At 43.9% G+C, this 57,671-nt stretch carries 49 protein-coding genes (2 of these 49 cut by a window edge); 20 read left to right on the top strand and 29 right to left on the bottom strand.

Going from position 1 to position 57,671, the window contains the following annotated elements; genetic code table 11:
• A protein-coding gene (ribD, locus tag DBZ36_RS09170; protein WP_199711820.1) for a bifunctional diaminohydroxyphosphoribosylaminopyrimidine deaminase/5-amino-6-(5-phosphoribosylamino)uracil reductase RibD crosses the window boundary here: on the bottom strand, positions 1–528 show its beginning. It extends 609 nt beyond the left edge of the window; the window shows 528 of its 1,137 coding nt (coding positions 1–528); it begins with the start codon at positions 526–528; its stop codon lies off the left edge, out of view.
• Between the two features lies 1 nt (position 529).
• A complete protein-coding gene (gene nrdR, locus DBZ36_RS09165) occupies positions 530–979 on the bottom strand; it encodes a transcriptional regulator NrdR (protein WP_120354647.1) in 450 nt (149 codons plus the stop codon).
• Between the two features lie 105 nt (positions 980–1,084).
• Here nrdR and DBZ36_RS09160 point away from each other — a divergent pair, with 105 nt between their 5' ends.
• Positions 1,085–2,947 (top strand): sensor domain-containing diguanylate cyclase, encoded by a 1,863-nt coding sequence (locus DBZ36_RS09160; RefSeq protein ID WP_120354646.1) that lies wholly within the window; start codon positions 1,085–1,087, stop codon positions 2,945–2,947.
• 308 nt (positions 2,948–3,255) lie between these two features.
• Here DBZ36_RS09160 and glyA read toward each other — a convergent pair whose 3' ends face one another.
• Positions 3,256–4,509, bottom strand: coding sequence for a serine hydroxymethyltransferase (glyA, locus tag DBZ36_RS09155; RefSeq protein WP_120354645.1), 1,254 nt, complete (start codon positions 4,507–4,509; stop codon positions 3,256–3,258).
• 441 nt (positions 4,510–4,950) lie between these two features.
• Here glyA and DBZ36_RS09150 point away from each other — a divergent pair, with 441 nt between their 5' ends.
• Positions 4,951–5,202: an Lpp/OprI family alanine-zipper lipoprotein gene (locus DBZ36_RS09150; RefSeq protein WP_120354644.1), complete on the top strand. Its 252-nt coding sequence runs from the start codon at positions 4,951–4,953 to the stop codon at positions 5,200–5,202.
• A gap of 75 nt (positions 5,203–5,277) precedes the next feature.
• Here the strand turns inward: DBZ36_RS09150 and DBZ36_RS09145 are convergent, their stop codons facing one another.
• A complete protein-coding gene (locus tag DBZ36_RS09145; RefSeq protein ID WP_120354643.1) occupies positions 5,278–6,231 on the bottom strand; it encodes a L,D-transpeptidase family protein in 954 nt (317 codons plus the stop codon).
• A gap of 748 nt (positions 6,232–6,979) precedes the next feature.
• Positions 6,980–8,182, bottom strand: coding sequence for an MFS transporter (locus tag DBZ36_RS09140; protein ID WP_158589060.1), 1,203 nt, complete (start codon positions 8,180–8,182; stop codon positions 6,980–6,982).
• Between the two features lie 249 nt (positions 8,183–8,431).
• On the opposite strand from DBZ36_RS09140, the gene ettA reads away from it, so the two are divergent.
• Complete coding sequence (gene ettA / locus DBZ36_RS09135) at positions 8,432–10,096, top strand: energy-dependent translational throttle protein EttA (protein WP_120354641.1); 1,665 nt, start codon at positions 8,432–8,434, stop codon at positions 10,094–10,096.
• Between the two features lie 14 nt (positions 10,097–10,110).
• A complete protein-coding gene (locus tag DBZ36_RS09130; RefSeq protein ID WP_120354640.1) occupies positions 10,111–10,284 on the top strand; it encodes a restriction endonuclease subunit S domain-containing protein in 174 nt (57 codons plus the stop codon).
• Between the two features lie 67 nt (positions 10,285–10,351).
• Here the strand turns inward: DBZ36_RS09130 and DBZ36_RS09125 are convergent, their stop codons facing one another.
• Complete coding sequence (locus tag DBZ36_RS09125) at positions 10,352–12,556, bottom strand: glycoside hydrolase family 3 N-terminal domain-containing protein (protein WP_120354639.1); 2,205 nt, start codon at positions 12,554–12,556, stop codon at positions 10,352–10,354.
• Positions 12,557–12,650: 94 nt separating this feature from the next.
• On the opposite strand from DBZ36_RS09125, the gene DBZ36_RS09120 reads away from it, so the two are divergent.
• Positions 12,651–13,523: a helix-turn-helix domain-containing protein gene (locus DBZ36_RS09120; RefSeq protein ID WP_120354638.1), complete on the top strand. Its 873-nt coding sequence runs from the start codon at positions 12,651–12,653 to the stop codon at positions 13,521–13,523.
• A 49-nt stretch (positions 13,524–13,572) separates the two neighbouring features.
• On the opposite strand, the gene DBZ36_RS09115 is transcribed toward DBZ36_RS09120, so the two are convergent.
• A complete protein-coding gene (locus tag DBZ36_RS09115; protein ID WP_120354966.1) occupies positions 13,573–14,031 on the bottom strand; it encodes a CreA family protein in 459 nt (152 codons plus the stop codon).
• A 62-nt stretch (positions 14,032–14,093) separates the two neighbouring features.
• Positions 14,094–14,975, bottom strand: a complete 882-nt coding sequence (locus DBZ36_RS09110; protein ID WP_158589059.1) for a LysR family transcriptional regulator — start codon at positions 14,973–14,975, stop codon at positions 14,094–14,096.
• 158 nt (positions 14,976–15,133) lie between these two features.
• On the opposite strand from DBZ36_RS09110, the gene DBZ36_RS09105 reads away from it, so the two are divergent.
• The 5 genes from DBZ36_RS09105 (at position 15,134) to DBZ36_RS09085 (ending at position 21,130) form a co-directional block, all read left to right on the top strand.
• The gene (locus tag DBZ36_RS09105; RefSeq protein WP_120354636.1) at positions 15,134–15,874 is read left to right on the top strand and encodes an oligogalacturonate-specific porin KdgM family protein; all 741 of its coding nucleotides are present in this window, start codon (positions 15,134–15,136) and stop codon (positions 15,872–15,874) included.
• Positions 15,875–16,413: 539 nt separating this feature from the next.
• Complete coding sequence (locus tag DBZ36_RS09100) at positions 16,414–17,412, top strand: BMP family lipoprotein (protein ID WP_120354635.1); 999 nt, start codon at positions 16,414–16,416, stop codon at positions 17,410–17,412.
• A 72-nt stretch (positions 17,413–17,484) separates the two neighbouring features.
• Positions 17,485–19,056 (top strand): ABC transporter ATP-binding protein, encoded by a 1,572-nt coding sequence (locus tag DBZ36_RS09095; RefSeq protein ID WP_120354634.1) that lies wholly within the window; start codon positions 17,485–17,487, stop codon positions 19,054–19,056.
• Positions 19,053–20,165 carry an ABC transporter permease gene (locus DBZ36_RS09090; RefSeq protein ID WP_120354633.1) on the top strand — a complete coding sequence of 371 codons (1,113 nt, stop codon included), beginning with the start codon at positions 19,053–19,055 and terminating at the stop codon, positions 20,163–20,165. The genes DBZ36_RS09095 and DBZ36_RS09090 overlap by 4 nt, the downstream gene beginning before the upstream one ends.
• Complete coding sequence (locus DBZ36_RS09085) at positions 20,165–21,130, top strand: ABC transporter permease (protein WP_120354632.1); 966 nt, start codon at positions 20,165–20,167, stop codon at positions 21,128–21,130. The genes DBZ36_RS09090 and DBZ36_RS09085 overlap by 1 nt, the downstream gene beginning before the upstream one ends.
• A gap of 494 nt (positions 21,131–21,624) precedes the next feature.
• Here DBZ36_RS09085 and sstT read toward each other — a convergent pair whose 3' ends face one another.
• From sstT to DBZ36_RS09020, 13 genes are all read right to left on the bottom strand, one after another.
• Entirely contained in the window at positions 21,625–22,851 is a 1,227-nt protein-coding gene (gene sstT, locus DBZ36_RS09080) for a serine/threonine transporter SstT (protein ID WP_120354631.1), read from the bottom strand.
• A 436-nt stretch (positions 22,852–23,287) separates the two neighbouring features.
• Complete coding sequence (locus tag DBZ36_RS09075) at positions 23,288–23,497, bottom strand: cold-shock protein (RefSeq protein WP_120354630.1); 210 nt, start codon at positions 23,495–23,497, stop codon at positions 23,288–23,290.
• Between the two features lie 1,105 nt (positions 23,498–24,602).
• Positions 24,603–25,496: an ROK family protein gene (locus tag DBZ36_RS09070; protein ID WP_120354629.1), complete on the bottom strand. Its 894-nt coding sequence runs from the start codon at positions 25,494–25,496 to the stop codon at positions 24,603–24,605.
• Positions 25,497–25,635: 139 nt separating this feature from the next.
• Positions 25,636–26,646: an ABC transporter ATP-binding protein gene (locus DBZ36_RS09065; protein ID WP_120354628.1), complete on the bottom strand. Its 1,011-nt coding sequence runs from the start codon at positions 26,644–26,646 to the stop codon at positions 25,636–25,638.
• Between the two features lie 8 nt (positions 26,647–26,654).
• Positions 26,655–27,662 (bottom strand): ABC transporter ATP-binding protein, encoded by a 1,008-nt coding sequence (locus DBZ36_RS09060; RefSeq protein ID WP_120354627.1) that lies wholly within the window; start codon positions 27,660–27,662, stop codon positions 26,655–26,657.
• The gene (locus DBZ36_RS09055; protein WP_120354626.1) at positions 27,659–28,606 is read right to left on the bottom strand and encodes an ABC transporter permease; all 948 of its coding nucleotides are present in this window, start codon (positions 28,604–28,606) and stop codon (positions 27,659–27,661) included. Before DBZ36_RS09055 ends, DBZ36_RS09060 begins: the two co-directional genes overlap by 4 nt.
• 12 nt (positions 28,607–28,618) lie before the next feature.
• A complete protein-coding gene (locus tag DBZ36_RS09050; RefSeq protein ID WP_120354625.1) occupies positions 28,619–29,608 on the bottom strand; it encodes an ABC transporter permease in 990 nt (329 codons plus the stop codon).
• A gap of 69 nt (positions 29,609–29,677) precedes the next feature.
• On the bottom strand, positions 29,678–31,333 hold the full coding sequence (locus tag DBZ36_RS09045) for an ABC transporter substrate-binding protein (RefSeq protein ID WP_120354624.1): 1,656 nt from the start codon (positions 31,331–31,333) through the stop codon (positions 29,678–29,680).
• 108 nt (positions 31,334–31,441) lie between these two features.
• On the bottom strand, positions 31,442–33,913 hold the full coding sequence (locus DBZ36_RS09040) for a beta-mannosidase (protein WP_120354623.1): 2,472 nt from the start codon (positions 33,911–33,913) through the stop codon (positions 31,442–31,444).
• 701 nt (positions 33,914–34,614) lie between these two features.
• Positions 34,615–35,634 (bottom strand): substrate-binding domain-containing protein, encoded by a 1,020-nt coding sequence (locus DBZ36_RS09035; RefSeq protein WP_120354622.1) that lies wholly within the window; start codon positions 35,632–35,634, stop codon positions 34,615–34,617.
• A 238-nt stretch (positions 35,635–35,872) separates the two neighbouring features.
• Positions 35,873–36,316 (bottom strand): YeeE/YedE family protein, encoded by a 444-nt coding sequence (locus DBZ36_RS09030; RefSeq protein ID WP_120354621.1) that lies wholly within the window; start codon positions 36,314–36,316, stop codon positions 35,873–35,875.
• Positions 36,317–36,318: 2 nt separating this feature from the next.
• Positions 36,319–36,756, bottom strand: a complete 438-nt coding sequence (locus DBZ36_RS09025; RefSeq protein ID WP_120354620.1) for a YeeE/YedE family protein — start codon at positions 36,754–36,756, stop codon at positions 36,319–36,321.
• An 8-nt stretch (positions 36,757–36,764) separates the two neighbouring features.
• Positions 36,765–37,076 carry an ArsR/SmtB family transcription factor gene (locus DBZ36_RS09020; protein ID WP_120354619.1) on the bottom strand — a complete coding sequence of 104 codons (312 nt, stop codon included), beginning with the start codon at positions 37,074–37,076 and terminating at the stop codon, positions 36,765–36,767.
• Between the two features lie 156 nt (positions 37,077–37,232).
• Between DBZ36_RS09020 and DBZ36_RS09015 the strand changes: the two genes are divergently transcribed.
• Entirely contained in the window at positions 37,233–38,885 is a 1,653-nt protein-coding gene (locus DBZ36_RS09015; protein WP_120354618.1) for an FAD-dependent oxidoreductase, read from the top strand.
• A gap of 7 nt (positions 38,886–38,892) precedes the next feature.
• Here the strand turns inward: DBZ36_RS09015 and DBZ36_RS09010 are convergent, their stop codons facing one another.
• Complete coding sequence (locus DBZ36_RS09010; protein WP_120354617.1) at positions 38,893–39,510, bottom strand: SOS response-associated peptidase; 618 nt, start codon at positions 39,508–39,510, stop codon at positions 38,893–38,895.
• A gap of 107 nt (positions 39,511–39,617) precedes the next feature.
• On the opposite strand from DBZ36_RS09010, the gene DBZ36_RS09005 reads away from it, so the two are divergent.
• The gene (locus tag DBZ36_RS09005; protein ID WP_120354616.1) at positions 39,618–40,124 is read left to right on the top strand and encodes a glycine cleavage system protein R; all 507 of its coding nucleotides are present in this window, start codon (positions 39,618–39,620) and stop codon (positions 40,122–40,124) included.
• A 69-nt stretch (positions 40,125–40,193) separates the two neighbouring features.
• Here DBZ36_RS09005 and DBZ36_RS09000 read toward each other — a convergent pair whose 3' ends face one another.
• The 3 genes from DBZ36_RS09000 to DBZ36_RS08990 form a co-directional block, all read right to left on the bottom strand.
• Complete coding sequence (locus tag DBZ36_RS09000) at positions 40,194–41,732, bottom strand: tripartite tricarboxylate transporter permease (RefSeq protein ID WP_120354615.1); 1,539 nt, start codon at positions 41,730–41,732, stop codon at positions 40,194–40,196.
• 9 nt (positions 41,733–41,741) lie between these two features.
• Positions 41,742–42,206, bottom strand: a complete 465-nt coding sequence (locus DBZ36_RS08995; RefSeq protein WP_120354614.1) for a tripartite tricarboxylate transporter TctB family protein — start codon at positions 42,204–42,206, stop codon at positions 41,742–41,744.
• Between the two features lie 61 nt (positions 42,207–42,267).
• The gene (locus DBZ36_RS08990; protein ID WP_120354613.1) at positions 42,268–43,236 is read right to left on the bottom strand and encodes a tripartite tricarboxylate transporter substrate binding protein; all 969 of its coding nucleotides are present in this window, start codon (positions 43,234–43,236) and stop codon (positions 42,268–42,270) included.
• 187 nt (positions 43,237–43,423) lie between these two features.
• Between DBZ36_RS08990 and DBZ36_RS08985 the strand changes: the two genes are divergently transcribed.
• The 4 genes from DBZ36_RS08985 to DBZ36_RS08970 all read left to right on the top strand — a co-directional run bounded on the left by DBZ36_RS08985 (position 43,424) and on the right by DBZ36_RS08970 (position 48,034).
• Complete coding sequence (locus DBZ36_RS08985; protein ID WP_120354612.1) at positions 43,424–45,067, top strand: ATP-binding protein; 1,644 nt, start codon at positions 43,424–43,426, stop codon at positions 45,065–45,067.
• Positions 45,064–45,738 carry a response regulator gene (locus DBZ36_RS08980; protein WP_120354611.1) on the top strand — a complete coding sequence of 225 codons (675 nt, stop codon included), beginning with the start codon at positions 45,064–45,066 and terminating at the stop codon, positions 45,736–45,738. The genes DBZ36_RS08985 and DBZ36_RS08980 overlap by 4 nt, the downstream gene beginning before the upstream one ends.
• Positions 45,739–45,826: 88 nt before the next feature.
• Positions 45,827–47,428 carry an ABC-F family ATPase gene (locus DBZ36_RS08975; RefSeq protein WP_120354610.1) on the top strand — a complete coding sequence of 534 codons (1,602 nt, stop codon included), beginning with the start codon at positions 45,827–45,829 and terminating at the stop codon, positions 47,426–47,428.
• Between the two features lie 78 nt (positions 47,429–47,506).
• Entirely contained in the window at positions 47,507–48,034 is a 528-nt protein-coding gene (locus DBZ36_RS08970; protein WP_120354609.1) for an NUDIX hydrolase, read from the top strand.
• A 4-nt stretch (positions 48,035–48,038) separates the two neighbouring features.
• Here the strand turns inward: DBZ36_RS08970 and pgmB are convergent, their stop codons facing one another.
• Together pgmB and DBZ36_RS08960 are read right to left on the bottom strand one after the other, a co-directional pair.
• The gene (pgmB, locus tag DBZ36_RS08965) at positions 48,039–48,680 is read right to left on the bottom strand and encodes a beta-phosphoglucomutase (RefSeq protein ID WP_120354608.1); all 642 of its coding nucleotides are present in this window, start codon (positions 48,678–48,680) and stop codon (positions 48,039–48,041) included.
• 166 nt (positions 48,681–48,846) lie between these two features.
• Positions 48,847–49,686, bottom strand: a complete 840-nt coding sequence (locus DBZ36_RS08960; protein WP_120354965.1) for an isopenicillin N synthase family dioxygenase — start codon at positions 49,684–49,686, stop codon at positions 48,847–48,849.
• 378 nt (positions 49,687–50,064) lie between these two features.
• On the opposite strand from DBZ36_RS08960, the gene DBZ36_RS08955 reads away from it, so the two are divergent.
• From DBZ36_RS08955 to DBZ36_RS08940, 4 genes are all read left to right on the top strand, one after another.
• A complete protein-coding gene (locus tag DBZ36_RS08955; RefSeq protein ID WP_199711819.1) occupies positions 50,065–51,420 on the top strand; it encodes an aspartate aminotransferase family protein in 1,356 nt (451 codons plus the stop codon).
• A complete protein-coding gene (locus DBZ36_RS08950; RefSeq protein WP_120354606.1) occupies positions 51,413–52,234 on the top strand; it encodes a BKACE family enzyme in 822 nt (273 codons plus the stop codon). The genes DBZ36_RS08955 and DBZ36_RS08950 overlap by 8 nt, the downstream gene beginning before the upstream one ends.
• 14 nt (positions 52,235–52,248) lie before the next feature.
• Positions 52,249–53,214, top strand: a complete 966-nt coding sequence (locus DBZ36_RS08945) for a TAXI family TRAP transporter solute-binding subunit (protein ID WP_120354605.1) — start codon at positions 52,249–52,251, stop codon at positions 53,212–53,214.
• A gap of 202 nt (positions 53,215–53,416) precedes the next feature.
• Positions 53,417–56,260 (top strand): TRAP transporter permease, encoded by a 2,844-nt coding sequence (locus tag DBZ36_RS08940; RefSeq protein WP_120354604.1) that lies wholly within the window; start codon positions 53,417–53,419, stop codon positions 56,258–56,260.
• 358 nt (positions 56,261–56,618) lie between these two features.
• Here DBZ36_RS08940 and DBZ36_RS08935 read toward each other — a convergent pair whose 3' ends face one another.
• Complete coding sequence (locus DBZ36_RS08935) at positions 56,619–57,056, bottom strand: universal stress protein (RefSeq protein ID WP_120354603.1); 438 nt, start codon at positions 57,054–57,056, stop codon at positions 56,619–56,621.
• A gap of 316 nt (positions 57,057–57,372) precedes the next feature.
• Positions 57,373–57,671 carry the 3' portion of an acyl-CoA thioesterase gene (locus tag DBZ36_RS08930; protein WP_120354602.1) on the bottom strand. The gene runs 148 nt beyond the window's last position, so the window shows 299 of its 447 coding nt (coding positions 149–447); its start codon lies off the right edge, out of view — the gene reads right to left on this strand; the stop codon is at positions 57,373–57,375.

Here is a 57,671-nt window from a genome sequence, read left to right as displayed (position 1 = left end):
ACCATTGGCCAGGCCGATCTTACCATCGATAGAGCAGGCAAGTTTTAAGCGAACCAATGGCCGTTTTCGCTCGATTCGGCTCAAAAAACCGGGATTTAACAAACGTGCCTGAGACTCCAAAAGCCCAAGCTCAACCTGAATCCCTGCTCGGCGCATACTTGCTAAGCCTTGGCCCGCTACCTGTGGATTTGGGTCGGTCATCGCAACAACTACCCGAGCAACATGATTGTCGATTAGAGCTTGGGCACATGGCGGCGTGCGCCCAAAATGGCTACAAGGCTCTAAAGTCACGTAACAAGTAGCGCCGCTGATATCAATATTATTGGCGGCCGCACTCGCAATTGCATTTGCCTCAGCATGTCCACAACCAGCCTGTTGATGGAACCCTTGGCAAAGCAACTTACCATTTTTAACAATGACACAACCTACGTTAGGATTTGGAGAACTCGTATATTGACCACGTTTAGCCAACCGTAGGGCCATAGCCATAAATTCTGTGTCAAGCGGACTAAAAGGAGCTTGCAACATACTATTTCTCCAATTTGGCAATCTCTTCGCCAAACTCTCGAATATCTTCAAATGACCGATATACTGATGCAAAGCGAACATAGGCCACTTTATCCAAGGCCTTAAGTTGTTCCATAACCAAATTTCCAATCAAACTTGCATCCAGTTCTCGTTCACCAGTGGCACGTAACTGCGAGGTGATTTTATTGATTGATTGTTCTATTGCATCGGTGCCCACCGGCCGCTTTTCAAGTGCTCTTTCCATACCCGCTCGCAGCTTATCTTCATTGAATGGCTCTCGAGTACCGTTACCCTTTATGACACGAGGCATGACCAATTCAGCCGTTTCAAAAGTTGTGAAACGTTCATGACACTCCAGACATTCGCGTCGACGCCTAATTTGGTGACCATCCGCTACCAGTCGCGAGTCAATTACTTTGGTTTCTTTAGCCGAGCAAAATGGACAATACATGATGGGTTTCTTACTTAGGAATATACGACGCATGGTAACGTTTTATGCGCTAGAAGCCAAACAAACGCAAGACCTTCGACAGCGCTTCAGGTAGACTTTGAAACGATGACAAATGAAGGAGAAATTGGCTTGGATAAAGCGTTTGAAAGCTCGACACATAGTAGTCTACTTGGCAATCAGATTGTCAAACGCTGGATCTTCAGTTTTTTTTGCTTTTTTTGTTTGTTTTTTACCAAAGCTGCTATCTCTCAAACCCTAAATATTCCAATCACTCCACAGCCGGATGTATCTCATTTTATCGATGTCAGCCAAAGCCGTGATTTGGAAGCCATTAAACTCATCGCCCCTGAACAATGGCAGCCAAATTACTCTCCGCAACAAAGCTCGGGATACAGCAGTGACCATCATTGGTTTAAATTTAGATTTACCAATCCTGATACTGAAATTTGGCAAGGCTTAATCGAAATTCGTTATCCTTTACTTGACTACGTTGACATATATTTAGAGTTCCCTGGGGCTCCAGTTCAGCGCTTCATACTTGGTGATCAATTTGAGTTTAAAGAGCGTCCCATTAATCACCGTAACTTCCTCGTCCCGCTTGATCTCTTTCCAGATGAAAGTGTTGAGGTTTTCATTAAAGTGAAGACCAGCAGTTCAATGCAATTACCTATTCAGATTTGGAACAATGTTGAGTTTCATAACAAATATGAGCGAACTAATCTTGGGTTCGGTCTTTATTTGGGTTTGATGTTAAGCATGGCTATATACAACATCTTCATATATTTCTCCGTTCGAGAACGGTCCTACATTTACTATGTTGCATTTGCCTTAGTTAGCTGTTTATTTTTCTTCACTTATTACGGCTACGCTTATCAATATTTGTGGCCAAATCTACCCGACTGGAACCGCATTTCACTGGCTTTATTACTTTGGGCTGTAGTGCTTGCCAGCTCTCGCTTCTCAATGACTTTTCTGCAATTCGAAAATCGAATGCCGCGCACATATCTTTTGTTTAAATTGGTTTGTGCCTTAAGCATGCTTGGTATGGTTGCCAGCTTTGTTATTCCTTATTCGATAAACATGCAAATAGCGATCGCCGTTGGAGTCGCTATCAACATCGTCAGTATCCTTATTTCATTGATACGTTGGGCTCAAGGCCTAGTTTTCGCCCGCTATTTTAGCTTGGCGTGGATGATGTTTATGTCCGGTGGTGTACTTTTAGCCTTGGCTACCTACGGTGTCATTCCGCTGAATACGTTTACGCGCAATGCCATGATGATTGGCTCCGGCTTTGAAGTCTTTCTTTTGTCATTAGCCTTAATAGAGCGATTAAATATCGAGAGGCGTAAGCGACAAGAAGCACAAGATCGTGCATTAGAAATCCATCGTAATTCAACTCTCGACTTAGAGCATCGCGTAAATGAACGCACTTTGGCCCTACAAGATGCTTTGTCACAGCTGGAATTAACTAGCCACACAGATAGCCTGACGGGAGTTTACAACCGACGCTATCTTGACGAAGCTTTAGATCGCGAATTTCATCGTTGTGCCCGCTTCCATCACCCCATTTCCATTATCATTTTCGATATTGACCATTTTAAACGCTTCAACGATACCTTTGGACACATCGCAGGCGATCAATGTTTAGTCCACGTCGCACAGATCATTTCTAAACAAGTTAACCGTGCTACAGATACCTTTGCCCGCTTTGGTGGCGAAGAGTTTGTCATCGTACTTCCTGAGACCTTGATCGGGAAAGCTGCAAGTTTTGCTGAGAAAATACGTTTTGAAATCGAAAGATCGAACTTTGATGTGGAAGGAAGTAAACAAAAATTAACCATAAGTGCTGGAGTATCGAGCATTATCCCGGAAGCACCATTTGACTCTAACGCATTGATTGAAAAAGCCGATTCAGCTTTATATCAAGCAAAAGATAAAGGACGCAATTGCGTCCAAGAATCATTTTAAGATTGGGCTATATTAGGGTAGTGCCGCTATTGCCACGACTAACCAAAACGCGATGTTCATGGCTAGTAAATGTTTTTCAAATTGACTTGTCATTGGTATCGTCTCTTATTGATGTGGGACAACACCCTCCTTGGGTGATCAAGCAGTTAATCCCTAACAGCCCGAGTTGCGCCGAAACTTAAACGCACTGACAGTATACTTAAACATGCAACATGGTCAAAATTCATACTGTATAGATATGTTTACATTTTTTTGATTTCTTACAAAAAAGCTTGCCGAAGCAAGCTCATTATTAGGTTGTGTATACATTAGCCATATACGGGTAAACGTACGCAGATTTCAGATACTTTAGTACGAACCGTATCAATGACTTGCTGATTGCTCAGGTCATCTAGGATGTCACACATCCATGTCGCAAGTAGTGCTGCATCATCTACCTTAAATCCACGCCGAGTAATCGCTGGAGTACCAATACGAAGCCCACTCGTCACAAACGGAGAGCGAGGATCGTTGGGCACGGAATTTTTATTAACTGTGATGTGTGCCAAGCCCAAGGCAGCATCCGCATCTTTACCCGTGATGTCTTTATCAATCAGGTCTAACAAAAACAAGTGATTTTGAGTACCGTTAGATACGATTTTATAACCACGCTCTTGAAATACACTCACCATTGCTTTGGCATTATCCAGAACCGCTTGTTGATAAACTTTAAATTCTGGCTCCATGGCTTCTTTGAAAGCAACTGCCTTTGCGGCAATCACGTGCATCAAAGGACCACCTTGACCACCAGGGAAAACTGCAGAGTTGAGTTTCTTTTCGATGTCTGCATTGGCGCGCGCCAAAATTAAACCACCGCGAGGGCCAGCTAAAGTTTTATGAGTCGTCGTTGTGACCACATCTGCAATTGGAACAGGATTAGGATAAAGACCAGCTGCAACCAAGCCCGCCACATGAGCCATATCGACAAACAAATAAGCACCAACTTCATCAGCGATTTCACGAAATTTTTGCCAATCTACAATGCCTGAGTATGCAGAGAAACCTGCAATAATCATCTTAGGTTTATGTTCGCGAGCTAGACTAGCAACTTCATCATAATCAAGCTCACCAGTAATCGGGTCAATACCATACTGAACCGCATTATAGATTTTACCTGAAAAACTTACATGCGAACCATGAGTTAAGTGCCCACCGTGAGCTAAGCTCATGCCTAAAACCGTATCACCTGCATTCAAGAGCGCCATATAAACAGCAGAGTTAGCTTGTGAACCTGAATGCGGCTGTACGTTTGCGTAATCAGCGCCAAATAATTGTTTTGCTCTTTCAATTGCTAAGAATTCAGCCTTGTCGACGAACTCACAACCGCCATAATAACGCTTACCTGGGTACCCTTCAGCATACTTGTTGGTTAAGTAAGAGCCTTGAGCTTGCATGACACGCGGACTAGCGTAGTTTTCTGACGCAATTAGTTCAATGTGCTGCTCTTGACGAGCACTTTCTTCTTCAATCGATTGCCAAAGTTCAGCATCGTAGTCTGCGATAGTCATATCACGCTTTAACATGGTGTTTCTCCTACTTTTTATGCGAGTGTTGCAAGGTGAGCAAAGTGGCATATTCTAACCACACTTTAGCGTGCTGGATAGTCCAAGATCGTGCCTGATTGCTTGAAGTCGAGATAAATAATGCCGCAGCTGCAGCCCTTAAACAACTTATGCATGGCAGAAGAGCTCTCAAGCTGAAAAATATTCAACCATTAGCAATCCGATCGCACAAAAATCAACTAAGTTCAGCAAACACTGAGGTAAGTGAGCGTAATTTGGTACATACTAGGCTCGAAACGTAGCTTTAGAAATATTTTGCTAGAAAAATCATGAACAAATCGCAACAAAGGCTTGCAGCAATTCAATAATACGCCATAATCTGTAAGTGCGGATATCGTAACTACTGGTGTTTGCAATTTTACCGACGAACTTACACGTCTGAATTTTAAGGAAGGATTACTTATGAAAAAATTGTTAATTGCAGGGGCTATTGTATCAACTTTCGCTCTAGCGGGTTGTTCAAATCAAACTACTACAGAACAAGAAAGTTTCACTCTAAACGATCAAGTAGAAGCTCTTGCAGCTGAAGTTGCAGCACTACGTGCTGAACAAGATGCAGCAAATGCGGCGCAAATGACTGCTGACCAAGCGAAAGCTGATGCAATGCGTGCAAACGAACGTCTAGACAACATGGCTACTTCTTACACGAAGTAATTATGTTTGAGCAGTGATACTCACGTATCACTGCTTTACTTCTTCCTGCTAAATTCTTAGTACCTTTAATCTACTCTACTGAACTATCGTAACTTGAGCATTCTCATTTGCTTCTATCTCAACTTGACGTCCAATACTTTGCACTAAACCATTCTGATTCTTAAGCAATTGCGCTACTTTCTTTGATTCAACACCATCTTGCACTACAAACTTAAGCGCACTTCGGTCGAGTTTTAAAGCGGTGGCTTCGTGAACTTCTTCTTCTGTTCGGTTCAAAGGTTCATGAACCTCCATTACAAATTCACCATTAGGCTGCACTGCATACTTGATTGGTTGATTAACAATCGTCACTTTGTCACCCAATTGAGACTTTGAAAACAAATACTCAATATCATCAGGATACAATCGGATGCAACCTGCGCTCACCCGCATTCCTATGCCAAACTCTTTGTTCGTACCATGTATTAAATACTCCCCGCTTCCATAAGAAAGACGCATTGCGTACAAACCTAAAGGATTATCGGGTCCGGCGGGTACAACTCTTGGAAGTTCAATGCCTTTTTCGCGATACTCTATATGAGTATTCTTGGTAGGCGTCCAAGTTGGATTCTCGCGCTTTTGACTAATTTTAGTTGACATTTCAGGCGTGTCACGACCGATGCGACCAATACCTATAGGGAATACATCGACTGCAGAACCATCACGGTGAAAGCTATATAAACGCAGCTCAGCTAGGTTAATGACGATGCCTTGATGGGGAGCATCTGGCAGAATACTCTGCGTAGGAATGGTTAATTCAGTACCACCGTCAGGTAGAAATGGATCGAGTCCGGGATTGGCGGCCATCAACGCTAAAAAACCAATATTGTGCCGTTCAGCTATATCAGCCATCGACTCACCTTGGATGACAGTATAATAACTAAGCGTGCCAATAACACGTCCATTTTCAGGCATTGGGTAAGTTGTTGCAAAGCTTGGCACACTCATTACAGCGCAGGCTAGAACAAGGCGCGACAACAATTTTTTCATGATCAATTCGTTTACTATTATGCGGTAGGCACATAATAACAAGATTTGAGATTAAAGGAACAGAGGGATCGCTAGGAACCTTGCGCTAGCTAAGCTCTCGCGTTAAAAACGGCGAGGATATGTGAGAACTAGTTATTAAAAAAACTAGCGACTCTATTATGGGTTTGAACGGTTTGATTATCGTTACTGTCTGACGCGGAATACACCGTGAGTGCACCCCAAATAACCACAACTAGCCCTAACCAACGAAATCGCATTTTCGTATCCTAAAAAAACTATACCAACAATAATTCGAAACAATCGAAATAATCAGCTCATTATTGTACTGAGCTGCTCTTCAGACTAGCGAATTACACTAAAGTTCAATACAAAATGCAATTTACTTGATTTTTTTTGCAAAGATCAGTATTTAATTACATTTTCATGGGAATGATCACATTTTTATAACTATATTTTTTATATTTGATGTCGATGCGACAAAAATGTAATGCCTGCCGATTCAAAGGCAGTGTTAACTCAGGCTAATCCGTATAGATATAATTAATTCAGTTACTTAGTCAACTTAGTCATAACTTCCGTTAGGGGTACATGCGTAGCTTATTGTTAAAAAAATTAGGTGGCTGCCTTTGACCGATGTAAATTTAACTTAGCAATTTCACCCTGCTCAGGATACTAATGTGTACCGTTTTATTTACAATGACGCTATCAAGCTCATTGCTTTTAAGCAGACAAATAGTCGAAAAGTATTTTAGCTTGCATCTGACTTATTGATCCGCAATGCATACCAGCCGACGATCATCGAACTAGCAACTAACACCGCCATCAGTGCCTGATAGCTAGCATTGCTATGTTCTGCCAACAAGGATGCGCTTAAGGCTCCCAAAACACCAAAAATACCATTCACAAACGAGTACAGCGATGCTGCAGTGCCTTTATACACTTTTTCTAAACGCAGTACGTACTGATTGAATGGTGCGTTCTGCAAACCCTTTACAAACGCGAACATACACATAGGTAGCATAACGCCCAACAAACTCGTTTCAAATAAACTCGCAATCGCAAATGGGATTGCAGCCAAGCCTACCAACCAAAATACGCGCGCGACATAACGGTCTAAACCAACCTTACGGCTTAGTTTCGGCGCTAAGTTATTTGAAAACAATAAACAGACAAAAACAGGAATTTGCCAAACAGCATAGTCAGCAGCGCTAAGTCCTAAGTTTTTCATCAACATAATCGTCGATCCAGTAATCCACATCATAAAAACGGCGCCGGAGAGACCAAAAGCGGCGCTGCTTATCATTAAACGACGATTGCGCGCTACTACGAGTAGTGGACTAAAAACACTGCGCAAATTAAGTCGAGTCTCGCGACCTTGTAGAAGTCTCAGATTAGTTTCTGGCATATAAAGCACTAACAACACCAATACAGCTGCCATCAATAAGGCGTCGTAAAAAAATATGTAATGCCAGGTATGAAACTGCAAAATAAAAGCTCCAATAACGGGTCCAAGCATTGGAGCTAACATGGTCACATTTGCACTCAATGATAAAGCCCTGACTGCATTATCATCGCCATAATATTCGTTAATTGCCGCAAAACCACCGGCAAAAATACAACTCATTGTTGCACCAGCACAAAAACGGGCGCTAAGTAGCATTGCTATATTATCCGATAAACCACATACCCAGGTTGCCAGCATAAATACTAGCCCCCCACCAAGCATGATGGCTTTGCGACCAAAAGCATCAGATAACGGTCCAACAATAAATTGCACACTAATAGACCCGAACACAAATACCGTTACGGCCATCAGAGCCTGGCCATCAGCAACGTCTAGATCGTCACTCATGATTGGAATCGCCGGTAAAAAAGCGTCATTACTGATGAAAATAGTTGCAGCATATAACGCCACCAACAAGTAGAAGTGACTGCGTAACCAATTAGCCATGAAAGCGCCTGTAAATGAAGATAGAGAGGGGGGATAAAGAGACAATAGTTTACCAAGCGCAGCAGTATCTACCCACATATATAGTTGGGATAAATAGAAAAAGTAATGATGTTTATGAAAATCGTTATTTAGGCCCGCATTCACAACTACTTTACGCATGCTTCGCTTGCAAAATTTTATGCACCTAATGTCCAAACCAAGTACTATAGGCAGCATCAATTTAAACTCGATTTTCAGAAGGAACCTTCCATGGCTCAATTCATTTTTTCAATGAACCGAGTAAGTAAGATCGTGCCGCCAAAGCGTCACATCCTTAAAGACATTTCATTAAGTTTTTTTCCAGGCGCAAAAATTGGTGTCCTAGGCCTTAACGGAGCGGGTAAATCCACCCTACTTCGAATTATGGCAGGTATTGACACAGACATTGAAGGTGAAGCTCGCCCTCACCCTGGCACCAAAATTGGTTACTTACCGCAAGAGCCTAAACTAGACTTAGAAGCCACGGTTCGCGATACCGTTGAAGAAGCAGTTCGTGCTGTAAAAGAGGCTCAGGTTCGATTAGATGAAGTTTATGCTGCCTATGCAGAACCCGATGCCGACTTCGATGCGCTAGCACAAGAACAAGGTAAACTTGAAGCTATTTTGGCTACCCATGATGCGCATAGCCTAGAGAATCAACTGGAGCGAGCAGCGGATGCGCTTCGTTTACCAGCTTGGGATGCAAAAATTGGGAACCTCAGTGGGGGTGAACGTCGCCGAGTAGCTTTATGTCGTTTGTTGCTCGAGAAACCCGACATGCTTCTTTTAGATGAACCTACCAACCACTTGGATGCAGAGTCTGTAGCATGGCTTGAACGGTTCTTGCACGACTACGAAGGTACCGTAGTAGCCATAACCCACGACCGTTACTTCTTGGACAATGTTGCCGGTTGGATCCTCGAGCTTGACCGAGGTGAAGGTATTCCTTGGCAAGGTAATTACTCATCATGGCTTGAGCAAAAAGAAGCACGACTTTCGCAAGAAGCGTCTCAAGAAAAAGCCCGCATGAAGTCTATCCAAAAAGAATTAGAATGGGTTCGAACTAATCCAAAAGCACGCCAAGCCAAAAGTAAATCACGGCTAGCCCGTTTTGAAGAGCTTAATACTCAAAGCTTTCAGGGACGTAACGAAACGAATGAGTTGTTCATTCCTTCGGCACAGCGTCTTGGTGACAAAGTTATTGATATCACTAACCTCACCAAATCATATGATGGTCGTGTACTGATAAACGATTTGACCTTCAGTGTCCCTAAAGGTGCGATCGTTGGAATTATTGGGCCAAACGGTGCGGGTAAATCAACGCTATTTCGCATGATTAATGGCAGTGAGTCACCCGATTCAGGTAGCGTAGATATCGGAGATACGGTTCAGCTCGCCAGTGTTGATCAATTCCGTGATTCTATGAACGATAAAGCCACGGTTTGGGAAGAAGTAAGCCAAGGCGCTGATATCCTCAAGATTGGGAATATCGACATTCCTAGTCGTGCCTATGTCGGACGTTTTAATTTTAGAGGCACCGACCAGCAAAAGCGGGTCGGAGAGCTATCAGGTGGTGAACGCGGTCGGTTGCATTTGGCTAAACTATTACAAACCGGCGGTAATGTATTACTACTTGATGAACCGACCAACGATTTAGATGTTGAAACCTTGCGCGCCCTTGAAAATGCACTACTGGATTTTGCCGGCTGTGCCATGGTTATTTCACATGACCGTTGGTTCTTAGATAGAATTGCTACCCACATTCTCGATTATCGAGATGAAGGTCAAGTAAACTTCTATGAAGGTAACTACACCGACTATGAAGCGTGGTTGAAAGAGACCTTAGGTCCAGAAGCTTCACAGCCTCATCGCATTAAATACAAACGTATTAACTAGATATAGGACTGATTATGCTAGAAGACTTAATCAATGGTATCGAAGGTAGTTCTGAGCCCGAGCTTAAGGTTCCGTCTATGGACGAGCAAAAGCGCATTGTAGCCAAGCTTAAAACACTTGAAGATGCTGGCGAACTAAGCCCAGAACTATTAGAAGCCTACCTCACAGGCAAAAAGACAGTCGATTAGGCATATCCTTAATCGGTAAAAAGGGCAGCTTAGCTGCCCTTTTTTATGCCGTGTTGAGAACTACGGTTTAGTCCGCGATTACATCAAAAGCTAGACATTGTAAGTCTTGTTCTCGAGAGCTAGCGCCAATGAACAACTCGAATGCACCCGGTTCAACAACTCGTTCTAACTGGGCGTTAACCAAGGATAAATCCTCAAATTTCACTTTGATCGTCACCCGTTTTTTCTCACCAGCTTTAAGTGAAACTCGAGCAAACCCACGCAAGTTCATTACTTCTGTGGTTACCGAACTATAAACATCGTTGATATAAACCTGGACAATTTCGGTGCCATCAATGGTACTTGTATTAGTCAAATTCACTTCAACTTCAACATCTTGACCAGACTTAATAACATTTTGAGTCAATTTCGCTGTGGAGTACTCAAATTGGCTATACGATAAGCCTTCACCAAATGCAAATAGTGGAGTAACCGGCATATCGATGTAACGTTCTTCTCCGTTGAACTCGGGTTCGTTCATTGAATGCCAACCCGTAAATTTATTATAGTAAACCGGTACTTGGCCAACATGATGAGGAAACGAAATAGTCAGTTTTCCACTTGGGTTTAGATCGCCAAAGATAAGCTCGGCGATAGCTTGCCCACCCTTACATCCTGGATTGAAACTGCATACCAAGGCGCTGCTTAATTCATTTAAACGCGGAATGGTTAGCGGTTTAGAGGCTACAAATACAGAAACTAGAGGAGTGCCACTTTCATGAATGGCCTCAATCATCGCTGACTGCTGACCACTAAGATCCAAATTAGCCCGGTCATGGAACTCACCATTTTGTTTTAAAGTGTCACCAACACAGGCAATAACGACATCAGCCTCGGCTGCTTTACTGCGGACTAGTTCTAATTGTTCAAAACTCTCATCAATACAATCGGCACCTTTAACGTAGTCAAAAGCAAAGCCATGGCTAGCCGCATACTGTTCCAAAGCAGCTTTTGGTGTAATGGTTTGATGGCGATGAAAATAATCATGTGCAGCAGCAGCTTGCATTGAACCAAAGGACCAATCCCCAAGCTGGGCTATAACATCATCGGCATTGGGTCCTACCAACAACACTCTTTTAAGCTTGCTTGCAGACAATGGCAATATGCCGTCGTTTTTGAGCAGGACCATGGACTTACGACTTGCTTCTAATGCTGTTTCCCATGCCGCTTCACTACCTAGTACTTGCTTACGTTCAGCGGGCGTAAAGCGCTGCTCGTCAAAGAGCCCTAACTCAAATTTTGCTAGTAGTATTCGCGATACAGAGTCATCAATTAAGCTTTCGTCAATCCTTCCTTCGTTAACTAAATCAATTGCCGACTGATAAAAGTCTGGGGTGGTCATCATCATATCGTTACCGCCAATCAGGGCCAGATAACTAGCCTCTTTGATATCAGCTGCAACTTTTTGCTTACTATGAAGCGACATCACATTATCCCAGTCGGTGACAATGAAGCCTTTCAAACCCCACTGTTCTTTCGCCACCTCACGTAGCAACCAAGAATTCGAGGTACAAGGCACCCCGTCTATTGAATGATAACCAGTCATTAAGCTGGCACAGTTGGCTTCTTTAACCACCTTTTCAAATGGTGGTAAGAATAAAGACAATAGCTTACGTTTAGAGCTATCCGCTTCATAAGAATCACGACCACCAAGGGCGTCACCATAGCCAACATAATGCTTAGCGCAGGCTAAAATAGAATCGTCATTCCTAAAGTCTTCCCCTTGATAACCTCGGATAGTGGCGGAAGCCATCTCACCGATTAACCATGGATCTTCGCCATAGGTTTCATTCACTCGACCCCAACGCGGGTCACGGCCGACGCATAAAACCGGCGAGAATGTCCAGTGCTGACCACTTGCCCGTGTTTCAAGCGCGGTCACTTTACCCATACGTTGCATTAGATCGCTATCCCAAGAACTAGAAGCGCTAAGTTGGGTTGGAAAAACGGTGGCGTCATTCTCAAAACAATGGCCGTGGATAGCGTCGATACCAAAGATAAGTGGAATAGCTAAGCGGGTTTTACTCGCGCGTTCTTGTAACTCGCGCGGCTGATCGCCGGTACAATGCAGATAGCTACCGACGTTCATGGCTTCTAAGCTTTCAACATGTTCGGCATCATGGGCTGGTAGTTGGATCATTTGACCCACTTTCTCTTCCAATGTCATATGTTTCAATAAATCGGCTACACGTTCGCTGCTTTTCAACGATGAATCTTGATAGGGATAGCTCATACTGATGATCTCATTTTCTAAAGTTGTCTTAACTGTAAACCTAGAATGCTCAATTCACCTTGCAAATACCGACAATTATTAGCATTATTACGACATGAATAAAACTTATCGACTTAGCTCTCATCAACGCCACCCACAATTGCAGTTTTGCATACAGCCAGCGTTCCACGATCGCGCTTTTGCGCTGCATCAGCATGATTTTTCCGAACTGGTAATTGTTTTAGAAGGTAGTGCTAGGCATCAGGTTGGCGATTTTACCGACACTATCCAAGCTGGCGATGTATTTGTGATCAATGGCCACATTGCACATGGATTTAGCAGTGCTCAAAACCTAAAAATTTTTAATTTGATGTTTGAAGGTGAAACTCCATGTTTTGAAACAACTCAGCTGCGTTTGCTGGCGGGTTATCAAGCTTTGTTTACCTTGGAGCCGATTGCGCGCAAGCATAGTGATGCCTTACCGCGTTTAAACTTGAGCCAAGATCGTCTCGACGAAGTCCATCGTCTACTACTCGGAATTGAGCATGAGTATCAACATGCAGAAATAGGGTTTGAGACTGTAGTTTTGTCACAGTTACGTCAACTGGTGGTGATTTTGGCGCGCGAATATCAACAGCACAATCACGCCCAACAAGGCGCTACTATTTCTTTAGCCCGAGCTTTAAGTTTTATTGAACAGCAGTTAGCTCAAACTCAATTGCGTAGCACCGATATTGCAAAAGCCGCCTTTCTAAGCACAAGGCAACTTGAACGGCTATTTAGGCGCTACCTTGATACAAGCCCAGCGCTCTATCTCATTGAACAGCGAGTAGAAAAAGCCAAAGCATTACTCCATGACCCATCACAACCGAGTATGAACCAGATCGCTCAGCGCTGCGGTTTTAGTGAGAGCAATTACTTCTCGCGAGTATTTCGCCAGCAAACAGGAACAAGTCCGAGAGATTTCAGAAAAAGACCCAGCAACTAAAGCTAGCAGCTCATGACTCAAGGTTTTGGTGCTTGAGAGCTTAGTAATTTTAGTTACTACTAGCCACTGGGGCCTGCCAAGCTTGGGTTCCCCACAAAGGGACCGTACTTAGCGAATGCTTAAAGCTACCTTGTAGCTCTTTGGTACTATAGCTGACATACATAATAGTTTGCGATTGGGGGTCAAAAACACGACGTAATTTCAAACTTTTAAACAAAATACTCTTCGATTTTTTAAACACAATCTCACCCGACTTAGACTTATCTATTTGAGCGATCATCGCGCTGGTAATCGGTCCAGCTTGCCGACAAGCAATTCCCATATCTGATGGGTCCGAGAAATCTAAATCGGCATCCACGTGGCTAATATGACAAGTAACTCCAGTTATAATTGGATCCACTAAGACTTCTATTTTTATATCTTTGGTGGTGAACATGCCTAGCGAAACACTGCCTACTTCACCGCCATCACAAGCACTTAAAACACTTACACAAACTGCGAGGGCCATCCATTTTAAACTTGGTTTAATATGCACTTTATTTCCTTATACTAGTTCAGTTTTCGCTTCATTTACGACGAGGGAAACACTGACTGAATGATCTTAATAAGTTGATTAAGTTGTTCACTTTTGGTCTTTGTTTTGGCAACGACGACACCGAGACTTTCAGTAATTGTTGCTTGCTCGTGGTCGATGATCAGCAATTCTCCCGAATCCAGATAAGGCTGAACTTGGCTTTGCTCTGCAGATAAAACTCCCAGCCCTGACTTGCACAGCTCAATGGCTAGCGCCTGCTCTTCAACTTGTATCTGACGCTGAATAAACTCTGGCTCCCATAACGGCACCTTGGAGTGAGAACGTAAGGTAATCCAGGTATGGGCTAATACTTGTTCGGTGTTGGTTGCGCATGCATTCGCTAAAGGATGATTTTTGTAGCATACGGCAACTATATTTATTTTGGTGATTGGAGTGACGATAGCATTCGCTGGGTACTGGTCACGATAAATACACAGAGTTAAATCGAGTTCAAGGTCTTGATCCCAGTTAAGCAGCTGTTCATCGCGTCGCTGAACAATTTCCAAATCAACGTTAGGGAAAGCGGCGTGGAAACGACTAACGACCAGGGCAATCTCGGAGCTGGCCAGATATACGCTAACTCCAAGACGTAAATGGATTTGTTCGCTGTCACCAACCAACGCAACTTGCTTGGCGATTAGCTGTTGTTGCTCAAGTAGCTGCTGGCACATCGGTAGTAGACGTCGCCCGGCTTCAGTCAAACTTGGCTTGTGACCCGTTCGGCTAAACAATTCTACATTCCAGTCAATTTCTAAGTTAGCAATCCATTGACTCAATTGCGCCCTATTTTTTCCCATGCTTTTAGCTGCTGCCGAAATACTGCCAAGCTTTTCGGTTAAAACAAAAGCCTCGACAGCTTGCTGATCAAAACTCGACAAATGCAACCTCCAACAGTGTCTCGAAAGTCGAACACAATGTGATTTGAGCCAAAAATTAGTTTGCAACATCATAACCACAACGGAAATACATAGCGAGTGCGATCGAGCTCGTAAACGCGCAGGGACGTGTTTACTTTATTCCGATTAAAGGCTTTAAAATGAAAAAAATTGTTACAATTTCAGTATTGGCTTTGGCTATGACATCTGGTGTCGCGTCTGCCAATGCTATCCGTGCTGGCGCAGCTGTAGAATTCAACAACGATTCTCAAACGCTTGGAGCGCTAAAAGGCGGCTATGAGTTTGATACTGAAGTAGGAAAATTCGGCTTTGATGTAGAAGGCAAAACTCGCCTTGGTGGCAAAGAATACTCTGAAGCACAACAAAACAAAAGTCTACACGAAGGCACTATTGGTATTGATTATACCTACGCCTTTGGTAACGCTTATGTGCAACCACGGGTTGAGTATACGCAAAACAATATTAACCAAACCAATACCAGTAAAGCTGGTTTAAAAGCGGGTTATAACTTTGATAACGGTGTGTTTACAGCTGCTCGTTATCGTTATGACAGCACTAAAAACGACAATGCGATAACCAATGCCAATTTTGGGGATATCAATACAAACCGCGCAGACATCACTTTAGGTTGGAAAGGCGATATGTTTGGCGCCTCAGTAAATTATGTTTATCAAGACATTAAATCCGACAAAGTTGCCCCAGGTAACGTATCTGATCGTAAGCGAAACAATAGCTTGGAATACAAAGTATTTTTGACGAATCTGAACAACTACGAACCTTATATTCAGTATTCAGACAAAAACCTAGACAGCACTAACTATGACGGCACCAAAGCCAAAGCTGACCACCAAGTTAAGCTTGGTGTGAACATGAAGTTCTAAATTCAAATTTGAATAAATTTGTTAAAAGGCAATGTTTGACGACATTGCCTTTTTCGCAACACACAATTTGTATATTTTTTAACCATCGAAATTGAGATCTCGCTAACTATTTTAAAACTTTAGACATTAATACCGATTATTCCCCCTCAGCAGAACAATTAACCACTTTCTGACCGTTTGGTCATGTTTTTGTAGCGATTCCGACACCATCCATTGTCTATAAAACGAGCACCAACTACTCTTTCAGGCATATATCTCACAATTTTTTGACTTAAACCCTGTTTACGTAGCTCATACTCAGAACAAGCGCTTTATTTTCTTAGTTCTAAGGTTTAAATTTACGCTGATTTCGTTATCGACGTGTTGGCAAATAACAGCATGAGCGGAATAGACTATGAAAGCGGCGATAAACCAAACAAAATCCCTTGAAACCGCAGAATCTGGAAAAGCCGACGCTTCTTGTGTTTGCCTTTTTCGGCTATGATTATAGGGTTTATCGTAAACAAAACATTTTTGGGTTAACACACAGGGAGAACAATGTGAAAAAACTCGTAACTACTTTGTCAGCAGTTGCTCTAGCTGTCTCATCATTTGCAGCATTAGCTGCAGCAAAACCAGCGGTTGTCTATGATACTGCCGGTAAATTCGACAAATCTTTCAATGAAGCTGTATTTCGCAACGGCGTTGAAGTTTTTAACAAAGACAAAGGCGTTCAAGTTCGTGAATTTGAACCTCAGAATGAAGCGCAGCGCGAACAAGGTCTTCGTCGCTTAGCTAGCCGCGGATTTACACCAATTGTAGCGGTTGGTTTCAACTTTGCTTCTGCAGTTGAAAAAGTAGCCGCTGAATTTCCAGACACACAGTTCACTATCATCGATATGGTAGTAGACAAGCCAAACGTACAGTCTATTGTTTTCCAAGAGCATGAAGGATCATTCTTGGTTGGTGCATTGGCTGCTAAAACATCAAAAACTGCCACGGTAGGTTTTGTTGGTGGTATGGATATCCCACTCATTCGTAAATTTGCTTGTGGTTACGAGCAAGGTGCGAAGTTTGCAAATCCTGATATCAAATACATCCAAAACATGACCGGTTCTACGCCTTCAGCGTTCGCCGATCCGGCTAAAGGTTCTGAGCTTGCTAAATCTCAGTTCTCTCAAGGTGCGGATATCATTTATGCAGCTGCTGGCGGAACAGGCCTAGGTGTTTATCAAGCAGCGAAAGATGCTGGTAACTACGCTATTGGTGTCGACTCAAACCAAAACTTCGTTCAGCCAGGCACTATGCTTACCTCTATGGTTAAGCGCGTAGGTGTTGCTGCATACGGAACTTGGGAAGAAGGCATGAATGGTGAATGGCAACCAGGTATTAAGGTTTTAGGTCTTAAAGAAAATGCGGTTGATTGGGCTCTTGATGAGCACAATGCTTCGTTGATTTCTGAAGATATGAAAGCTTATGTTGAAGGCTTAAAAGCCGACATCATCGCTGGTAAGATCTCAGTACATGACTATATGTCAGATAACACCTGTAACTTTTAATTAGTTACTTTACCCAATATTCGGCTAGTGCTGAATATTGGGTTTTTGCTTTTTATGGACTAGGAATTTCAAGTGAGTCAAGAACAAGCTTACGCCATTGAACTGAGTCATATTGATAAAAAGTTTGGCGCAGTACATGCCAATCGAGATATCAGTTTACAAGTACCCAAAGGCACAATCCACGGCATCATTGGTGAAAATGGTGCAGGTAAATCAACATTGATGAGCATTATTTACGGTTTTTATAAAGCCGATAAAGGCTCGATGATGATTGACGGCAAACCATTTCTACCCTCGAGCTCGCAAGACGCGATTGCATCCGGTGTCGGTATGGTGCATCAGCATTTCATGTTAGTAGAGACCTTCACGGTTCTTGAGAATGTTGTTCTGGGCGCCGAAGATGGATGGAAGCTTAATGAAAGCTTGGCCAGTGCTAAACTAAAGTTGGAAGAATTAGCCACCAGCTATGGCCTAGAAGTACCTGTTGATGCAATCGTCGGCGAACTTCCAGTAGGCTTACAGCAACGAGTAGAGATCCTTAAGGCTCTTTATCGCGGTGCGAAGATTCTAATTCTTGATGAACCAACCGGAGTTTTGACTCCACAGGAAGCAGACCACTTATTTAAAATCTTGGATAAACTGCGCGCGCAGGGAACCACGATTATGATCATCACTCACAAATTGCGCGAAGTGTTAGCCGTCACCGACAATGTCAGTGTGATGCGACAAGGTGCAATGGTGGGACACGTAGCGACCAAAGATACCAGCCAAGAACATCTAGCTGAAATGATGGTTGGCCGTAAAGTATTGCTAAAAGTTGATCGCGGCCAAGCGGCTCCCAAACAGTCTCTAATTGAAGTTAAAGATCTGTGTTATGTGGATAGCAGCGGTGTTGAGCGGGTCAAAAAAATGTCCTTCTCTGTACGTTCAGGTGAAATCGTCGGTATTGCTGGCGTATCCGGTAATGGACAGTCTGAGCTCTTAAGCTTGCTCGGCGGCATAATCAAACCGACATCCGGTGAGATTGTTCTCAATAACAATACCATTTCAGCTGCTAATCCTAGCGATCCGCAATTAGTGCGCGCAATGGGTGTAGGTCATATCCCAGAAGATCGTCATAAGATGGGACTGATTAACAAGTTTGAAGCTCAAGAAGCTTACATCATGGGTTATCACCAATTACCGATGTACAACAAAGGCTTACTCCAAGACAAAAAAGCGATCAATCAAAGCTGCCAAACCAATATGGATAAATGGGATGTACGCCCAGCTGATCCAACCCTTAAAACCGCTAATTTCTCTGGTGGTAACCAACAAAAATTGGTCATCGCTCGCGAAATGGAACAAGACCCAGATGTGCTATTAGTTGGGCAACCAACTCGAGGCGTAGATATTGGCGCCATCGAGTACATTCACCAGCAGGTAATTAGCTCTAGAGACGCCGGTAAGGCAGTACTGCTGGTATCGGTTGAACTTGACGAGATTATGAATCTTGCGGATAGAATCATCGTACTCTTTGATGGCGCCGTTGTTGGCGAAGTTAACAGCGATGATGCAAACGAACAAATACTTGGATTAATGATGGCAAATATTATGCCAGAGCACTTGAAAAAAGGCGCTAAACCGCAAGGAGAGCAATCATGAGTCAAGCTCGCGTTCCAGCGTGGGTAACGGTCGCCTTACTGCCAGCAATTAACGTATTGCTCGCATTTTTAGTTTCGGCCCTACTCTTCATTTACATTGATATCAGCCCTATCGACGCTGCAAAAGTAATGTGGCAAGGCGCATTTGGTTATGCTGAAGGTATCGGATATACCTTGTACTACACAACCGGCTTCATATTCACCGGCCTTGCGGTTGCAGTCGCATTTCATGCGGGTCTATTTAACATTGGTGGTGAGGGTCAAGCTTACATCGGTGGTTTAGGTGTAGGTTTAGTCTGCTTAACCCTTGGTGAATTTGCACCTTGGTATATAGTTTTTCCCGTAGCAATTGTTGTCGGTGGTGTCTTTGGTGCTGCATGGGCGTTCATTCCAGCCTACTTGCAAGCTAAGCGCGGCTCACACATTGTTATTACTACGATCATGTTCAACTTTATCGCCGCATCATTGATGGCCTATCTGTTGGTAGAAGTTCTAAAGCCAGAGAACACCATGGCCACCGAAAGTCGCGTATTTGCTGTAGGCAGTTGGCTGCCCAAAATGCACGAGTTTTTTGCTCTATTTGGCTATGAAATGTCGGCAAGCCCACTCAACTTGAGCTTCTTCTTCGCACTCGTTTGTTGTGTGTTTGTATGGTTGTTTATTTGGCACACTCGCTGGGGCTATGAGATTCGCTCTGTTGGTTCTAACCCCAGTGCGGCAACGTATGCAGGTATCAAGTACGTTCGTATCGTATGTCTGACCATGCTGGTCTCTGGTATGTTAGCCGGCTTTTTTGCACTCAACGTATTACAAGGTGAACTGCACCAAATCAAACTTAATTTCGTTGAAGGTTTTGGGTTTACCGGTATCGCGGTGGCGCTTATGGGACGAAATCATCCAATTGGGGTACTACTCGCCAGCTTGTTATTTGGCTTCTTATACCAAGGCGGCGCTGAGCTTAGCTTTGAGTATGGCGTGGACCGAAACATTGTGGTGGTTCTGCAAGGCCTTGTGATTCTATTCTGTGGTGCCTTAGAGCACATGCTACGTCCTAGTATAGAAAACACCTACTTAAAGCTGTTTGCGAAAACTAACGAGGAGGCTGCATAATGTTCGAAACACTAATTTTGATGTTGGACGCGACGATTCGCGTTGCAACCCCGCTCATTTTTGCTTCCTTAGCCGGTATGTTTTGCGAACGCTCTGGTATCGTAAACATTGCTCTTGAAGGCAAACTACTGGCTGCCGCTTTTGCTGGCGCAGCAGTGGCTTATGTAACAGGTTCAGCTTGGCTGGGTTGTATTGCAGGAGTTTTAGTTGCTGTCTGTATGTCACTACTACACGGCTTTGCAACGATTACTCACCGTGGAGACCAAGTTGTCAGTGGTATGGCAATCAACATTTTAGCTGTTGGACTTACCGTGACTTTAGGTCGCCACTGGTTTAAACAAGGTGGCCAAACGCCAGCGCTAAGTGGCGATGCTCGTTTTGCACCGATTCATTTACCTGGCGCAGACGCCTTGCAGGACGTACCAGTAATTGGGCTACTCTATTCTGAGCTTATTTCTGGACACTCTTTACTTGAGTATGTCGCTTTTGCGGCTGTGCCTATTGCCTGGTATATTTTGTTTAAAACACGCTTTGGCTTGCGCCTACGAGCAGTTGGAGAGTCCCCTTCAGCAGTTGATACTGCGGGTATCTCCGTTGCAAAAATGCGCTACAGTGCTGTCATAATTTGCGGCATCCTAGTAGGCCTAGGCGGCGTATATTTGTCGGTGGGTCAAACAGCTCAGTTTATTCCGAATATGAGTGCGGGTAAGGGCTATATGGCTTTGGCCGCATTAATTTTCGGTAAGTGGAAACCTTGGACTGCGATGGGAGCCTGTTTACTCTTTGGCTTCTTAGACTCTATGGCGATTCGTTTGCAAGGGGTTAGTATTGGAGAGTTCCAAATTCCCGTACAAGCCATTGAAGCGGTCCCATATGTACTTACTGTTTTCTTACTCGCAGGCTTTATCGGTAAAGCCGTTGCTCCTAAAGCAATTGGTGTTCCGTACTCAAAAGAGCGCGAATAGAAGCTTACGATTAACGAATCAATAAACCAAGCCCCGATTTCTCGGGGCTTTTTTGTATCTGTTATCAATTACCAGAGCATAGTTTGTGGTGATGGCTTTAGTTACTGGGCCTTTCATGATTGGTCGCTTGGCTTAACCATTAGAGTGAAATGACCAGGTAGCTTGATCGGAAAAATGATAGCCCAAAGTTAATCACTGCTATTCACTTCACCGGACAGATAACGCTTACTCAAACCTGATTTCGTAGCAGCTGAACACGAAACACAGTTGCCCCAAGCAATTGAGCTCAAGCTTAATGCGATGGTGGACAAACGACGATGGATTGGCTTAGCGGGTATGCTCGGTCACTGGAATTATTTCGTGCAGATAGAATGACTTGCTGACTACGTGGATGCCAAAAGAGTAACTCAGCTATCCGTTAAAGCTTGAGTTTTGCGATGAATAAACACAAAAAAGGCAGCCTATGCTGCCTTAAATAGTTACTGGTACAAATTTTATTTGGCGTCGGCTCGACAGCAAGCGGTGGTAAACACAACATCAGTCGAGCTATTCAAGGCCGTTTCTGCACTATCTTGTATCACACCGATAATAAAGCCTACTGCGACAACTTGCATTGCTACTTCGTCGGCGATACCAAACAAGCTACAGGCCAGCGGGATAAGCAATAGAGAGCCACCAGCGACACCTGAGGCACCACAAGCCGAAACAGCTGCAACAACGCTTAGCAGAACTGCAGTTGCGAAATCAACTTCGATGCCTAGCGTATGCACAGCAGCAAGGGTAAGCACCGTAATGGTAATCGCGGCACCTGACATGTTGATTGTAGCGCCTAGTGGTATCGATACTGAATAGGTATCTTCATCAAGATCTAGGCGGCGGCATAAATCCATGTTAACAGGAATATTGGCCGCTGAGCTGCGAGTAAAGAAAGCTGTAATACCACTTTCACGTAAGCATTGAAACACTAAGGGGTATGGGTTTTGACGGGTTTTATAGAACACCAAAGCCGGATTCACTACCAACGCCACAAATACCATGGCGCTTAATAGCACCAGTAACAATTGACTATAACCTAGAAGTGCACTAAATCCAGTTGCTGCAATGGTACTTGCGACGAGACCAAAAATACCAAAAGGAGCAAGTCGAATGACAAATTTCACGATACTACTAACGCCATCAGCAACATCATTAAATACCGCTTTTGTACTATCAGAACTAGATTTCAATGCCAAACCCAGACCGATAGCCCAAGCCAGTATGCCGATATAGTTCCCTGTACTTAAGGCATTGATTGGGTTGTCTACGACTTTAAATAATAAGGTATTTAATACTTCGACTATACCCTGCGGAGGATTACTGCCTTGCGCGGCATCAACAAGAATCAAAGTCGTCGGCATGGCAAAACTAAACATTACCGCAGTAAGTGCTGACGCGAAGGTTGCAAACACGTACATTCCGATAATCGGTTTTATATGAGTTTTCTGGGTCGCACTATGGCTGGCAATAGAGGCCGCTACTAGTACAAAAACCAAGATGGGTGCCACGGCCTTCAGGGCTCCAACAAACAAGGCCCCAAGTAAGCCGACACTGGTGGCCGTTTGCGGTGACACAATTGCAATAACCGAGCCTAAAATGATACCAATTAGAATTTGGGCAACAAGGGGAATGTCGTAAAATCGTTGAAATAGCCCCACTGAGGAGACGTTATTGTTTGTGGTCATGTTGTGTTTCCGCTCTTAGCAGTTATTAAAATAGTTTTAGGCCGAGATTATAGAATAAACCAACAACGTAAAACACGGATTCAGCGCATAAACCCCACATTTTTTCTCAAATTTAGTGATATACGCTTGTGTGGTACTGACAATACTCCTTCACAAAAGGACTTTCGCGCAGTTCGCCCTCTTCCTCCTGATATCCCAAGGACTAAACTCAGAAATTACAGAACAAGAGTGTCAATAAAAGTAGCAATCGGAGAGTTTTGGATTGTGAAGACCAACGGCAGAGGTTTGGAAAATCGAGTGAGGTTGGTTATCTGATAAAGCAGCATAGAACTAACTTCAGTGTGTCATCGCGTTTGATAACCAATAAATGTCATTTATCAGGCATAAAAAATGACGTTAATGAATAACGCCATTCTAACAAATTACGAGTTACGATTTAGATGAGTTCAATGTTATCTGCCTGAGGTCCTTTTTGACCTTGGCTAATAGAGAATTGAACTTTTTGACCTTCGGCCAAGGTTTTAAAACCCGTACCTGTAATTGCGCTAAAATGTGCGAATACATCTGGACCTGATTCTTGAGCAATAAAACCAAAACCTTTAGATTCATTGAACCACTTAACGGTTCCAGTAACAGTGTTAGACATTCTATTTTCCTATTGAAATTTTATTGTAACTTAAAGTATTGCTTTGAGGCGCACGGTAGCAAGTTTTTCGAAGACTTATCAAAACAAGGCAAGCGAGCTTGCTATGGCATAATAAATATTAGATTTACTTTCAACTTAGCGCTATGAACTTGATTCATTACCGAAAAAACAAGCAAACACTTTAGAAAACTGAACAAAAGGCCTTCAAATTGCTGCGTTTTTAAGCGGCATTGATAACGCTATCAAAAATTGTTTAAAAATAAAACTCATGCTTATAAAAAGTACCATTAACTGTATTGACGATGTTGATTGTTACGGAAATGTAATAAGGCAAGTCGGGAACTGGCATATTAGAAAACAAACGAACAATCGTCTAGAATAATGGCTCAATATAGATATAAACCACTAAGCTAAGGTTCAAAATTTTTTGCAGCAAATAGACTGAAATCGTATTTGTACATCAATCGTAGATTAATTAGTAAACTATACCTTACAGCCAATTCAATTAATTGTTGGTATTAAACCTAATTAACGACAACTAAATCCCCCTTCTCCTGTTGTTGTGCAATTCACTGCACGTTTACTTTGCCAAGTTAAGGTTCTAATTATTGTCCATAGGAGGGAGTCGATGGATGACCTAAATTGTTGAACAGGTCTTGGCCGATACTGGTCTCAGAACACTTAAGGGCTAGATAGAATTGCTATCTTTTTGGGAGCATGGCGAGTTATCGGAAGCAAATCGGTCATAAACACGGTTACCGGACTGATCATCAGATTTGCTGCTATAGCCATCGCTAGAATCCCACCCGCTGAGACCAACAAGCTGGACAACAGCCCAAACAAAACAAGTTCATTACTCGTACCCAAGAGGTAAACAGCTAGCAATCGCGGTCACACTGTATATAGACGAAAAGATTAAAGAATTAGTAATCGAGGCATTCTCAGTTTATGAGAATCGTTGTGATTTAGTTCAGCCTAACTCTTTCAAGTGTTCAGATAGTAAAAAGGCAGTGACTCAAACTAAATTGAATAACTGCCGACATATTTTACAATTTTGCTTTCAATCCGATTGCGAATAACTATAAAAAGAAGGACTGGATTGGACTTAACGAGCCAACCACGCTGCACCGCGTATCCCTGACGAGTCGCCATACTTAGCTGGGTATAAATTAATGACCACATCATCGCTAATCGTATAATTCGGGATAAGTTGCTTTACGTCGTCATAAATACGGCTAACATTTGACAAACCGCCACCAACAACAATTGCATCGGGGTCAATGCTGTTGATCAAAGATGCTAACGCACGCGCAAGTTGATCAATAAACAACTCGTAACACTGTTTTGCCAGCGCATCTCCAGATTCAAGTTTGGCAAAGATTTCCGGCCCAGTTAGTTGCGCAGAACTATGTTGGTTATATTGCCGAGTAAAGCCGGTACCCGATACAAATTTCTCAAGGCAGTTTTTACCACCGCAAAAGCACTGAACGGGATTACCGTCAATCTCGGAATTAAACCCAGGTAAAGGGTTGTGGCCCCACTCGCCAGCGTTTGCGTTTAAACCGCCAATCACCTGCTGATTAACGACCAGTCCGCCTCCGCAACCCGTGCCTAAAATAACCCCAAATACCACCGATTTTCCAGCTGCAGCGCCATCTACAGCTTCTGATAAAGCAAAGCAGTTGGCATCGTTAGCAATAGCTACCGAGCGATTTAAGCGGGCATCGAGGTCTTTTTTTAGTTGATGTCCGTTGAGAAAAGTACAGTTGGCATTTTTGATGAGTCCGGTACGCGGATCAAGCACCCCTGGCAGGCCAATCCCAACTGAACACGCCCCCCCTACACTGCGCTCAGCTTCTAAAACTAAGCTCTCGATATTATTCAAAAAACCTTGGTAATCATGCTCTGTTGGAATTCGTTTTTTGAAGTGTTGCTCTCCATGCGCATCCAACACAATAATTTCAGTTTTTGTACCGCCAATATCAAAACCAATATACACGCGAAATCTACCTTAATTGGAACTTACGGGATGAATATAATACCTAAGCTTGTCCGCACTTGCTTGCTCGTTTAGATAAAAGTGAGGACTCGAATAGCAATAAAAGCTTGGGCCTAAGGCCTAGACCCAAGCAGGGCTCCTACATAAACAAATGGCAGCGCACATAGTGCTGCGGTGCAATTTCCTTAGCTTCAGGTAAGTACTCACTACAAGCTGGCTTAGCCTGTGGACAGCGCGCAGCATATGGACAACCGGTTTTATCAGGGGACCACATTGGGGTTTCCAAGGCGCGGTGGGTTGGTAGTTTTTGGTGAATACTACGTTTAGGATCAGGCACCGCTGCTAGTAATAACTGGGTATAAGGGTGTTGAGGATTCTGAGTAATTTCTTCAGTACTACCCCACTCAACCATGTGCCCGCAATATAAAACAACCGTATCTTCGGCAAAGTAGCGCGCCGTAGCAATATCATGGGTGATGTACATGAATGACTTACCCATTTCTTGTTTCATTTGGCTCATCAAATTGAGAACGCCAATTCGAATCGATACATCAAGCATCGAGGTTGGTTCATCAGCCAAAATCACGTTGGCACCTATGGCTAAGGTTTTGGCTAAGAAAACTCGCTGCCGTTGCCCACCCGAAAGCTGATGGGGGAACTTGCTCAATACATCACGCGCAGGTGTCAGACCCACTTGTTCAAGCAAGCCAACTAATCGATCTTCTAATTCAGAACCTTTAGCCAGGCCATGGTAAATTTTAAGCGGGCGACTTAAGTGATACCGAATAGTATGCAATGGATTCAACGAGCCAAAGGGGTCTTGAAATACCATTTGCACGTCTTTACGATAATCGCGCAGCGCTTGGCCAGATTCGATCTCTGTGATGTCTTGACCTCTGAATTTTACTTGCCCAGAGCTCGGATTATAAATTTTAGTGGCAATTCGAGCTGCAGTACTTTTCCCGCAACCTGATTCACCAACAACCGCTAAACAGCGCGATTCATACATTTTAAAATTGAGACCATTAAGCGCTCTCAAATACTGCTTAGGGCTAAATATAGATTTGCGTTCTTTGGCGAAGTCGATACACAAATCGTTGGCTTCCAAGGTAATCTTTTGGTCGCTTGTAACTGGAACATGAGTTTGCATAATAGGTCCTAGTTCAATTCTGAGCACGGAGCGTCTTGCAGCTCACGAAAGTCAATAGCCAAAGGATGATGACAAGCAACCCAACCTCGCGCCTCATCATTGCGCAATTGCGGCTCATCTGTGCGACATTGCTCACTTGCATTAAAGCAACGCTCAGCAAATCGACACCCATCTGGCACATGATTAAGGTCTAAAGGCGAACCCGGTATACCAATCATTTCTTGTAATTCCCCATGTAAGGTTGGGAAGGAGTTCCCTAAACCAAAACTATAAGGGTGCTGAGGTTTGCCCAGTATTTCTTTAGAAGGCGCAACTTCAACCAGTTTGCCTGAATACATAATTCCAATACGGTCACAAAACTCAACCATCAAACTAAGGTCATGGGTAATAAACAATACCGAGAAGCCAAACTCTTCTTTTAGCTCATACACTTTCTGTAAAATTTCACGCTGTACAACTACATCCAAAGCGGTGGTTGGTTCGTCCATGATCAATAACTTTGGCTTCAAAGCTAGAGCCATCGCAATCACAACCCGTTGGCGCATACCACCTGAAAACTGGTGTGGATAGTCGTACAAACGCTCAGGTGGAATATCTACAATCTGCAACAGCTCTTTGGCGCGCTCAGCGCCTTCTTCTTTAGTTGAAACAACGTTGTGAGCTTCAAAGATGTCATAAAATTGCGATTCAATGGTTTTCACTGGGTTAAGACAGCTCATAGCGCTTTGGAACACCATTGAGGTATCGGCCCAGCGGAATTTACGTAGCTCTTCATCACTGAAATCTAGTATGTCTTTACCATCAAATAGTATTTCACCTTCCGAGATCAACGCAGGTGGACGGTGTAAGCGCATCAAGGCAAATGCTATGGTGCTTTTACCACAACCAGACTCACCCGCCAGCCCCAAGATCTCACCCTTTTTAATGCTAAAGCTGACATCGTCAACGGCGCGAACGCGGCCTCCAAAGGTAATATAATCAACACACAAATTGTTTACTTGAACTAGATCACTCATGCTTTGGCCTCCATTGGCTCACTACCAGCGTTACGTATTGCGGCAGCTTTCTTTTTCGCTTCTACTTTCTGCTCGCGACGGAACTTAGCCATAATTCTTTGGGCACGAAGCTTAGGATTCGATACTTCGTCAATTGAGAAGTTTATGAGTGCTAAACCAATCGCTAGAGATGCTAGCATTACGCTTGGAGCCAAAATTTCCCACCATGCGCCAATCCGAATAGCCGAGGTTTGTTGTGCGTTATAAAGCATCACTCCCCAGGTTACCGACAAGGGATCACCGAGTCCGATGAAACCTAATGTAGCCTCGGTCATAATTGCGTAGATAATCGTTCCGATTAAGCAGCTGGCTAAAATTGACATCATATTTGGCATAACTTCAAAAAATAGCATGCGGCGTTTGCGCTCACCCATTACCTCTGCAGCATGGATGAAGTCGCGGTTACGAATGGATAAAGTTTGCGCCCGTATGACCCGCGCTCCCCATGGCCAGGAGGTAGCACCAATGATCACAGCTATTACAAAGGGCGACACTTGGTCCAAAAATGCTGCTAATACCAACATCAATGGCAAACTTGGAATAACCATCACCATATTAGTAAAGAACGACAATATGTTATCAACCCAGCCACCAAAGTAACCCGCGCTAATACCTACCACCATTGCCATTAGCATCACGAAACCACCCGCGACAAAACCTACCATGATCGAAGTTCGACCACCGTAGAGAGTTTGCGACAACACGTCTCGACCCATGCGAGTTGTACCTACGATATGGTCGGCACTTGGTGCTTGGTGTGGACGCGCAATCCGCGCATTGGGCTCATAGTCAGTAAATAAAGGCGCTCCAAAGCACAGTACAAAAATAATCAGAACCATGGAGGCTCCAACTGACGCCTTCGGATTACTCAAAAACATGGCCTTTAGGCTTTTTAAGAATTTCATAATTTAGTCCTATTAATCCAAAGCTGTACGTAGACGTGGGTCTAAGGCGAATAGCAGCATGTCAGCAATAAAGTTGGCTGAAAGTACCATAATGGTCATCATCAATAAGTAGCCTTGAATAAGCGGATAATCACGCGCTAACATCGCTTGGAACATGACCTGCCCTAAGCCCGGATAGTTAAAGATGATCTCGATAATCAATGAACCACCAAAGATGGCTCCGACTGACATGGCAAACGACGTAATCATTGGCAAAATGGCGTTACGAGCACCGTAACTAAACATCACCTTGCGATCGCGAACCCCTTTGGCCCAACCCATGACGATGAAGTCTTCGCCAAGCTGGTTAATCATGTTTGAGCGCATCCCCATGACGTTGCCCATACCGAGCAGAACCATCGCAATCATCGGTAGCGCTAAGTGATAGAGCACACTGGATACAAACTCCCAGGTATAGGCTGGATCTAATGCTGGGTCATAGGCATAACCGGTTGGGAACCATCCTAAATTTGAGGCAAAGGCAAAATAGAGAAGCAGCGCCATCACCACTGCAGGGATAGAAGAAATAACCACTGAACCCACAGTGATGAGACTGTCAGCCCAAGTGCCGCGCTTCCAAGCTACATAAATACCTAGGAAAGTCGTCAAGGTATAAGAGATAAGTAAGTAGCCACCCACAAGCAATAAAGTCCATTGAGTACCACGACCCAATACTTCGATAACAGGCTGGAAGAAGCGCGTTGAAACGCCCCATTCACCAACCATAATACTTTGCAGATAACCAATAAATTGTTGCCATAAAGGCACTGATGTACTGTAACCATAAAGCGCTTCTAAAGCGGCTATGGTCTCGGGGGTAATTTGACCACCGCTTTGCGCTAGACGACCTAGAAATGAAGAAATCGGATCACCAGGCATCATTCTGGGTAAAAAGAAGTTAATCGTGACGGCAAATAAAAATGCCAAGAAATAGAACCCTAGCCGGGTAAATATATAGCGCATTGTGACCTCGTTAGATGTAGCACAAACATGGGAAAGAGTGAGAGGCGAAAACTCGCCTCTCATTTTTCTTTAACCGCGAGGTTTGATGTCCATTAGGTGTAATAGACGGTTGTTGTTGTTCCATGGTGCTGGATGTGCAACTGGGTTTTCAGCATTCCAGAAACCAGTGAAACGAGTATCGTTGTAGCTATACCAAACACCGTTGTAGTACAGTGGAATTTGTGGAATTTCTACCGCGTTAATCATCTCAATACGGTCAACAATTTCTTTTTGCTTAGCCGTATCAATAGTTGCACCCAAGGTTTCAATCAATTGATCTAGTTCAGGATTAACATAGTTGGTCATTGATGTAGACCACCATTGTGGACCTTGCGCAAAACGAGAATGCATGGTGAAGTCGTAGAACTTCCAAGGTGAGCTTTGAATTGAACCACCACAGAAGCAGGCTTCGAAGTTACCGCCGTCCCAGTTTTTAGCATAGGCGTTTGCTTCAGGTGTAACCACACTTGCATCAATACCTGCAGCACGTAGACCCTCAACTGCGATTGCCGCGTTGTTTACCCAATCAGTCCAACCACTTGGTACTTGGATTTTAAACTGGAAAGTTTCGCCATCTTGGTTCTCAACAAAACCATTACCATTGGTGTCTTTAAATCCACCGTCAGCTAGATGTTGTTTGGCTTTCTTAACATCAAACTGATAGAACTCACTCCAGATCTTATCCGCGTCCTTGTTACGCCAGCCCCACTGAACAGGTGGTAAGTCAGAAGCAGGGTTGTCACCAGTAACATATCCGTAAGCACCAATCATCATCATCGCATCACGGTCCATCGCAAGGCTAAACGCTTTGCGGAACTCAACGCTTTCAAATGCGCGGCGTGCGGATTCATTTTCGGTTTGGAAGTTCATGGTGATACGAACACCATCACCAGAAGGGAACCAGTACTTATTGCCTTCAGCCTGGCTAACAAAGGTGCGTTCAACATCAGGAATGAAAATACCATTCCAATCGGTCTCACCTTTGGCCATCATCTCTAGTGCAGCATCATTGTTACCAAATTGCGGGAATTCTACGCACTCAACTGAAAGATCTTTATTCCAGTACTCACCGTTAGTACATTGCACGTAAACCTGTGGAGTAAAGCGTTTAAGCTCGGTCATAGGACCGGTGCCTATCATTGCTTCATAAGTATCGTTAGCTGGGTTTTCAACTTTTGACCAGTAATGCTCTGGAAGCATCATGAGGCCTTGACCGATAAGGTCATTTGCTGCGAAAGCGTTTTCACCTACAAGATGAAGTTCAACCGTATAGTCATCAACTTTAACGGCCTTTTCTACTTTACTTGCGATACCTTGGGTATCAATTTCTGGGTGATCTTTTGGATAAGTGTACGTGAATACCACATCATCAGCGGTGAAATCTTCGCCATCAGACCATTTTACGCCTTCACGTAAATTTAAGGTTAGCACCTTAAGATCTTCACTCATGCTGTAGCCTGTAGCCAGCCAGAAGTGAGGCTTCATGTTGTCAATCATGTTGAAAATAACTAGTGGCTCAAGCACCATATCAACTGACTGACGACCACCGATGAAGGGGTTAAAGTTTTGTACCCAACCGGTAGAAAACTCATTTAGAATTCTAAGGTTAGGGGTTTCAGCAGCCTGAACACTACCGATTGCAAAGGCCATGGAGGTCGCGACAGCGATGCTCGTTAACTTATTCATACTTCTTCCTTTTCACGTTTTGATTGCCGCAAACTAAGAAAACAAAGTCTTGGATCGCGGCTCCATAAATCCCATTGCTATTATTATGGGGATTCAAACTAAATCAGCTTATGCCATCGTGGCATTTGCTAAATCGTAAATTCTCAGCTGAGTCGTAAAGCTTTCTAGGCTGATGCCTTGGCGAGGTGTGAATACCAAGTTACGGGTCTCTCCCACACTAAGGTTGATACTGTTGTCATCAAACACGCCCGTGTCACCATCAACTTCTAAGGTCACATAAAAGGCTGGTTTATTGCTCGACAACTGCACTTCAATTTTTCCATCATCAAGCGCAACGCAACGATGGTTGATAGTTGCTGCTGGCAAAGCAACGCGCTTAGGTTCGGTTAAGAACAACAAGCGCTCGCCTTCATAGACTTTGCCTTGACACATACCTTGATAACGAACCAATACGAACCGCTCGCGCACGTCATCTAACCACTCGCTTTGGGGTAAGGAAAATAAACAGCGTGCTTCACCGGCTTCGAGGCGACTTTGTTCAGGTAGCTCAACAAGTAATTTACCATTGAGGTCATAGATACCTCCTTGGCAGAACACTTCGGCATGCTGTGCTTGGTCATTAACGCCCCAAATTTGTAGCGCTTGGTCTTTTACGTAGGCGGTAACCATGACAGGATTGTAAGAACGACAAACGTGATAATGCAGTTGCTTCCAACGCCCGTTGTATTCAATAGAAGACCATGAAGCGACCGGCCAGTTATCGTTCAACTGCCAGTACAATGTCCCCATACATACCGGACGTGTACTACGCCAATACTCAATCCCCACTCCCATAGCCATTGCTTGCTGAACTTGGCTCAAATAGAGCTGCTGTTCAAAGCTACTTGGCATACGAAACAAGCGAGTAAACATTTCAGTGATGATTGAATTGCCACGATTATTTTTTTGGTGATGTTCCATCGCAGGGGCGGTTACGTTGAACTCCCCTTCAGGTAAAAACTCTTTTGTTGAGGGCAAAGACGAGAAGCTTTGAAAACCAAACTCACTACAAAAACGCGGACGTACGCTGTAATAAGCATCGAAAGACTCACCCGAATGCCATACATTCCAGAAATGCATATCACCTGAGGTATCGTCGTGCCATCCACCGAAGTCCATCGGACCATTACAAGGAGAGCTTGGCCAAAACATACGTTGCGGATCGTACTTTGAGATACTTTGATCAATAAAATGATTTAATCGATCGTAGTTAACCGAATATTTTAGAGGGTCATTTTTAGACTCGTCATACCACGTTAAACTTCCGATGACCTCATTGTCTCCGCACCATAGCGCTAAGCCACAGTGATGGCTTAGGCGTTGCGTTTGGTGCTTGAGTTCTTCACCTACTTCTTCTAAAAACCAATCTAAAGATGGATACTGCGAACAAGCAAACATCGCATCTTGCCAAACCAATAAGCCAAGTTCATCGCAAATATCGTAGAAATGGTCGTATTCATACTGACCACCACCCCAAACACGAATCATGTTCATGTTTGCAGCAACAGCATCCTCCAATAAACCGCGATGTTTCGCCTCAGTTTGACGAGAGATTAATGCATCTGAGGGGATCCAGTTCGCACCCTTACAAAAGATTTCAATGCCGTTGACTAAAATAGTTAGACGTTTGCCGATTTCATCGCGGGAGTTATCAACAACCAATTCGCGTAAACCAATATTCTGCTGTATTGATTGCCCGTCAAGACTGCTCACTTCTACCGGATAAAGATGGGCATCGCCAAAACCAACAGGCCACCATAATTTCGGTTGTTCTACGTTGAACACACATTCAATACTATGCTCGCCAGCTTCCAAATCTCTAGTAATGCGTTTTTGTTGCCCATTGAAAGAGAAATCTAGGCTGAACTCACCAGCTTGGAAAATAAATACTTTTGTAGAAAATTCGATTTCAACACCGTTTTCACTATGGCGTTGAACATTGGTTAGGTAGTCAATGCGTTGATTGTGCACTGATTGAATGAATACACTTTCATAAACGCCACTCGTCATCAGGGTAATACCCCAATCCCAACCCGCATGGCACTGCGTCTTACGCACCGTATTCATATGCGGCACGGTATTGTTATCACCGGCTGAGAATGGCACTGGATAAGGCATTGATTGCGCACGTTCTAAGGCAATCTTATCGATACGCTTAAAAACTATGCGTATTGTGTTTTCACCCGACACCAAACTTGATTTAAGTTCGGGACGATAGCGGGTGAATGAATTACTACAACTTTGGATTAACGTATCGTTAACAAAAACGTCAGCCATAGTGTCGACACGATTTAATTCTAAGAAAACGTGTTCGCCTTCAAGAAGGTGGGGGTCAACATTAAAAGATTTGCTGATTTCCCAGTCGGTTTCACCGACCCAGCGAACTAAGTGTTCATTTTCAGCAAAATAAGGGTCCGGAATTAACTCGGCAGCAAGAAGGGCACTAAAAACGTCACCTGGGAGCGTGAAATCACATTGTTGTTCGCCATTCAAGTTGCGCAACAACCACGTTCCATCAAGGTTTAGAGTTGAAGATGTCATGTGTAGTCCTAATAAGCGTGCAGAAAAGCCAAGTACAGGCCAAAATCTAGGGTGAAACCAAATTCAAGTAACAACCTACGGCTAAAGTAACGTTACAATTTTAACGTTACAATTATAATAAGGCTGAAATTTGATCTAGGTAACAATAAAAAGTCAAACAGCCATCAAAGCTCACATTCGCAATTCCGATTGCGTGCGCAAGCTCTCACTTTGTTTGTAACCGATAAGACAAAGCAAATCTTGAATTCAATTTGCCAAGACTGATGCGCAAATCTATTGCGGATTGACTAACAGGTGGGTTTAGCAACAGCACGCGCAACTGCAAAACTAAGCCGCGTGCTTTTTGCTTCGCTAAGTATTAGCGTCCTTGTGCAAGAGAGGTAGTCGGTAGTCGCGCTAGTAACAATCTACTAAAGCTCATAGAGAAGATAATCTAAAAGGAACTCATCCGATTAAGGCGATTACAACGATGCTTAAATGGACTGGCTTAGAATAGTAAAAACCATCAAATAGCAGAAAATGGGGTACACAAAAACACAGGTGTTTGCCAGAGAAAACCAAGCAAGTGAGATCATGTTGGATTGATAAAGGCATGAGTGCGAACCAGCACTAAAGGTTAGCCCAAGCTAATATAATTAACCTGCCGATGGCACTTCGTTCATCAACTAACCAAAGTTCCTAGCAATGCCTAAAAAAAGTATCTAAACACCAGCCTCTCTGAGGTTGGTACAGACTAATTCTTGTAGATCTTCGGCCGGTTTACCGTCTATTTGCTCAAGCAGCATCGTACTTAAACGATTACCTACATGCAGCGTATCTTGGTGAAAACTAGTAATAGGCACTCCAAAAAAATCAACGAGGTGTGAGTTCTCAAGCGTGACTAAATCGATATCTTTGCCTATTGTCTTGCCGCGTTTTTGCAAAGATGACAAAACTCCAAGGCATGTAATTTCACCAGGAAAAATAATCCCATCAACTGTTTCATCGCTACTTTGCATACTAACTACGAGCTCGTCATAGCTTGGTATTTTAGCCTCTTCGATGAGGTGCTGCTGCTGGTTTACCTCCACACCATGCTCAAGCGCTGCTCGCTTGAATCCCATCCACTGATGTACACAGTAACTGTAGCTAAGATCAGAGACTACAATTCGCTGATTAAAACGGCCCTTTTTATATAGAGCACTTGAGGCTCGATAAGCAAAATCGATGTTGTCGACATCAAAAAAGGCGTGGTCAAAACTGAGTTCTGTGCGACCAAAGGTGATAAACGGGAATTTTTGCTCATGAAGATAGCGAACCCGGCGGTCATCAGTACTAGTAAGGTTTAAAATTAGACCATCGGCAATCCCACTTTCGACGACATAACGCACGTCTTCCATGCGATCCCCAGTACCAGAGTCAGGCAACACCATTAGATGGTAATTAGTGCCTTTGAGCGCTTCCGTTAAGCCTTTAACTAAGCGCAAACTGCCTAAGTCACCGACCGTTTGTCCTGGTTGAATGACTGGGATAACTGGAATAATTGCACATATAACAAAGGTTTTACCGGTTCTTAATCGCAAACCGCTTGGATCGGGCCGATAACCAAGCTCTTGAGCAATGGCTTTAACTTTAGCTATTGTTTCCGGCTTAACTTCAGGTCCATCTTTCAGCGCTCTAGATATAGTCGTTAAAGAATAACCGGTGCGCTTTGAAATACTTTTAAGAGTCGGGCGAGCCATTTGTGTTGTAGTTCTCGTTGATTAATTATTCGTATAGTGCTTCGTTGCAATCACTCATGCATGCAACAATCGTAACGTTAAAACTAAATAAATTGTGCTGTGTAAATCACATTTTTTTACATCAGCACTTTCATCCGGTTCTTTTTACTAGCTTGTCTAAAACAAGCAGAAGCTTAGCATTATGCATCAAAGCATGCGCAAACACTAAAATACGGAGAGAAGATCCCTCAATTCGCCGCTAAATTCGATTCACCTCAACATTAGCTCGTTTTTGCCAAAGCGAAGCCAGATAGTTGCCTGCGAACATCGCTGCAACAAAAAAGAACAGCTCTGACTCAAAGCTCATTAAACCTGCCAAAGCTGGTCCTGGGCAAATGCCGATCAATCCCCAACCCAAGCCAAAAATCACAGCGCCATAGACTAAGGGTTTATCAATTTGTTTGGAATGCGGCAAACACATGGCGTCACCACAAAGTGACTGACTGCGCTTTTTAATAACCAAATGATAAAAAGGAGCAAACACTAGCAGCGCGCCTCCGATAACAAAAATCAGGCTAGGATCCCAAGCTCCTGAAAATAAATTAAGAAATCCTAGGACTTTTTCGGGATATACCATGCCGCTAATATTCATACCCAAACCGAAAAATAAGCCACTTATAAGTGCGATAACTGAACGTTTCATGGTTACGCTCCAACAAAAAAGTGACGAATACTGACAACGGTAATTGCAACCAGCATAAAGATTACGGTGGCACTTATAGAACGTTTTGAGAGGCGACCAATACCACAGATCCCATGGCCACTTGTGCAACCATTACCGATTCGCGTACCAAAACCAACCAATAGCCCTGCAATGACATACAACCAATGCGGCGAACTTGGCATTTCAAGTTGTTGCTCGCTGAATAAGCTGACCAAGAAGTAAGAGCTCAATAGCGCCACTACAAATAGTAAACGCCAAGTAACATCGCCTTTGCGACGACTTATCAAACCACCAAAAATGCCACTAATACCAGCAACCTTGCCATTAAATAACATCAACAGAATGGAAGAAACACCAAGTAGTGCTCCGCCTAACATCGCTGAACCAGGGGTAAAAACTTCAAAATTAATTGTAATCATTGAGTCCACTAAGCCTTAGACATATCTTGGCAAAAATTATCTTGTAAGGTTCCTAATAGCTTCTGAATTCTTTCATCAGCCAAAGAATAGAACACCATTTGCGACTGCTTCCGTACTTTTACTAAGCCGTGCTCTTTGAGCACCTGTAGGTGTTGAGAGAAAGCCGACTGCCCCAGTTTAGAGTGACTGTGCAGCAGACCGACATTGGCTTCACCTTCGCAAAGAGTGCACAGCACTAACAAGCGTTCAGGATGGGCCATTGTTTTAAGCAGCAAGCTCACTTGCTCTGCTTGACCATAGAGTTGATTTAATTCAGACATTAGCAATCCACCAGAAAATGAAATTGATTCTAACGTCACAAGCTTATGTAGTCAAATCTAATAAAGCTTGTTGCACATCAATAAATCTAGGATTAGACTTGCCTACAATTGATACCAACAAATTTCGAAACATTAAAACCAAATTGTGGAGTTAAAATGACTAAGATAGTAATCATTGGTGGTGTGGCTGGTGGGGCATCTGCTGCTGCACGTGCTCGCCGATTAGATGAAAGTTCAGAAATTATTATGTTTGAACGCGGCGCGTATATTAGCTTTGCAAATTGCGGACTTCCCTACCACATTGCCGGCGACATCAGCGAGCGCGACGATCTATTACTACAAACACCAGACGGCTTTTCTACCCGCTTCAATGTCGATGTGAGGGTACTCCAAGAAGTGACCGCTATTGATAGCGAGCAAAAACAAGTTTCAATCAAGAACCTTAGTAACGGTGAAACTTATATCGAGAGCTATGATAAATTAGTACTAAGTCCAGGTGCTGCGCCGATCATGCCTCCTCTCCCCGGTCTGGATTTACCGCATATATATAGCTTGCGTAACCTACCCGATATGGATCGCATTATTGATGATATGCAACGTCATAAACCGCAACACGCGACTGTGGTCGGCGGTGGTTTTATAGGTTTAGAAATGGTCGAAGCGCTCACAGAGCGGGGAATAAAAACCACTTTGCTTGAACTTGGACCACAAGTCATGGCTCCTGTTGACGCTGAAATGGCAAAACCTCTGCACCAAGAACTTGAAGGGCATGGAGTTGACCTTCGCTTAAATACCGCTCTTGAAGCGGTTGAGCGTGCTAGTTCAGCCAAACGCAAACTAAAGCTTAATCTTAGCAACAACAAAACACTGACTACTGACATGCTGATTATGGCAATTGGAGTGAAGCCAGAAACAAGCCTAGCCAAAGCTGCAGGACTTGAACTTGGAAACTTAGGCGGCATTAAAGTTAACCAAGAGATGCAAAGTAGCGACCCCGATATCTATGCTGTGGGTGACGCGGTTGAAGATCTGCACTGGGTAAGCCAGCAGTCTGCATTTATTCCCTTAGCTGGGCCAGCCAATCGACAAGGGCGATTGGCTGCCAACAATATCTTTGGCGCAAAGCAGGCTTATAAGCAAACACAGGGTACAGCTATCTGTAAAGTATTTGATTTAGCCGTGGCAAGCACTGGGCTAAACGAGAAACAGTTATCTGCCCAAGGTATTTCGTATGAAAAAGTCTATGTACACAGTGCAAGCCATGCTTCGTACTATCCTGGAGCTGAAAGTGTTAACCTCAAGCTGCTATTTTGCCCAGAAACCGGCACTATTCTTGGAGCTCAAGCAGTTGGTAAAGATGGCATTGACAAACGAATCGACGTATTAGCCGTTGCCCAACGTGCGGGATTGAAAGTCGAAGATTTGCAGGATCTAGAACTTTGCTACGCTCCTCCTTTTGGCAGCGCAAAAGATCCTGTTAATCAAATCGGATTTGTTGCAAGCAACGTTCGCAATGGTTCGCATAAGATTTGTCATAGTCATGAAATTGATAATTTGAGCGATTCTCAGATGATTTTGGATGTCAGAAATCCACAAGAACTTCTAAATAATGGAGCGATACCCGGAGCTCTCAATATTCCCCTCGACCAACTTCGCGATCGACTTGATGAATTGCCTAAAGACATGGAAATACTCATTTATTGCTTTGTCGGATTACGCGGTTATGTCGCTTATCGTCAATTGGCGAATCAGGGGTTCAAGGCCAAAAACTTAAGCGGTGGCTATAAAACCTGGCTCAACATGCGTTAATAGCTCATTAGACAGCTTCAATTGCCATTTGGCTGTCGCCAAGATGCAGTTCGCGCACAGCGCGAGCTGCATTAAAATTGCCTTGCAGATATGCTTCGGGGTCTCGCAACAGAAAGGGCATACGATGATGATACTGGCTAAATTTTGGAGAAGGAGCGCAAGTTAAACTGACGAACGATCCATTCACACTCTGCTCAGTTGCAGGGTAATAGATACCCGCCATGACCAATGCTTGCCGGTGTTGATAACTAAAACGATACTGTTGTTTTTTTGCCCCTCCTTCATCGCGCCATTCATGCCATGCACTTAAAACAATTAAGCAGCGTCTATAAGCAAATGCTTCAGAAAAACTAGGCTTTTGCGTAACCGTTTCCAATCGTGCATTGATGAGTAACTTTGGGCTCCATTGCGTTTTTAGTCCCCAGTTAAACGCCTGTAGTTGTAGCGTTTTATCCGCTATCGCATGACCTCGATGTTGTTGGTTATAATCTGCGCTGGCGTAAGAAATAACATCAATCGTTTGGCTCGGTTTACACTCGCCAAGCTTACTAAATTTAAAATCAATTTGACCAAGTTGACCGTTGTATAAATAACCGTCGACATAGCGTTCAAAGCTACCACACACCTACACCTTCCCCTGTTACAAAGCAAGAGCCATTAATGCCAAGGACTTAACAGCTTTTATTATGAGTTTTGCTACACTTATTCTAGATTTTAAATTAGGAGCTTAACATGACAACTGAATTCTTAGTAACCGTCACAGGACGTGACCAGCGTGACCTGCTCCATCGTATATCCAAAATAGCTGTGACTCATCATGCCAGTATGCTGAAAAGCAAACTGGTCCATATTGAAGGTACATTTGCCGGTTTAATTAAAATGCGCGTCGACCAAGAACATGGCAATGCGCTTAAGCAAGAACTGCTTAGTACCGATGGTTTAGAAGTAAAAATACGTACACTTTATGACGACCACGCCGATCATCAATCGCAGTACCGCTTAGTTATCGATGCTAGCGACCAAGCTGGTATTATTCACGACCTCACCGAATTACTATCAGCCAACAGCATTGATATATTACACGTCGAAACCCAACGTCTACCCATTCAAGAATTAGGGGACACTGTTTTTAGTGGCCAACTCGAGCTCAGTATTCCTGACGATGTCGATATGACGACTCTAAAACAGCAATTACACCAGCTAAAATGTGCGCCAAAGGTTCATCTCACTTTGTCCTGATTTTGTTAGTAATGACCAACAAAAACGGGACCTTATGGCCCCGTTTTTTTGTTGTCTAAGCGACGTTGACTAAGAGTGCTTAGCTGCAACACGTTCATTACTCGCTTTATACCGAACAAGCAGCATCCGTATTACCGGGCTAAGCAGTATCATCGCGGTTATTAAAATGAAACTTAGGGTAATCGGCCGCTCCCAAATAAAGCTTAGTGACCCATCGCTTATCAACAACGCTCTGCGTAAATTGTCTTCAAGCATTCCCCCCAATATAAATCCAAGTAGCATTGGCGCCATAGGGAACTGTAATATTCGAAGTACCATCGCCGCCACACACACCGCAACCATGATCAAAATATCCATACTGTTAAAAGAAACCAAGTAAACGCCAGTAATTGAAAATAGCAAAATCATTGGTATCAAATAAGGGCGAGGAATATTGAGTACTTTGGCTAAATAGGGAATCAAGGGCAGATTCAAAATCAGCAGTACCACATTACCGAAGTACATTGAGATGATGATGGACCAAAATAAATCCGGATACTCCACATACATTTGTGGCCCCGGTTGAATACCATAAGAGAGCAGCGCGCCGAGGAGAATGGCAGTTGTTCCTGATCCGGGTATACCCAAGGTGAGCAAAGGTACAAAGGATCCCGTAGATGCGGCGTTATTAGCGGCTTCTGGTGCAGCTAAACCGCGGATAGAACCTTTGCCAAACTCCTTCTTTTGCTCATCATTGGCAATATTTCGCTCTGCACCATAGGCCAAAAATGAGGCGATAGTTGCGCCAGCTCCAGGTAGAACGCCAACAAAGAAACCCAGGATTGACGAGCGCAAGGTAGTTGGCGCCATTTCTTTCACTTCAGCAAGCGTAAGCTTCATTGATCCAAGCTCAACAGGCTCAAGCTCTTTTCCAGATTGAGCTTCGTTTGAACCGCCTTGCATAATAGACATGAGTGTTTCAGCCAAGGCGAAAGTTGCCATCGCTAGTAGTAAAAAGCTAAAGCCATCAACTAAATCCATTTGGCCAAAAGTGAAACGTTCAACACCTTCACTGCGGTCGGTACCAACGGTGGCAAGCATTAATCCTAATACGGTCATCATTAGGGCTTTGGCCACCTGACCTTTGCCAGCAAAAGCTGCAACTGCCGACAAACCCAATACCATCAATGCAAAATAGTCCGCGCTTTGAAAGCTTAAAGACACTTTCGCTAATAACGGAGCGGCAATCAGCAGCATGATTGCCCCTAAAGTACCACCAGTAAACGATGCATATGCTGCAATAGCTAAAGCTTTACCCGCATGTCCGCGCTTAGCCATTGGGTAACCATCAAAGGTGGTGACTACCGTTGCACTGCAACCTGGTGCGTTAATTAGAATTGACGAGGATGAGGCTCCAAAAATGGCGCCGTAATATACCCCTGCCATCAATATCAAACCGGAAGAAGGATCGAGTCCATAAGTAATCGGGATCATCAGGGCTATTGCGGTGATCGGCCCTAAGCCGGGCAACATGCCAATAAACGTTCCAACAAAACAACCGGTGAGTACCATCAGCAAATTCATCGGCATGATTGCGGTACCTAAACCGCTTAGTATTCCATCTAACATTTGCTGTCCTTAAACCATGAACGCGCGCCAAATGGCACCGGGTTCTAAATACACATCTAATAGCTGGGTGAGTAAGGCCCAAAACAAGACCGAAAAGATTATCGCGACGCTCCAAGCTCTGCGTTTATTTTTCTCGCCCATAATGCGGAAAGATGCACCAAGAAAAATGATGGTTGCCAGAAGAAATCCCAACCAGTCAACGAATAAGCCGTAAACCAACATCGCAATCAGTAGCAGCACTACTTGGGCACGACTCTCAAGCTTGGCACTGGTATCGCCCGTGCGGCGACCGGTAAAAATGATGAAAAGACTAAAGCAAATACCCAAAAAACTGAGGATTTTAGGCAAGGTACGCGGTGTGAAGGGCTCAAATTCGGCCCCAGCAAACAGCTGAATATCTTGAACAAAGTAGCCATAAACAGCACTAAGAACTAAGAAAAACAAGCCACCTAATTGTTGCTGGCTTAATTGCATATGACCTCCATGTAAACCACCGCGAGGGCGGTGGTCTATGCTTCTGAGAGTTGACTAGTGACTAGAGAAAGCCTAGCTCTTTCATTAACTCTCCAACCACTTTCTCTTGGTTTTCAAGAAAGCTATAAAACTGGTCAGCTGGTACAAAATTATTCACCCAACCATTACGAGCACGTACCACTTCCCACTCAGGAGTGTCGTACATTGACTCAAGCAAAGCCGAAAATTCATCGCGTTTTTCATCGCTAATACCAGGAGCTGCGAAAAATCCGCGCCAGTTAGCAAAAACTGTATCGTTACCCATCTCTTTTAAAGTAGGAACGTCTGGGGCATCACTGACACGCTCTTCGGCTGTAATCGCTAGAATTCTAACTTGTTCGCTTTTAGACATCTCTAATGCTTCGCCAAGACCGGTTGATAGCAATGCGGTTTCGCCCGAAAGCAAACCAGCCATTGCTTTACCACCTGCGTCATAAGCGACATAGCGTAATTTCATCGGATCTAAGCCTTCATTCTTTATCGCTGCTGCCGCAACTAGGTGGTCGAGAGAACCGCGAGCGCTACCACCAGCAACCTTGACTGAGTTACTATCGGCTTTGAAATCGGCAACCACTTGCTCCCAATGGGTATATTTTGAATCGCTACGAACAATTAACGCGCCATAGTCGGCGATGGTTGCTGCAACGGGCGTCAAATCACGAAACGATTGAGGAAAAACCCCAGTCAATGAGCGCACAACAATCGGAGTTGAATTCACCATTAAGGTGTCTTCTTGAGTTTTTGCAGTTTCTATAAGATGCGCAATCGCTTTACCACCACCACCACCACTCATATTTTGAAACGAAGCTTTCTCAACTTTTCCTGATTTCATCAATGCTTCGCCAGTACCGCGAGCAGTACCATCCCAACCGCCACCAGCCCCGCCGGGTATCAAGAAGTGTACTTCTTGTGCAAACGATGTCGAACTTAGGCTTGCGACGACTAGGCCGGTTGTTACTAATGCTTTAATAAGTTTATGCGCCTTGAACATTTGAGATCTCCATTTCATGTTCTGATTAACTTTCAATGTCGACTCCGACTCCCCTTAGCGAGTTGAAGCTACATAGAATTGTTACAGAAAAGTAACAACATGAATGCCTTTAGCATTTAAAGGCTTTAATACTCATAGAGTTGATAAAGTTCATTTTGTTCACGCTTAATGCATAGGTGCTTATGCTATGATTTTTCTACACAAACGGAGGGATCCATTGCGCTCGCATCAATTGTTTAGTTATCGAAGTCGTTTACTACTATTTATGCTTGGTTACAGCCTGCTGCAACTAAGCATTGTTGTTGCTGTAAGTTATTGGTATGTCAGTAACCAAGAGTATCAAGACAAAGGTGAACGCGCCTTGGATGTTGCCCGAGTAGTGGCGAAGCTACCCAATATTGTACAAGGCGTTACACAGTCTGATAGCAAATCCTTACAACCTTTTGTAGAAGAATTACGAGTGGCTATGGGAGCTAGTTTTATTGTAGTTGGCGATGCCCAAGGGCGCAGACTTGCACACCCAATACCAGAGCGTATCGGCAAAAAAATGGTGGGTGGTGATAACTCAAAAGCGCTCATTCGCGGTCAAGAATACATTTCAACGGCGCGCGGCTCTCTTGGCTATTCCGTGCGAGGCAAAGTCCCTATTTTTAGTGCTCAAGGACAAATCATAGGCATTGTTTCCGTCGGCTATTTACTTGATAGCATAGACCGGCAACTTGAACCCTACATCACCTTTATGCTGCTGTTGGTGTTAGCGGTTATTTCTCTAAATTTAGCCTTGGGTTGGTGGATGGCGCAGCGTATTAAAAATGCACTACTGGGCTACGAGCCGGCGCAAATTAGTCGCCTCTATGCTGAATTACAAGCAACCCTCAATTCAATTCGAGAAGGCGTCATTAGCATTAACACGGAAGGATTAATCACCAATATTAATGCCAACGCTATGCGCATGTTAGGTCAAAATCCTAGCGCCACGGTACCGGTAGGGCAACACATCAGCGATTGGTTACCTGATAGCGACATTGACCAACAACTAAAGAATCGGGTTGCTCAAAGTGATATTGAAATTCGTTTGCGCGGACACGCATTCATCGCTAACCGCATCCCTATGCTAGATGAAGGGGGTGAGTTCATGGGTATGGTTTCAAGCTTCAGACCCAAAGACGAAATCACTTTACTCACTCAGCAATTATCGCAAATTCAAGCTAACTCAGAAGCTCTAAGAGTACAAAACCACGAACATGCAAATAAGCTCAACACCATTGCCGGTTTAATCCAACTTAAGAAGTACCAGCGCGCACTAGAATTTATTGGTCAAGAAAACACTAGCATGCAAGAGCTGATTCACTTTTTGCAAGCGGCATTCAGCGACCCGGTAATTTGTGCGTGCTTACTTGGGAAGTACCATCGCGCCCACGAACTTGGTTTAGAACTCAGCATTGATCCCCATTGCCAATTGGCGCATTTACCCAAGCATATCGACTCAGAACAACTAGTTTTAATCTTATCTAATCTCATCGACAACGCGTTTGAGGCTTCATTGCATTGCGACGCTAAGCCAGCTGTTCAAGTCTCAATTAGTGAACTGGGCCACGACATTATTATTGATGTTGAAGATCATGGCGTTGGTATTAGCCACGAAATCAAAGATCGTTTGTTTGAAAAAGGGGTAAGCAGTAAATCCCAAGCTGGTCACGGTATCGGCCTTTATTCGGTGATTCAAACCGTCGAGCTATTAGACGGAAACATCGAGGTCAGTAACAACGGCCTCGGAACCAGCTTTACAGTGTATCTGCCCAAACAAGGTCCTTTAGGAGAAAAACCATGATCCACGTTCTAATCGTTGAGGATGACCCCGGTATCGCCGAGATCCACCAGCAATATTTAAAGCAGGTCGACGGTTTTAGTGTCCAAGGGGTTGCTTTAAGTATCATGGAAGCAAAAATACAACTCAAAGCAAAACCACCACAATTGGTATTGCTGGATGTTTATTTACCTGATGGCACCGGAATAGAGCTGCTTCAGTTTATTCGAGGTGAGGGACTTGCGGTAGACGTCATTATGTTAACCGCAGCCAGTGAAGCGAGCACCTTACAAAACGCGATGCGCAACGGAGTTTTTGACTACATTTTAAAGCCCATCATCTTTCCACGTCTTCGAGACTCATTATATAAATATCAAAAGTACCTAAGTCAGGTGAACCAAAGACAAGACATCCAACAGGGTGATGTCGACCGTTTGATGCCAATGTCAGAGAGCAATACAGAACAACAACCTCGTCCACCGAAGGGAATCGACAGTGTGACCTTGGACAATATTCGACAATTATTCCTAGAGCACCCCAGTCTTAGTGCAGATGATGCGGGCAAGCTTATTGGCAGTAGCCGTACGACTGCAAGACGATATTTAGAGTATTTAGTCAGTTGTCACGAACTGGTTCCCGCAGTTAGCTATGGCAGTGTTGGACGTCCGGAGCGCATTTACAGCCTAAAATCGTGAGCAAAGTCATAGTTTCACTTGATCCATAACCAGACAAGCGCTACCCTGCCGCGTTCTTTTTTTAAACAGCCTCTTCTAGGAAACGCCTATGTCCTCCATCGCTACCAACAACGTCACCATGCAATTTGGGGCCAAGCCTCTTTTTGAGAATATTTCAGCCAAGTTTGGTGGAGGAAACCGTTACGGCCTAATTGGCGCGAACGGCTGTGGTAAATCAACATTTATGAAAATATTATCCGGCGAGCTCGAAGCCAGTGCTGGTAATGTTAGCTTAGAGCCCAATGCTCGCATGGCAAAATTGGGCCAGGACCAATGGGCATTTGAAGAATATAGCGTTATTGACACTGTCATTATGGGCGACAAAGACATGTGGGCGGTAAAAGCTGAACGCGAACGCATTTATAGCTTGCCAGATATGAGCGAAGAAGACGGTCTAAAAGTTGCTGATTTAGAAGTGCAATTTGCTGAAATGGATGGTTATAGTGCTGAGTCTCGTGCGGGTGAACTGCTACTTGGGCTTGGCATCGAAGAAGACCTTCACTTTGGGCTTATGAGCGCGGTTGCTCCGGGCTTGAAAGTTCGAGTGTTGTTGGCTCAAGTTCTATTTGCTGACCCCGATCTGATGCTGCTCGATGAACCTACCAACAACTTGGATATCCACACCATCCATTGGTTAGAGACCATTCTTGCCAAACGTAACTGCACCATGATCATCATCTCGCATGACCGCCACTTTCTAAACGAAGTGTGTACGCATATGGCTGATATTGACTATGGTGAACTGCGAATTTACCCAGGTAACTATGACGAGTATATGTTTGCAGCTACACAAGTTCGTGAACGTTTGCTTGCAGATAACGCCAAAAAGAAAACCCAAATTGCTGAACTACAAAGCTTCGTAAGTCGCTTCTCCGCCAACGCGTCCAAAGCACGCCAAGCGACTTCACGCGCTAAACGTATAGAAAAGATTGAACTTGCTGAAGTGAAAGCATCAAGCCGAAAATCTCCGTTTATTCGCTTTGAGCTCGAGAAAAAGCTGTTCCGCCAAGCCTTAGAAGTGACTGACTTAGCTCAAGGCTACGGTGATGAGCTGCTATTTAAAGGCCTCAACTTTAACGTCGAAGTAGGCGAGCGGATCGCAATTATCGGCCAAAATGGTATCGGTAAATCCACACTACTTAATACTCTAAAAGGCAATCTTGAAGCCAAAGAAGGTGCGATTAAGTGGTCTGAAAACCACAATATTGGTTACTATGCTCAAGACCATAGCGCTGACTTTGAAGAAGACCGTAATTTGTTCGATTGGATGGGCTATTGGTCAACTGAAGGTACCGATGAGCAAACGATTCGTAGCTTCCTTGGCCGCATGTTGTTCTCACAAGATGAAATTAAAAAATCTGTGAAGGTTATTTCTGGTGGTGAGCAAGGTCGAATGTTGTTTGGCAAAATAATGATGCAACGACCAAATATCCTATTGATGGATGAGCCAACTAACCACATGGATATGGAAAGCATTGAAGCACTAAATTTAGCGCTCGAAAACTACGAAGGAACATTGTTATTTGTTAGTCACGATCGTCAGTTTGTAAGCTCTATCGCAACTCGCATTATCGAACTAAAAGCCGACGGTATCACTGATTTCCATGGCAGCTACGAAGAATACCTTCGCAGCCAGAGTGTTGCTGGTTAAGTTTAACATCGATACAAAAAAAGAGGCCTTGAGCCTCTTTTTTACTATACCAATTCCTCAAGCTTATCGTGAAACCCTATGCAGCTATTACAAACCACCATACACCCAGACGTAACCGGTATTGAACAACCCCATGTTTTACGACAGGCTGCTCGCGCTATTATCCTTGATGGCGAGTCTATATTGCTACTTTACACTGAACGTTATCACGACTATACCTTGCCTGGCGGCGGAATTGACGCCGGAGAATCAATAGAAAATGGCTTAATCCGAGAGCTCGAAGAAGAGACCGGCGCCAAACATATCGAAGTAATAAAACCCTTTGGACGCTATGATGAATACCGCCCTTGGCATAAAGACCAAGTTCACGTCATTTACATGCAGTCATATTGTTATATTTGCGATATACACCCGGAGCTAGGTGAAACCAAATTAGAAAATCACGAAATACAAAATGGTATGCGTCCGGTATGGGTTAACATCCATCAAGCTATTGCTCACAATTTAGAAACGATGGCTAACAGTACTAAAAAAGGCCTATCGATTGAACGAGAGACCTTTTTATTAAAACGTATTGTAAATGTGCTTTTAGATAAAGCAGCTTAGGGCCTTAAAACTGCTCCAATACTTGCTTTAGATTTATGGCTGCGGTGTCATCTACGCGCCAATCAGCCGCCCCTACACGACTTTCAGGGCCAATACCAATCACCTTCATACCAGCCGTTTTACCCGCTTCGACACCTGCCTGAGCGTCTTCGACGACAACACAATCATTGGCATTCACACCAACTTGCCCCGCCGCATGGATAAATACGTCAGGCGCAGGTTTTGAACGCTCTACCGACCAACCGTCTGCGATAGCATCAAAGAGAGGGATTAAGCCCAGGCGTAATAAAATCCCTCGCGCGTTTCGGCTAGCAGATGCCAATACCACTTTAATTTGGCGCGCGTTGAGTTCTAGCAGGAGTTCCAAGATCCCAGGTAAAATGTCGTCCTTGGTGATACTATTTAACAAGTCCAAGTAAACGTCATTCTTGCGCTCCATCATTTTGGCAATTTGGCTTTCTGAACGCACATTTTCAGCCAAAATAATATCCAAAGAGTCACGACGGGAAATACCACGTAGTTGCTCATTTATTTCACGCGTGAAAACTAAGTTTTCTTCTAGAGCAAGTTTGCTCCATGCCTGAAAATGCAACTCTGCAGTGTCAGTAATAACACCATCAAGATCAAATATAAAAGCTTTACACATTGGCTACGTTCCTTTTGCGCCTAACCCTGTAATTAATGCGCAGCAGTATAGCACCAGCTGTTTTAAGCGCGAACGAGAAAATAGACCCAATCAAAGACAATGAGATCGCGCCAGCAGAACACTAACGCGGGTTTCAATTTTAAACAAATAACGCTGCCAAGCTTGACTAAATAACGCCGAGTTCGCGAAGACGTTCTTGTAAATAACTATGTGCTGTATGGCGCTCCGACAACACCACATCTGGTCGTGGATGCAAGAATAAAGGCAAAGAAAAACGTGAACAGTTATGGTCTTGGCCTTCAGGATTCACCACCCGATGCGTGGTTGATGGAAAATAGCCTTCAGAAGCTTCTTGTAACATATCTCCAATATTTACAATCAGGTTACCGAAGTCACATGGAACATCTATCCATGTCCCATCCTTCGCTTTTACTTGTAAACCAGGCTCATTTGAAGCGGGCAATAAGGTCAGCAAATTAATATCTTCATGAGCCGCGGCTCGAATCGCATTAGCCTGTTCTCCACCGGCCAAGGGAGGATAGTGCAGCACTCGTAATAAGCTTTGTTCACTACCCTCAATCATATGCGACAAGGGCTCTCGGAAACAATCACTGACCTGCTTTGGACTTTGCGCTTCCACCCAAGCAAGCAAGGTACTCGCCAAAGACCCCGCATTTGCATAATACTCTGCTAACGCTGGTTTTAGCTTGCTTGGACACTGTCCCCATGGATAATAATGAAAGTATTCTTTAAGATCTTTTAGATCGCTACCTTTTGCGGTTTCAGAAATATCAGCTGAGAAAAAACCATCTTGTGTTTTTGGGTCAAAGGAAAATTTTTGCTTATTTTCATCGGCAAAAAAATGTTGCCAGTCTTGATATATTGCTTCGATTTTATCTTGCGCCAAAGGGTGGTTTTTCAACACGCCAAAACCAGTTTCTCGAAGAGATCGAACAAAACGTTGCGGTGCATCCGGTGCTTGATAGTCAATTGCTTCTAACATAATCCCACTAATATCCTTTACTAGGGTCATCTAAGATTTGAAGTTAAGAATAGCATTCAAAAGCCTATCGCTCATCCGCCTTTTATATTGTTGTAGGCAACCAAGATCACAAAGTCCAAACAGATCCAGATTATAAAGCCCTTCTCCACAAAAGTAACTTTACCTAATTTCAGCTAATTTCTTGACGCATCGTGAACACCTAGACTAGCTTTAGCGACAATGACAAACATCTTAAAGAGCCTCCGAAATGCAGTTAAATAAGCAGATGTCAATTGACCCTTGTTAACGCTAAGCATCCAATTTTGATGGAAATATTGGCATTTGAAGGGAATTGGTTTAGCTTAGCTATAGACCTTGAAGTGAAATTGGATGGTAGTCGTAGTGCCTAGCAAAAAAAGTCGAATCTTACATCGCCAACCGAATGCTGAGTTGCCAATGGCGTTTATGGGTGATGGGCCCTACATCATTGATGACAATGGAAAGCGCTATATTGATGCGTCAGGTGGAGCTGCGGTTTCTTGCTTGGGCCATTCGAACACTCGAGTTCGTCAAGCAATCAAAGATCAGGTTGATAACATTGCGTTTGCCCATACCTCTTTTTTCACTTCAAAACCCGCTGAAGATCTCGCTGATTTTTTGGTCGAGCATTCTCCTCAAGGACTTGATTACGCTTATCTGGTGTCTGGTGGTTCGGAGGCAGTAGAATCGGCATTAAAACTGGCTCGACAGTATTTCATAGAACTTGGACAAGACAGCCGAAAGTACTTTATAGCACGACGTCAAAGTTACCATGGCAACACCTTAGGGGCGCTTGCTGTTGGTGGAAACTTATGGCGAAAACAGCAGTTTGCTCCAATTTTGGTTGATACAGAGCACGTCAGTCCTTGTTACGCCTATCGCGACCAAAAGTCCGACGAAAGCGAGCTAGACTACGGTCTACGGATTGCCAATGAACTCGAACAACGTATTGAATCCTTAGGCGCTAAAAATGTTATCGCTTTTGTAGCTGAACCTATTGTCGGTGCAACTTCGGGTGTGCTTACTCCAGTACCCGGTTACTTTAAACGTATCCGTGAGATATGCGACCAGCATGGTATTTTGCTCATATTGGACGAAGTGATGTGCGGAATGGGCCGCACCGGTAGCCTATTTGCCTGCGAACAAGAACAAGTGTCTGCTGATATTCTGTGCGTTGCCAAAGGCTTAGGAGCAGGTTATCAAGCAATTGGAGCAATGCTTTTAAGCGACAAAATCTATAACACCATCACCGATGGTAGCGGTTTTTTTCAGCATGGGCATACCTATCAGGCCCATGCAACCGCTTGCGCCGCTGCGCTAGCCGTGCAACAAGAAATTCAAGACAACAATCTCATTGATAACGTCCAAAACATGGGATTAAAGCTACAAAGCGCGCTATTGTCACAGTTTGGCAACCATCCCAATATTGGAGATATACGTGGCAGAGGCTTATTTTGGGGCATTGAATTAGTAGCAGATCGCGTAACTAAAAAACCTCTTGATCCTAAGCTGAAAGTTCACAGCGCAATCAAAACTGCGGCGATGAACGAAGGGCTTATTTGTTATCCCGGCGGTGGAACCATAGATGGTAAGCAAGGCAATCACATATTGCTCGCGCCACCTTTTATCATAAATGAAAAGCATGTTACTGAGATCGTTGATAAACTAGCACGAGCTATTGATACTGCTTTGGTCAACTGTGGGCTTGGTAATGACTAAGCCAATCATGGTTTGCGTGGCTCCCAATGGCGCAAGAAAAACCAAACAAGACCATCCTCGCCTGCCGCTGAGTGCGCATGAACTCGCCGTTGAAGCCGAAAACTGCATGAATGCTGGGGCTTCGATGATCCATCTGCATGTACGCGACGAAAATGGTAAACATAGCATCGAGCCAATATACTACCGGCCCGTGATTGCAGCCATTCGAGAGCGCGTTGGTGATGGACTTATCATTCAGGCGACAACTGAAGCTGTTGGCCAATATACAACCGAACAGCAGATGGCGATGGTACACGATTTAAAACCAGAAGCGGTTTCTCTGGCCATAAAAGAGCTCTGTCCGGTAGGCACAGAACAACGCGCTGAAAAATTTTTCAAATGGCTTGTCGATAGTCAGATTAGTGCCCAGTATATTTTATACTCAGTCGCAGATATCGAACGCTTTATAAATTTACATGCATTGGGAGTTATTCCAAATAAACGACCCAGTATCCTTCTGGTACTTGGTCGCTACAGCCGAGATTTGAGCTCTGAACCGTCCGATTTATTAGAGTTCTTACACGCGCTCGCCGGTTTTAGTTGTGAATGGAGCGTTTGCGCCTTCGGAGCCGAAGAATCAGATTGTATGGCGTTGGCAGCCAAACACGGCGGGCATGCTCGAATAGGATTTGAAAACAACATGCTGATGCAAGATGCCAGTTTGGCATCCACAAATGCATGTTTAATAAGTAGCTTTGCTGCGAGAGTTAACAAGCTTGGGCTAGCTATTGCGTCAACACCACAAGCAAAAGAAGTGTTAAGAAGTACATTCTAAAAAGGAGTTTTACAATGCTAATGAAAACAATTGCAATGAGTGCAATCGTCGGTGCTTCACTGATGAGTACTTCAGCAATCGCGGAAACCAAACATGTTGTTATCGGTACCGGCGGCCAGACTGGCGTTTACTATCAAGTTGGTGGCGCAATTTGTCGCTTGGTAAACAAAGGTTCTGCTGATCATGAAATCAACTGTACCCATAAAACTGGTGGCTCAGTTACCAACATTAATGGCATTCGCTCTGGCGATGTTGATATGGGCGTTGCTCAGTCAGATTGGCAATATCATGGTTACAACGGGACGGCGCCAGACCAATTCCCAAGCGGTGCATTTAAAGAGTTACGTGCTGTATTTTCGGTACATGCAGAACCGTTCACTGTTGTTGCCCGTAGCGATTCAGGGATCAAAACCTTTGAAGACCTTAAAGGTAAAAAAGTAAACGTCGGTAACCCGGGCTCTGGCCAACGCGGCACAATGGAAGTACTCATGGGTAAAATGGGTTGGACCATGGATGATTTTGCGGTTGCATCTGAGCTTAAATCATCAGAGCAAGCAGCAGCGTTATGCGATGGTAAAGTTGATGCTATTATTTTCACAGCTGGACATCCAAATGGTTCAATCAAAGAAGCAACCACTTCTTGTGAAGCGATATTAGTGCCTGTAGACAATGACGTTGCTCAACAACTTGCAGCCGACAATGATTACTACGCGATGACTAGTATTCCAGCTGGCATGTATACGGGCACCGATACCGACACTGCTACATTTGGCGTAGCAGCTACGTTTGTAAGCTCAAGCATGACTGACGAAGAAACTATTTATCAGATGACCAAAGCAGTATTTGAAAACTTCAAACGTTTCAAAAAAATGCACCCTGCTTTCGCTCACCTCAAAGAAAGCGACATGATCACCAAGAACTTATCTGCTCCACTGCATGATGGTGCGGTTCGTTATTACAAAGAGAAAGGCTGGATGTAATCAGTCATTAAATACCAGGACAGACGTTAACTCACGGCTGTCCTGGTACTTTTGAATTGCTCTATACCTAAATGGCTTTGCGTTTAAGTCATTTACTTAAGAGGTTTTTTAGGTATGGATAATCTGGAAATCATCAAATAGGCGCGATTGTAAGCTATCAATCACAGCATGAAGCGGCGCATATCAATAGGGAATGTTACGGATGAGTTTAGACAATAGCAAAGCGACACAGCTAAATGAGGAAGAGCTTCAAGATCTGGTCGCTTCCATTGATACCGGCGGGCGAAACCCTGATAGCCAGAAAGTTGTAAAACTAATGGCAGTTGTTGCACTTAGCTGGGCTATTTTCCAAATTTGGATTGCTTCTCCTTTACCATATGTTATTGGTTGGGGTGTTTTTGCCAGTGGTGAAGCGCGTTCTATTCATTTAGGTTTCGCAATCTTTTTAGGTTTTCTTTCTTATCCCGCCTCTAAAAATTCCCCTCGCAATTTCGTACCTTCTGCCGATTGGGCCTTAGCTGTGGTAGGTGCATTGTGTGCGCTTTACCCCCTAATTGCGGACTCTAATTTGGTTGATACCATGTTTGGTACGCGTTTAAGCAATCGCCCTAGTGCTCCAAATTCATTCGACATATTGGTGTCCATTACCGGCATGTTAATGCTTTTGGAAGCGACACGAAGAGCGTTGGGTCCGCCACTCATGGTGGTTGCTATTGTGTTTCTTAGCTACACCTTTTTAGGTCCGCATGCACCGGAACTCATCGCTTGGAAAGGCTCTACTTTTGGTGGCGTCATGGATCACCAATGGTTGTTCTCTGAGGGCGTATTTGGTATTGCACTTGGGGTTTCAACTGACTTAGTATTTTTGTTTGTATTGTTTGGTGCGCTGCTCGATCGCGCTGGTGCTGGTAACTATTTTATCAAAGTTGCTTTCTCACTGATGGGCCACTTTCGCGGGGGGCCAGCCAAGGCTGCGGTTGTCGCATCAGGCATGACGGGCTTGATCTCTGGTTCGTCTATCGCCAACGTTGTAACCACCGGTACCTTCACCATCCCAATGATGAAACGGGTTGGTTTTTCAGCTGAAAAAGCCGGCGCTATTGAAGTTGCGTCGTCGGTCAATGGACAAATTATGCCGCCGGTTATGGGCGCTGCCGCATTTCTAATGGTTGAATATGTCAACATCCCCTATTTTGAGGTGGTTAAGCACGCCTTTTTACCCGCAGTAATATCCTATATAGCTTTGGTTTACATTGTGCATTTGGAAGCAATGAAATCAAACATGCAAGGGCTTGAGCGCGCTGATGACGGAAAAACCGCGAAGTCAGTATTGCTTTCCTGGGCAATGACTTTGTTACCAATTGTGGCGCTTGCAGGCGGAAGTTTCTATTTAGCCCAGCTTTATGAAATGCTCGCAGGCCCCGCCGCTAGGCTTGGCGTAGTGTTGGCTGTAATAGCTATTCAGTATGCGGTGGTTAAAGGCTTGAAAGCTAAAGCTAGCGAAGAAACGGTTGCCAAAGCCATCTCAACTGGAGCAATCGTTCTCGGAAACACTGTGATTGGTGCCTTCGGTCTATTTTTCTTGTTTAGTAGCCTTAAGTCATTTATCAGCCCAGACATGATGTTTTGGGTGGTCAGTGCTTTGGTTCTAATCGTTTACGTATTGCTAGCTAGAATCAGCTCTAGGTACCCAGATTTGGTGATGGATGATCCCGATTCACCAGTTCAAGTACTTCCAGAAACCGGCCCAACGGTTAAATCCGGATTGCATTTTCTACTGCCAGTAGTGGTTCTGATCTGGTGTTTAATGATTGAACGAAAATCACCGGGCCTTTCCGCTTTTTATGCAACTATTTTGATGATATTCATCCTACTCACCCAACGTTTTTTGTTTGATTTCTTCCGTAAAAAGGGTACTGCAGGTTCGATTAAACGCGGATTCGACGAACTTATTGACGGCCTGATTGCAGGCTCTCGAAATATGATAGGTATCGCTATCGCAACTGCTGCCGCCGGTATCATTGTAGGAACGGTTTCACAAACCGGTGTTGGTTTAAAATTAGCCGCCTTGGTAGAGTTCCTATCGATGGGACATATCATGTTGATCTTGCTGTGGACCGGTATCCTTAGCTTGATTTTGGGTATGGGTTTACCAACCACTGCGAACTATATCGTAGTTTCGTCTTTGCTCGCACCCGTCATTGTCAGTCTAGGGCAACAAAATGGCCTTATTGTCCCTTTAATTGCTGTGCATATGTTTGTGTTCTACTTTGGCATTATGGCTGATGTGACACCACCGGTAGGTCTGGCATCGTTCGCAGCCGCTGCCATATCAGGAGCCGATCCGATCAAAACTGGCTTTGTTGCCTTTTTCTATTCACTTCGCACGGCATTACTGCCCTTCCTATTTATCTTTAACACCGATTTGTTACTGATGGATGTTAGCTTCCTCGAAGGTATTTTGGTGTTTGTAGTTGCAACTGCCGCTATGCTGATTTTCACCGCAGGAACCCAAGGGTACTTTATTAGCAAGTCGAAAGTATGGGAATCATTCCTATTAATGCTAGTCGCCTTTACCTTGTTCCGCCCTGGATTTTGGATGGATTATGTTGTCCCTCCATATGAAGAAAGGACCGGTAGTCAACTCGTACAGGCCATGGCGGATGTTGAGCCAGGTACCCAACTGCGAATTTTAGTCGATGGACAAACTGAAGTTGGTGATCCCGTTAAACTAACCATGTTGATGGAAGTCGCTGAGGGCGAAACCGGCGAAGATCGAATAATGAATTACGGTTTAGAGCTGCTTGCTCAAGACAATGGTTCTGTAATGATTGACGGTATCGGATTTGATAGTGCGGCAGAAAAAGCCGGCTTTGATTTCGACCAAGTCATTGATACAGTTGGTGTTCCTGTCAACCGTCCTGCAAGACAATGGTTTTATGTTCCAGCCTTAATACTTCTGGGCTTTATTATTTTGCGCCAACGCCGACGCCGAGATAATGAGAACTCGAATATGCCGAATAATTCTCAACAAGTTGAAGCGTAGCTCCTCAACTCAAAAATGTTGAAACAAACATAATTAACAAGGGCAAGACCAGATGGTCTTGCCCTTGTTGTTTGCGCCAAATGCATACGCCAATCACTCCTAACCACATTGCAAAATCACTTACGCAGGTACTATAGAATTTTTGGAAGAATCACAATTTAGGGGACTTTAGAAAGACAGGGCTTGGGGAGTGATTCGGTAATCGATTGTGTTAAAAGAGGACCTGTCGAGATTGATGTTGAGGAGCTGTTATCTTCACGACTATTTTCGACAGAGGTCGCTTATACAAGCCAAGAAACACCAAGAACCGATCGCTCTATTCGATTCTTAGCTTTATGGGGTTTAAAACATCAGCGTACTAGCCGTTAGGTTTAACAACCATTACATTGACGGGAGAATTTTCCACAACCTTGCTAGCGACAGAGCCAAGAATGACTTTATCCACTTTGGACTGTTTATGGCTTGGCATAATAATAAGTCCAACGCCTAGTTTCGCCGCATATTTTAGAATGGCTTTGTAAGGCTTGCCTTCAGCAACGTACGTTTTGTACTTAACCCCATCAGGAATATGAAGCTCGGCGAACTGATTCAATTGTTGCTCAACGTCAGTTTTCATTTGATTAATCGCATTCTTAGGAAAGTAGCTGGCAACCATGGTCATTTGAGTACCAGGCACTACATTCAGAAGATAAATTTGAGCATCGGTATTTTGGGCATGCCATACAGCATTTTGCACAGCTTTGTCTGAAAAACCTTTTTCATTTAAATCAACCGGAACAAGTATTTTCTTATACATGATTTGTACTCTTATGATGCGAAAAACAAACTGTCTATTTACTAATCAAGTATAAGAAAGATAATGAGTTTTAGATAGAAAAAATACCATCAATCCTTATTTATTCAACCAACAAAACGCGGCCTACTCAAAGCGCTGAGTAGTAATATTTATTCTCCTAAGCGCAGCTATGTAAAGTGATGTCATTTAGCTCACGACTTTAAGGGGTTTGAGATGCCCTGAGAGCAGCTACAATAGATTCTTACGCTGCGTTAAGCTAATCCCAGAGCTCTTCTATCAAATTACTCAGAACTTGATTGTGCCGTCGAGGGATTTATTAAGCTTTGCGGGGGTCATCAATGTTCTGCAAGTTAATTATTGCATCCAAAACGATATCGCTCATCTGCGCCTTACATTTATTCTTAAAATCAAACATAACAATATCAGCTCCCCCGACAGTGGTAATTCGACCCTGACTGTGACTGTAAATAGCGTACTCTGTTACCATCGTATCCATCGTTAGCTGTTTGACCCTTGCAGCTACCGACAATGTATCCGGAAAGGTAACCGCAGCTTTATAGCGACAACTGGTTTGAGATATCACCGGACCAATCGATTGCGTCATTAGCATCTCAG

It is taken from the genome of Alginatibacterium sediminis, from assembly GCF_003610775.1.
Taxonomy (GTDB): Bacteria; Pseudomonadota; Gammaproteobacteria; order Enterobacterales; family Celerinatantimonadaceae; genus Alginatibacterium; species Alginatibacterium sediminis.
This window is presented reverse-complemented; position numbering and strand designations above follow the sequence as displayed.

What these genes read in the sequence shown, in the direction of transcription:
- nrdR (WP_120354647.1), bottom strand. Translation starts at nt 979, where the DNA reads ATGTATTGTCCATTTTGCTCGGCTAAAGAAACCAAAGTAATTGACTCG.
- DBZ36_RS09160 (WP_120354646.1), top strand. Translation starts at nt 1,085, where the DNA reads ATGACAAATGAAGGAGAAATTGGCTTGGATAAAGCGTTTGAAAGCTCG.
- glyA (WP_120354645.1), bottom strand. Translation starts at nt 4,509, where the DNA reads ATGTTAAAGCGTGATATGACTATCGCAGACTACGATGCTGAACTTTGG.
- DBZ36_RS09150 (WP_120354644.1), top strand. Translation starts at nt 4,951, where the DNA reads ATGAAAAAATTGTTAATTGCAGGGGCTATTGTATCAACTTTCGCTCTA.
- DBZ36_RS09145 (WP_120354643.1), bottom strand. Translation starts at nt 6,231, where the DNA reads ATGAAAAAATTGTTGTCGCGCCTTGTTCTAGCCTGCGCTGTAATGAGT.
- DBZ36_RS09140 (WP_158589060.1), bottom strand. Translation starts at nt 8,182, where the DNA reads ATGGCTAATTGGTTACGCAGTCACTTCTACTTGTTGGTGGCGTTATAT.
- ettA (WP_120354641.1), top strand. Translation starts at nt 8,432, where the DNA reads ATGGCTCAATTCATTTTTTCAATGAACCGAGTAAGTAAGATCGTGCCG.
- DBZ36_RS09130 (WP_120354640.1), top strand. Translation starts at nt 10,111, where the DNA reads ATGCTAGAAGACTTAATCAATGGTATCGAAGGTAGTTCTGAGCCCGAG.
- DBZ36_RS09125 (WP_120354639.1), bottom strand. Translation starts at nt 12,556, where the DNA reads ATGAGCTATCCCTATCAAGATTCATCGTTGAAAAGCAGCGAACGTGTA.
- DBZ36_RS09120 (WP_120354638.1), top strand. Translation starts at nt 12,651, where the DNA reads ATGAATAAAACTTATCGACTTAGCTCTCATCAACGCCACCCACAATTG.
- DBZ36_RS09115 (WP_120354966.1), bottom strand. Translation starts at nt 14,031, where the DNA reads ATGGCCCTCGCAGTTTGTGTAAGTGTTTTAAGTGCTTGTGATGGCGGT.
- DBZ36_RS09105 (WP_120354636.1), top strand. Translation starts at nt 15,134, where the DNA reads ATGAAAAAAATTGTTACAATTTCAGTATTGGCTTTGGCTATGACATCT.
- DBZ36_RS09090 (WP_120354633.1), top strand. Translation starts at nt 19,053, where the DNA reads ATGAGTCAAGCTCGCGTTCCAGCGTGGGTAACGGTCGCCTTACTGCCA.
- DBZ36_RS09085 (WP_120354632.1), top strand. Translation starts at nt 20,165, where the DNA reads ATGTTCGAAACACTAATTTTGATGTTGGACGCGACGATTCGCGTTGCA.
- sstT (WP_120354631.1), bottom strand. Translation starts at nt 22,851, where the DNA reads ATGACCACAAACAATAACGTCTCCTCAGTGGGGCTATTTCAACGATTT.
- DBZ36_RS09075 (WP_120354630.1), bottom strand. Translation starts at nt 23,497, where the DNA reads ATGTCTAACACTGTTACTGGAACCGTTAAGTGGTTCAATGAATCTAAA.
- DBZ36_RS09065 (WP_120354628.1), bottom strand. Translation starts at nt 26,646, where the DNA reads ATGCAAACTCATGTTCCAGTTACAAGCGACCAAAAGATTACCTTGGAA.
- DBZ36_RS09060 (WP_120354627.1), bottom strand. Translation starts at nt 27,662, where the DNA reads ATGAGTGATCTAGTTCAAGTAAACAATTTGTGTGTTGATTATATTACC.
- DBZ36_RS09055 (WP_120354626.1), bottom strand. Translation starts at nt 28,606, where the DNA reads ATGAAATTCTTAAAAAGCCTAAAGGCCATGTTTTTGAGTAATCCGAAG.
- DBZ36_RS09050 (WP_120354625.1), bottom strand. Translation starts at nt 29,608, where the DNA reads ATGCGCTATATATTTACCCGGCTAGGGTTCTATTTCTTGGCATTTTTA.
- DBZ36_RS09045 (WP_120354624.1), bottom strand. Translation starts at nt 31,333, where the DNA reads ATGAATAAGTTAACGAGCATCGCTGTCGCGACCTCCATGGCCTTTGCA.
- DBZ36_RS09040 (WP_120354623.1), bottom strand. Translation starts at nt 33,913, where the DNA reads ATGACATCTTCAACTCTAAACCTTGATGGAACGTGGTTGTTGCGCAAC.
- DBZ36_RS09035 (WP_120354622.1), bottom strand. Translation starts at nt 35,634, where the DNA reads ATGGCTCGCCCGACTCTTAAAAGTATTTCAAAGCGCACCGGTTATTCT.
- DBZ36_RS09030 (WP_120354621.1), bottom strand. Translation starts at nt 36,316, where the DNA reads ATGAAACGTTCAGTTATCGCACTTATAAGTGGCTTATTTTTCGGTTTG.
- DBZ36_RS09025 (WP_120354620.1), bottom strand. Translation starts at nt 36,756, where the DNA reads ATGATTACAATTAATTTTGAAGTTTTTACCCCTGGTTCAGCGATGTTA.
- DBZ36_RS09020 (WP_120354619.1), bottom strand. Translation starts at nt 37,076, where the DNA reads ATGTCTGAATTAAATCAACTCTATGGTCAAGCAGAGCAAGTGAGCTTG.
- DBZ36_RS09015 (WP_120354618.1), top strand. Translation starts at nt 37,233, where the DNA reads ATGACTAAGATAGTAATCATTGGTGGTGTGGCTGGTGGGGCATCTGCT.
- DBZ36_RS09005 (WP_120354616.1), top strand. Translation starts at nt 39,618, where the DNA reads ATGACAACTGAATTCTTAGTAACCGTCACAGGACGTGACCAGCGTGAC.
- DBZ36_RS09000 (WP_120354615.1), bottom strand. Translation starts at nt 41,732, where the DNA reads ATGTTAGATGGAATACTAAGCGGTTTAGGTACCGCAATCATGCCGATG.
- DBZ36_RS08995 (WP_120354614.1), bottom strand. Translation starts at nt 42,206, where the DNA reads ATGCAATTAAGCCAGCAACAATTAGGTGGCTTGTTTTTCTTAGTTCTT.
- DBZ36_RS08990 (WP_120354613.1), bottom strand. Translation starts at nt 43,236, where the DNA reads ATGTTCAAGGCGCATAAACTTATTAAAGCATTAGTAACAACCGGCCTA.
- DBZ36_RS08985 (WP_120354612.1), top strand. Translation starts at nt 43,424, where the DNA reads ATGATTTTTCTACACAAACGGAGGGATCCATTGCGCTCGCATCAATTG.
- DBZ36_RS08980 (WP_120354611.1), top strand. Translation starts at nt 45,064, where the DNA reads ATGATCCACGTTCTAATCGTTGAGGATGACCCCGGTATCGCCGAGATC.
- DBZ36_RS08975 (WP_120354610.1), top strand. Translation starts at nt 45,827, where the DNA reads ATGTCCTCCATCGCTACCAACAACGTCACCATGCAATTTGGGGCCAAG.
- DBZ36_RS08970 (WP_120354609.1), top strand. Translation starts at nt 47,507, where the DNA reads ATGCAGCTATTACAAACCACCATACACCCAGACGTAACCGGTATTGAA.
- pgmB (WP_120354608.1), bottom strand. Translation starts at nt 48,680, where the DNA reads ATGTGTAAAGCTTTTATATTTGATCTTGATGGTGTTATTACTGACACT.
- DBZ36_RS08950 (WP_120354606.1), top strand. Translation starts at nt 51,413, where the DNA reads ATGACTAAGCCAATCATGGTTTGCGTGGCTCCCAATGGCGCAAGAAAA.
- DBZ36_RS08945 (WP_120354605.1), top strand. Translation starts at nt 52,249, where the DNA reads ATGCTAATGAAAACAATTGCAATGAGTGCAATCGTCGGTGCTTCACTG.
- DBZ36_RS08940 (WP_120354604.1), top strand. Translation starts at nt 53,417, where the DNA reads ATGAGTTTAGACAATAGCAAAGCGACACAGCTAAATGAGGAAGAGCTT.
- DBZ36_RS08935 (WP_120354603.1), bottom strand. Translation starts at nt 57,056, where the DNA reads ATGTATAAGAAAATACTTGTTCCGGTTGATTTAAATGAAAAAGGTTTT.